The organism is Bacillus sp. JJ864 (assembly GCF_036963045.1).
In the GTDB taxonomy this organism is placed as follows: domain Bacteria; phylum Bacillota; class Bacilli; order Bacillales; family Bacillaceae_G; genus Bacillus_A; species Bacillus_A pseudomycoides_C.
The window spans coordinates 1-56,716 of record NZ_JBALLY010000071.1 but is presented as its reverse complement, the minus strand read 5'-3'; the positions used below and the strand labels follow the sequence as shown (position 1 = coordinate 56,716).

General features: G+C 39.2%; 71 protein-coding genes and 2 other annotated features (1 of these 73 cut by a window edge). Of the genes, 1 reads left to right on the top strand and 70 read right to left on the bottom strand.

The annotated features are described in order from the left end of the window. Positions 1 to 237, bottom strand: the 5' portion of a protein-coding gene (locus tag V7024_RS12320) for a KinB-signaling pathway activation protein (RefSeq protein ID WP_335520219.1). Its footprint begins 366 nt before the window's first position; 237 of the gene's 603 nt are visible here — the first part of the coding sequence; its start codon is at positions 235 to 237; its stop codon lies off the left edge, out of view. Positions 238 to 372: 135 nt separating this feature from the next. Here V7024_RS12320 and gerD point away from each other — a divergent pair, with 135 nt between their 5' ends. Next, positions 373 to 981, top strand: coding sequence for a spore germination lipoprotein GerD (gene gerD / locus V7024_RS12315; protein WP_020063205.1), 609 nt, complete (start codon positions 373 to 375; stop codon positions 979 to 981). A 15-nt stretch (positions 982 to 996) separates the two neighbouring features. Here the strand turns inward: gerD and V7024_RS12310 are convergent, their stop codons facing one another. The 69 genes from V7024_RS12310 to V7024_RS11970 all read right to left on the bottom strand — a co-directional run bounded on the left by V7024_RS12310 (position 997) and on the right by V7024_RS11970 (position 56,477). Further along, complete coding sequence (locus tag V7024_RS12310) at positions 997 to 2,058, bottom strand: Mrp/NBP35 family ATP-binding protein (RefSeq protein WP_335520214.1); 1,062 nt, start codon at positions 2,056 to 2,058, stop codon at positions 997 to 999. A 134-nt stretch (positions 2,059 to 2,192) separates the two neighbouring features. Beyond that, positions 2,193 to 2,906, bottom strand: a complete 714-nt coding sequence (cwlD, locus tag V7024_RS12305; protein ID WP_335520212.1) for an N-acetylmuramoyl-L-alanine amidase CwlD — start codon at positions 2,904 to 2,906, stop codon at positions 2,193 to 2,195. 66 nt (positions 2,907 to 2,972) lie between these two features. After that, positions 2,973 to 3,401, bottom strand: a complete 429-nt coding sequence (locus tag V7024_RS12300; RefSeq protein ID WP_335520210.1) for a DUF2521 family protein — start codon at positions 3,399 to 3,401, stop codon at positions 2,973 to 2,975. 164 nt (positions 3,402 to 3,565) lie between these two features. Next, on the bottom strand, positions 3,566 to 3,958 hold the full coding sequence (rpsI, locus tag V7024_RS12295; RefSeq protein WP_020063209.1) for a 30S ribosomal protein S9: 393 nt from the start codon (positions 3,956 to 3,958) through the stop codon (positions 3,566 to 3,568). 21 nt (positions 3,959 to 3,979) lie between these two features. Continuing rightward, a complete protein-coding gene (rplM, locus tag V7024_RS12290; RefSeq protein ID WP_335520207.1) occupies positions 3,980 to 4,417 on the bottom strand; it encodes a 50S ribosomal protein L13 in 438 nt (145 codons plus the stop codon). A 155-nt stretch (positions 4,418 to 4,572) separates the two neighbouring features. Continuing rightward, the gene (gene truA, locus V7024_RS12285; RefSeq protein WP_335520204.1) at positions 4,573 to 5,316 is read right to left on the bottom strand and encodes a tRNA pseudouridine(38-40) synthase TruA; all 744 of its coding nucleotides are present in this window, start codon (positions 5,314 to 5,316) and stop codon (positions 4,573 to 4,575) included. Between the two features lie 14 nt (positions 5,317 to 5,330). Next, positions 5,331 to 6,125: an energy-coupling factor transporter transmembrane component T family protein gene (locus tag V7024_RS12280; RefSeq protein WP_335520201.1), complete on the bottom strand. Its 795-nt coding sequence runs from the start codon at positions 6,123 to 6,125 to the stop codon at positions 5,331 to 5,333. Next, positions 6,113 to 6,994: an energy-coupling factor ABC transporter ATP-binding protein gene (locus V7024_RS12275; protein ID WP_335520198.1), complete on the bottom strand. Its 882-nt coding sequence runs from the start codon at positions 6,992 to 6,994 to the stop codon at positions 6,113 to 6,115. Before V7024_RS12275 ends, V7024_RS12280 begins: the two co-directional genes overlap by 13 nt. Beyond that, entirely contained in the window at positions 6,970 to 7,812 is an 843-nt protein-coding gene (locus V7024_RS12270; RefSeq protein WP_335520194.1) for an energy-coupling factor ABC transporter ATP-binding protein, read from the bottom strand. The genes V7024_RS12275 and V7024_RS12270 overlap by 25 nt, the downstream gene beginning before the upstream one ends. Positions 7,813 to 8,044: 232 nt before the next feature. Next, entirely contained in the window at positions 8,045 to 8,407 is a 363-nt protein-coding gene (rplQ, locus tag V7024_RS12265) for a 50S ribosomal protein L17 (protein WP_098917220.1), read from the bottom strand. A gap of 35 nt (positions 8,408 to 8,442) precedes the next feature. Beyond that, complete coding sequence (locus V7024_RS12260; protein WP_000569645.1) at positions 8,443 to 9,387, bottom strand: DNA-directed RNA polymerase subunit alpha; 945 nt, start codon at positions 9,385 to 9,387, stop codon at positions 8,443 to 8,445. Positions 9,388 to 9,567: 180 nt separating this feature from the next. Then, a complete protein-coding gene (gene rpsK / locus V7024_RS12255) occupies positions 9,568 to 9,957 on the bottom strand; it encodes a 30S ribosomal protein S11 (protein WP_003194384.1) in 390 nt (129 codons plus the stop codon). 24 nt (positions 9,958 to 9,981) lie between these two features. Beyond that, positions 9,982 to 10,347, bottom strand: a complete 366-nt coding sequence (gene rpsM, locus V7024_RS12250) for a 30S ribosomal protein S13 (RefSeq protein WP_090918549.1) — start codon at positions 10,345 to 10,347, stop codon at positions 9,982 to 9,984. A 21-nt stretch (positions 10,348 to 10,368) separates the two neighbouring features. After that, the gene (rpmJ, locus tag V7024_RS12245) at positions 10,369 to 10,482 is read right to left on the bottom strand and encodes a 50S ribosomal protein L36 (RefSeq protein WP_000868344.1); all 114 of its coding nucleotides are present in this window, start codon (positions 10,480 to 10,482) and stop codon (positions 10,369 to 10,371) included. A gap of 35 nt (positions 10,483 to 10,517) precedes the next feature. Further along, a complete protein-coding gene (gene infA, locus V7024_RS12240) occupies positions 10,518 to 10,736 on the bottom strand; it encodes a translation initiation factor IF-1 (RefSeq protein WP_020062312.1) in 219 nt (72 codons plus the stop codon). A gap of 67 nt (positions 10,737 to 10,803) precedes the next feature. Then, the gene (map, locus tag V7024_RS12235) at positions 10,804 to 11,550 is read right to left on the bottom strand and encodes a type I methionyl aminopeptidase (protein WP_242224054.1); all 747 of its coding nucleotides are present in this window, start codon (positions 11,548 to 11,550) and stop codon (positions 10,804 to 10,806) included. Then, positions 11,550 to 12,200 carry an adenylate kinase gene (locus V7024_RS12230; protein ID WP_335520183.1) on the bottom strand — a complete coding sequence of 217 codons (651 nt, stop codon included), beginning with the start codon at positions 12,198 to 12,200 and terminating at the stop codon, positions 11,550 to 11,552. The genes map and V7024_RS12230 overlap by 1 nt, the downstream gene beginning before the upstream one ends. Positions 12,201 to 12,253: 53 nt before the next feature. Next, complete coding sequence (secY, locus tag V7024_RS12225) at positions 12,254 to 13,552, bottom strand: preprotein translocase subunit SecY (protein ID WP_335520180.1); 1,299 nt, start codon at positions 13,550 to 13,552, stop codon at positions 12,254 to 12,256. Continuing rightward, positions 13,552 to 13,992 (bottom strand): 50S ribosomal protein L15, encoded by a 441-nt coding sequence (gene rplO / locus V7024_RS12220; RefSeq protein ID WP_020062308.1) that lies wholly within the window; start codon positions 13,990 to 13,992, stop codon positions 13,552 to 13,554. The genes secY and rplO overlap by 1 nt, the downstream gene beginning before the upstream one ends. 33 nt (positions 13,993 to 14,025) lie before the next feature. Further along, complete coding sequence (gene rpmD, locus V7024_RS12215) at positions 14,026 to 14,208, bottom strand: 50S ribosomal protein L30 (protein WP_020062307.1); 183 nt, start codon at positions 14,206 to 14,208, stop codon at positions 14,026 to 14,028. Between the two features lie 17 nt (positions 14,209 to 14,225). Further along, on the bottom strand, positions 14,226 to 14,726 hold the full coding sequence (gene rpsE / locus V7024_RS12210; protein ID WP_020062306.1) for a 30S ribosomal protein S5: 501 nt from the start codon (positions 14,724 to 14,726) through the stop codon (positions 14,226 to 14,228). Positions 14,727 to 14,747: 21 nt separating this feature from the next. Further along, on the bottom strand, positions 14,748 to 15,110 hold the full coding sequence (gene rplR / locus V7024_RS12205) for a 50S ribosomal protein L18 (RefSeq protein ID WP_335520175.1): 363 nt from the start codon (positions 15,108 to 15,110) through the stop codon (positions 14,748 to 14,750). A gap of 31 nt (positions 15,111 to 15,141) precedes the next feature. Then, a complete protein-coding gene (gene rplF, locus V7024_RS12200; protein WP_335520172.1) occupies positions 15,142 to 15,681 on the bottom strand; it encodes a 50S ribosomal protein L6 in 540 nt (179 codons plus the stop codon). Between the two features lie 31 nt (positions 15,682 to 15,712). Then, the gene (gene rpsH, locus V7024_RS12195) at positions 15,713 to 16,111 is read right to left on the bottom strand and encodes a 30S ribosomal protein S8 (protein WP_020062303.1); all 399 of its coding nucleotides are present in this window, start codon (positions 16,109 to 16,111) and stop codon (positions 15,713 to 15,715) included. 30 nt (positions 16,112 to 16,141) lie between these two features. After that, complete coding sequence (gene rpsN, locus V7024_RS12190) at positions 16,142 to 16,327, bottom strand: 30S ribosomal protein S14 (protein ID WP_020062302.1); 186 nt, start codon at positions 16,325 to 16,327, stop codon at positions 16,142 to 16,144. 33 nt (positions 16,328 to 16,360) lie between these two features. Further along, positions 16,361 to 16,900, bottom strand: a complete 540-nt coding sequence (rplE, locus tag V7024_RS12185) for a 50S ribosomal protein L5 (protein ID WP_098917215.1) — start codon at positions 16,898 to 16,900, stop codon at positions 16,361 to 16,363. A 26-nt stretch (positions 16,901 to 16,926) separates the two neighbouring features. Beyond that, positions 16,927 to 17,238 carry a 50S ribosomal protein L24 gene (gene rplX / locus V7024_RS12180; protein ID WP_098917214.1) on the bottom strand — a complete coding sequence of 104 codons (312 nt, stop codon included), beginning with the start codon at positions 17,236 to 17,238 and terminating at the stop codon, positions 16,927 to 16,929. Positions 17,239 to 17,276: 38 nt separating this feature from the next. Then, complete coding sequence (rplN, locus tag V7024_RS12175; protein WP_306201001.1) at positions 17,277 to 17,645, bottom strand: 50S ribosomal protein L14; 369 nt, start codon at positions 17,643 to 17,645, stop codon at positions 17,277 to 17,279. Between the two features lie 43 nt (positions 17,646 to 17,688). After that, positions 17,689 to 17,952, bottom strand: coding sequence for a 30S ribosomal protein S17 (gene rpsQ, locus V7024_RS12170; protein ID WP_090918564.1), 264 nt, complete (start codon positions 17,950 to 17,952; stop codon positions 17,689 to 17,691). 20 nt (positions 17,953 to 17,972) lie between these two features. Then, a complete protein-coding gene (gene rpmC / locus V7024_RS12165) occupies positions 17,973 to 18,173 on the bottom strand; it encodes a 50S ribosomal protein L29 (RefSeq protein WP_000855718.1) in 201 nt (66 codons plus the stop codon). Beyond that, positions 18,163 to 18,597 carry a 50S ribosomal protein L16 gene (gene rplP / locus V7024_RS12160; protein ID WP_020062298.1) on the bottom strand — a complete coding sequence of 145 codons (435 nt, stop codon included), beginning with the start codon at positions 18,595 to 18,597 and terminating at the stop codon, positions 18,163 to 18,165. The genes rpmC and rplP overlap by 11 nt, the downstream gene beginning before the upstream one ends. A 1-nt stretch (position 18,598) precedes the next feature. Further along, positions 18,599 to 19,258 carry a 30S ribosomal protein S3 gene (gene rpsC, locus V7024_RS12155; RefSeq protein WP_020062297.1) on the bottom strand — a complete coding sequence of 220 codons (660 nt, stop codon included), beginning with the start codon at positions 19,256 to 19,258 and terminating at the stop codon, positions 18,599 to 18,601. Positions 19,259 to 19,261: 3 nt separating this feature from the next. After that, positions 19,262 to 19,603, bottom strand: coding sequence for a 50S ribosomal protein L22 (rplV, locus tag V7024_RS12150; RefSeq protein ID WP_098917212.1), 342 nt, complete (start codon positions 19,601 to 19,603; stop codon positions 19,262 to 19,264). Positions 19,604 to 19,620: 17 nt separating this feature from the next. After that, complete coding sequence (gene rpsS, locus V7024_RS12145; protein ID WP_251229323.1) at positions 19,621 to 19,899, bottom strand: 30S ribosomal protein S19; 279 nt, start codon at positions 19,897 to 19,899, stop codon at positions 19,621 to 19,623. 60 nt (positions 19,900 to 19,959) lie between these two features. Continuing rightward, positions 19,960 to 20,790 (bottom strand): 50S ribosomal protein L2, encoded by an 831-nt coding sequence (rplB, locus tag V7024_RS12140; protein ID WP_098917211.1) that lies wholly within the window; start codon positions 20,788 to 20,790, stop codon positions 19,960 to 19,962. 28 nt (positions 20,791 to 20,818) lie between these two features. Then, positions 20,819 to 21,109: a 50S ribosomal protein L23 gene (rplW, locus tag V7024_RS12135; RefSeq protein WP_020062294.1), complete on the bottom strand. Its 291-nt coding sequence runs from the start codon at positions 21,107 to 21,109 to the stop codon at positions 20,819 to 20,821. Beyond that, positions 21,109 to 21,732, bottom strand: a complete 624-nt coding sequence (gene rplD, locus V7024_RS12130; protein WP_020062293.1) for a 50S ribosomal protein L4 — start codon at positions 21,730 to 21,732, stop codon at positions 21,109 to 21,111. Before rplD ends, rplW begins: the two co-directional genes overlap by 1 nt. Positions 21,733 to 21,758: 26 nt before the next feature. Beyond that, complete coding sequence (gene rplC, locus V7024_RS12125; protein ID WP_335520151.1) at positions 21,759 to 22,391, bottom strand: 50S ribosomal protein L3; 633 nt, start codon at positions 22,389 to 22,391, stop codon at positions 21,759 to 21,761. A gap of 33 nt (positions 22,392 to 22,424) precedes the next feature. Then, on the bottom strand, positions 22,425 to 22,733 hold the full coding sequence (gene rpsJ / locus V7024_RS12120) for a 30S ribosomal protein S10 (RefSeq protein WP_001040596.1): 309 nt from the start codon (positions 22,731 to 22,733) through the stop codon (positions 22,425 to 22,427). A 487-nt stretch (positions 22,734 to 23,220) separates the two neighbouring features. Next, complete coding sequence (tuf, locus tag V7024_RS12115) at positions 23,221 to 24,408, bottom strand: elongation factor Tu (RefSeq protein WP_335520149.1); 1,188 nt, start codon at positions 24,406 to 24,408, stop codon at positions 23,221 to 23,223. A gap of 118 nt (positions 24,409 to 24,526) precedes the next feature. Next, on the bottom strand, positions 24,527 to 26,605 hold the full coding sequence (gene fusA / locus V7024_RS12110; RefSeq protein WP_335520146.1) for an elongation factor G: 2,079 nt from the start codon (positions 26,603 to 26,605) through the stop codon (positions 24,527 to 24,529). 208 nt (positions 26,606 to 26,813) lie between these two features. Next, positions 26,814 to 27,284, bottom strand: a complete 471-nt coding sequence (gene rpsG, locus V7024_RS12105; RefSeq protein ID WP_020062289.1) for a 30S ribosomal protein S7 — start codon at positions 27,282 to 27,284, stop codon at positions 26,814 to 26,816. Positions 27,285 to 27,313: 29 nt separating this feature from the next. Next, on the bottom strand, positions 27,314 to 27,736 hold the full coding sequence (gene rpsL, locus V7024_RS12100; RefSeq protein WP_020062288.1) for a 30S ribosomal protein S12: 423 nt from the start codon (positions 27,734 to 27,736) through the stop codon (positions 27,314 to 27,316). Positions 27,737 to 28,089: 353 nt separating this feature from the next. Further along, positions 28,090 to 31,701 carry a DNA-directed RNA polymerase subunit beta' gene (rpoC, locus tag V7024_RS12095; RefSeq protein WP_335520141.1) on the bottom strand — a complete coding sequence of 1,204 codons (3,612 nt, stop codon included), beginning with the start codon at positions 31,699 to 31,701 and terminating at the stop codon, positions 28,090 to 28,092. A gap of 37 nt (positions 31,702 to 31,738) precedes the next feature. Further along, complete coding sequence (gene rpoB / locus V7024_RS12090) at positions 31,739 to 35,266, bottom strand: DNA-directed RNA polymerase subunit beta (protein ID WP_335520137.1); 3,528 nt, start codon at positions 35,264 to 35,266, stop codon at positions 31,739 to 31,741. A 289-nt stretch (positions 35,267 to 35,555) separates the two neighbouring features. Next, positions 35,556 to 36,155: a class I SAM-dependent methyltransferase gene (locus V7024_RS12085; RefSeq protein ID WP_335520134.1), complete on the bottom strand. Its 600-nt coding sequence runs from the start codon at positions 36,153 to 36,155 to the stop codon at positions 35,556 to 35,558. 75 nt (positions 36,156 to 36,230) lie between these two features. After that, on the bottom strand, positions 36,231 to 36,593 hold the full coding sequence (rplL, locus tag V7024_RS12080) for a 50S ribosomal protein L7/L12 (protein WP_335520131.1): 363 nt from the start codon (positions 36,591 to 36,593) through the stop codon (positions 36,231 to 36,233). 69 nt (positions 36,594 to 36,662) lie between these two features. Then, positions 36,663 to 37,163 carry a 50S ribosomal protein L10 gene (gene rplJ, locus V7024_RS12075; RefSeq protein WP_335520129.1) on the bottom strand — a complete coding sequence of 167 codons (501 nt, stop codon included), beginning with the start codon at positions 37,161 to 37,163 and terminating at the stop codon, positions 36,663 to 36,665. A 40-nt stretch (positions 37,164 to 37,203) separates the two neighbouring features. Further along, positions 37,204 to 37,345 (bottom strand) — a sequence feature (ribosomal protein L10 leader region). A gap of 49 nt (positions 37,346 to 37,394) precedes the next feature. Next, positions 37,395 to 38,087, bottom strand: coding sequence for a 50S ribosomal protein L1 (gene rplA, locus V7024_RS12070; protein ID WP_335520126.1), 693 nt, complete (start codon positions 38,085 to 38,087; stop codon positions 37,395 to 37,397). Positions 38,088 to 38,269: 182 nt separating this feature from the next. Then, on the bottom strand, positions 38,270 to 38,695 hold the full coding sequence (gene rplK, locus V7024_RS12065) for a 50S ribosomal protein L11 (protein ID WP_001085872.1): 426 nt from the start codon (positions 38,693 to 38,695) through the stop codon (positions 38,270 to 38,272). Between the two features lie 172 nt (positions 38,696 to 38,867). Next, entirely contained in the window at positions 38,868 to 39,401 is a 534-nt protein-coding gene (gene nusG / locus V7024_RS12060) for a transcription termination/antitermination protein NusG (protein ID WP_335520123.1), read from the bottom strand. Positions 39,402 to 39,526: 125 nt separating this feature from the next. After that, positions 39,527 to 39,706, bottom strand: coding sequence for a preprotein translocase subunit SecE (gene secE, locus V7024_RS12055; protein WP_098917201.1), 180 nt, complete (start codon positions 39,704 to 39,706; stop codon positions 39,527 to 39,529). Positions 39,707 to 39,738: 32 nt separating this feature from the next. Continuing rightward, positions 39,739 to 39,885, bottom strand: a complete 147-nt coding sequence (rpmG, locus tag V7024_RS12050; protein WP_081625682.1) for a 50S ribosomal protein L33 — start codon at positions 39,883 to 39,885, stop codon at positions 39,739 to 39,741. 302 nt (positions 39,886 to 40,187) lie between these two features. Next, entirely contained in the window at positions 40,188 to 40,868 is a 681-nt protein-coding gene (locus V7024_RS12045; protein WP_335520117.1) for an RNA polymerase factor sigma-70, read from the bottom strand. Between the two features lie 67 nt (positions 40,869 to 40,935). Next, positions 40,936 to 41,448 carry an NYN domain-containing protein gene (locus V7024_RS12040; protein ID WP_335520114.1) on the bottom strand — a complete coding sequence of 171 codons (513 nt, stop codon included), beginning with the start codon at positions 41,446 to 41,448 and terminating at the stop codon, positions 40,936 to 40,938. A gap of 2 nt (positions 41,449 to 41,450) precedes the next feature. Next, positions 41,451 to 42,194 carry a 23S rRNA (guanosine(2251)-2'-O)-methyltransferase RlmB gene (gene rlmB, locus V7024_RS12035; protein WP_098917198.1) on the bottom strand — a complete coding sequence of 248 codons (744 nt, stop codon included), beginning with the start codon at positions 42,192 to 42,194 and terminating at the stop codon, positions 41,451 to 41,453. A 2-nt stretch (positions 42,195 to 42,196) separates the two neighbouring features. Further along, the gene (locus tag V7024_RS12030) at positions 42,197 to 42,598 is read right to left on the bottom strand and encodes a Mini-ribonuclease 3 (RefSeq protein ID WP_335520111.1); all 402 of its coding nucleotides are present in this window, start codon (positions 42,596 to 42,598) and stop codon (positions 42,197 to 42,199) included. Between the two features lie 2 nt (positions 42,599 to 42,600). Then, positions 42,601 to 43,998 (bottom strand): cysteine--tRNA ligase, encoded by a 1,398-nt coding sequence (gene cysS, locus V7024_RS12025; protein ID WP_098917196.1) that lies wholly within the window; start codon positions 43,996 to 43,998, stop codon positions 42,601 to 42,603. Further along, positions 43,979 to 44,644 carry a serine O-acetyltransferase gene (gene cysE / locus V7024_RS12020; RefSeq protein WP_335520107.1) on the bottom strand — a complete coding sequence of 222 codons (666 nt, stop codon included), beginning with the start codon at positions 44,642 to 44,644 and terminating at the stop codon, positions 43,979 to 43,981. The genes cysS and cysE overlap by 20 nt, the downstream gene beginning before the upstream one ends. Positions 44,645 to 44,720: 76 nt before the next feature. Beyond that, positions 44,721 to 44,954 (bottom strand) — a binding site (T-box leader). A gap of 48 nt (positions 44,955 to 45,002) precedes the next feature. Continuing rightward, positions 45,003 to 46,460, bottom strand: coding sequence for a glutamate--tRNA ligase (gltX, locus tag V7024_RS12015; RefSeq protein ID WP_335520104.1), 1,458 nt, complete (start codon positions 46,458 to 46,460; stop codon positions 45,003 to 45,005). Between the two features lie 89 nt (positions 46,461 to 46,549). Beyond that, positions 46,550 to 47,026: a 2-C-methyl-D-erythritol 2,4-cyclodiphosphate synthase gene (gene ispF / locus V7024_RS12010; RefSeq protein WP_335520101.1), complete on the bottom strand. Its 477-nt coding sequence runs from the start codon at positions 47,024 to 47,026 to the stop codon at positions 46,550 to 46,552. Positions 47,027 to 47,334: 308 nt separating this feature from the next. Then, positions 47,335 to 48,018, bottom strand: coding sequence for a 2-C-methyl-D-erythritol 4-phosphate cytidylyltransferase (ispD, locus tag V7024_RS12005; protein WP_335520098.1), 684 nt, complete (start codon positions 48,016 to 48,018; stop codon positions 47,335 to 47,337). 16 nt (positions 48,019 to 48,034) lie between these two features. Continuing rightward, positions 48,035 to 49,135 carry a PIN/TRAM domain-containing protein gene (locus V7024_RS12000; protein ID WP_335520095.1) on the bottom strand — a complete coding sequence of 367 codons (1,101 nt, stop codon included), beginning with the start codon at positions 49,133 to 49,135 and terminating at the stop codon, positions 48,035 to 48,037. A 160-nt stretch (positions 49,136 to 49,295) separates the two neighbouring features. Beyond that, a complete protein-coding gene (disA, locus tag V7024_RS11995) occupies positions 49,296 to 50,369 on the bottom strand; it encodes a DNA integrity scanning diadenylate cyclase DisA (protein ID WP_098917191.1) in 1,074 nt (357 codons plus the stop codon). Between the two features lie 3 nt (positions 50,370 to 50,372). After that, positions 50,373 to 51,749, bottom strand: coding sequence for a DNA repair protein RadA (gene radA / locus V7024_RS11990; RefSeq protein WP_335520088.1), 1,377 nt, complete (start codon positions 51,747 to 51,749; stop codon positions 50,373 to 50,375). Positions 51,750 to 51,843: 94 nt separating this feature from the next. Next, complete coding sequence (gene clpC, locus V7024_RS11985; protein ID WP_335520085.1) at positions 51,844 to 54,279, bottom strand: ATP-dependent protease ATP-binding subunit ClpC; 2,436 nt, start codon at positions 54,277 to 54,279, stop codon at positions 51,844 to 51,846. 13 nt (positions 54,280 to 54,292) lie between these two features. Then, positions 54,293 to 55,366: a protein arginine kinase gene (locus V7024_RS11980; RefSeq protein WP_335520081.1), complete on the bottom strand. Its 1,074-nt coding sequence runs from the start codon at positions 55,364 to 55,366 to the stop codon at positions 54,293 to 54,295. A gap of 4 nt (positions 55,367 to 55,370) precedes the next feature. Then, the gene (locus V7024_RS11975; RefSeq protein ID WP_335520077.1) at positions 55,371 to 55,919 is read right to left on the bottom strand and encodes a UvrB/UvrC motif-containing protein; all 549 of its coding nucleotides are present in this window, start codon (positions 55,917 to 55,919) and stop codon (positions 55,371 to 55,373) included. A gap of 96 nt (positions 55,920 to 56,015) precedes the next feature. Then, positions 56,016 to 56,477: a CtsR family transcriptional regulator gene (locus tag V7024_RS11970; protein WP_020062263.1), complete on the bottom strand. Its 462-nt coding sequence runs from the start codon at positions 56,475 to 56,477 to the stop codon at positions 56,016 to 56,018. Between the last annotated feature and the right edge of the window lie 239 nt (positions 56,478 to 56,716).

Below are 56,716 nucleotides of genomic sequence, written 5' to 3'. Positions count from 1 at the left end.
CCCCAGTCCAAATCGGTGAATTGTTAAATATGCAAAGAACCCCATCTGACTGATTACGCTAAAAATAAAACCGACTCCAAGTAACCAAAAAGAAACCATGAAGATTTCCTTTCCGTCGAAATTTCGAAAAAATTCATTGTACTTGTCCCACTCTAAAATAAAACCGATAAAGATTGTACTGCTTCCCCCAAGAAATAAAGTCGTCATAAAGAGTCGTACCCAATTTCGGCTATTCACAGACATATCCCCCATTATATATATTTCTAATTAAATTGTAACAATGTCAATTTTAAAAAGCTAGCCATCAATATGTATAAATTCTTCTAAGAGATTTATATTAAAAAGAGAAACACGTGAAAGGAGCCCCGGCTGATGAAACGGATTCTACTCATTTCGGTCTCTTTCATCCTTTTTATCGGAATCGTTGCATGCGCACAGGAAAAAGAAGCGAAATCCCAATTAGATTATGATCAAACGAAAAAAATGATTATTGATATTTTAAAAACGGATCAAGGGAAAAAAGCGATCCAAGATGTACTAACCGATGAAAAAATGAAACAAGCTCTTATTTTAGACGAATCTGTAGTAAAAAAAACGATTGAAGATACTATGATATCAGAGAAAGGACAGCAATTTTGGGAAAAAGTATTTAAAGACCCTGAGTTTGCCACTAAATTTGCAAAAAGCATCGAGAAAGAACAAACAAATTTAATGAAAACCTTATTAAAAGACCCTGATTATCAAGCTGGTGTTATAGAAATCATGAAAAATCCAGAAGTCGGAAAAATCATGATGCAAACAATGAAAAGCAAAGAGTACCGTCAATATTTACAGCAAGTCTTAACTGAAACTGCCGAAAGCCCATTATTTCAAGCGAAAATGATCGACATTATTAGTAAAGGCGTTGAAAAGGCGCAAAAAAGTGGTGGTGAACAGAAAAAAGAAGGCGGATCAGAAGAAGGCAAGAAAGAACAAAAATAACCCTCGTACTGAGGGTTATTTTTGTTCAATTGCCGCTCTCTCAATTACTTGCTGAGCAATTTGTTTATAGATTACTCCAATTATATGTTCTTCACCGTATACAGATGGAGCAAATTCTTCTGTATTCCAATCTGGTTGCTGAAGCGGAATTTGACCAAGTACTGCTGTCTGCAGTTCTGTTGCTAATTTTTCTCCTCCGCCTTTTCCGAATACATATTCTTTTTCGCCAGTTACTTTACTTTCGAAATAAGACATATTTTCTACAACACCAATAATCTCATGCTCTGTACGAAGTGCCATTGCACCAGCTCTAGCTGCTACAAAAGCTGCTGTTGGATGCGGTGTTGTTACAATAATTTCTTTACATGACGGAAGCATTGAATGTACATCTAATGCTACGTCACCTGTACCTGGAGGTAAGTCTAACACTAAATAATCCAAGTCACCCCACTCTACTTCTGTGAAGAAATGATTTAACATTTTGCCAAGCATAGGACCTCTCCAAATAACAGGCGCGTTATCTTCTACGAAAAATCCCATAGAAATAACTTTCACACCAAAACGCTCTACCGGAATGATTTGATCACCGCGTACAATAGGACGTTTTTCAATCCCCATCATATCCGGTACACTAAATCCGTATATATCAGCATCAACAATCCCAACCTTTTTCCCTAAACGGGCAAGAGAAATCGCTAAGTTTACAGAAACCGTTGATTTTCCAACACCGCCTTTTCCACTCGCTACTGCTAAGAAAGTTGTTTTAGAATGTGGTGATAATAAAGATTCACTCTGCTCTTCTTGCGGAGAAAATTGTAATCGTTCCTCTTCAGTAAATTCTGCAAAGCGTAAACCTACTGTCGCTGCTCCCAGTTCTTTCACCAATTTTACAATCGTTCCTTGCAGCTGCATTTGCTCCGCTGTTCCTGTTCTCACAATTGCAACTTTAATGCTAACATGTTCTTTTTCCGGCTTTACTGTAACTTCTTTAATAGCATTTGTTTCTTTTAATGTTTTATTTAGAAACGGATCTACAATCCCTTCAAGTGCTCCCATTACTTGTTCTTTCGTTACCATAATCTGTCCCGCCCCCTGGATAAAATTAAGTTCTTACGAGCATGTAATTACTGTTAAAACAAAATAAATGCATTTTCATTGTAAGTATAGCATATTTTCGGAAAACTCCGTTACAAAGAAGAACCCTCCTTAATTTAATCAGGAGGGTTTCCTTTTTCAGTAAAATATCGCAAGACCCCGCGATATATAGCAGCAGCAACTTTTTGCTGATATTTCTCTGAGTTCAATAAATATCTTTCATTTACATTTGATAAAAATCCAGCTTCAACTAATGCACCTGGTGTTTTCGCATGCTTCAATAAATAAACACGCGAAATTGTTTTCGCTGAACGGTTCGTATTCTCAAGACTTGTTCGTAATTCAGCTTGAATAAATTTCGCCGCTCGTTCGTTTTCTACTAAAGAACGATAATAAAATGTTTGTGCTCCTTTTGAGCTACTACTTGGGAGGGCATTCAAGTGCACACTAACAAAAAAATCAACATCGGGCTTATTAATAATCTCTACGCGTTTTTTTAAATCCTCTGCTTTACGGCGACTATATCCCTTCGTACTTTTATCAGCCAAATCATAATCTCCATTGCGCGTTAAAATAACAAGTGCTCCTTGTTCCTGCAAATAGTCTCGTACCTTTTTGGTAATTTCCAGTGTAATATCTTTTTCAACAATGTCACCCCCGCCAACCGCACCTCCATCCGGGCCACCATGACCAGCATCTAATACAATAATTTTTCCAGACAAAGGCAAGTTCCATGCTCTCCATGATTTTGTAATTTGAAATTCCTGCTTTACTAAAAAAAAGAGTACCACCGCTGCTAACATAAAAGAAATAATCCGAATTTTTTTCATACCTTCCCCCCTTCAGCTAGTCCCTCTACTTACTTATATGGGACAAGAGGAAAGTTTATGATTTTCTTAATGCAGCTTCATGCGATATCTTTTCTCACCCTTCTCATATCCTTGTTTCCACCAAGCGCTAATAAAGTACTGGCACGATTGATATAGCTGCTCATCTTCATTTTCTTCCAAAGTACGCAAAGGCACACTTGTCAAAAAATGAAACAGCGTTTCTGTTAATTGAATTTCTTCATGAGATGATCTGTTCTTTACATCTAAAAGCGATTCTCCATAATACCCAAACTTACTATACCTAGCTCCTAATAAATAAGACTCAATGCCCAATTCTATACAATAATCTTCATAATGACGATGAAATGTATCCATACAAAAGCAATTACGAATATTTTCTCTAAGTGTTTGTAATGATAATTCACGCAATATTTTACGTTCATACTTCAGTTGCTTTTCTCTTTGTTTTTCTTTCAGACTCACAATAACATTCATAGTACTTAAAACCTCCCTATGTACGTATTAGTCTAAACTTCTCAGTAGGAAGCATACACAAGAAGGTAGCACTAAAATATTCCAAAGAAGGAGATGCTAACAAAAACTATTGAAGAACATAAAAAAACCCCAGCCAAAAGGCTGAGGTTTGAAGTTCGCAAAAATTAACGTTTTGAGAACTGAGGTGCACGACGAGCACCTTTAAGACCGTATTTTTTACGCTCTTTCATACGTGCGTCACGAGTTAATAGACCTGCACGTTTTAATGTTAAACGGTATTCTGGATCTGCTTTTAATAAAGCGCGAGAAATACCGTGACGGATAGCACCAGCTTGACCAGTGTATCCACCGCCATGTACGTTTACAAGTACATCGTAGTTACCTAAAGTTTCTGTTGCAACTAGAGGTTGTTTCACTACTTCACGTAATGCAGCAAATGGGATATAGTTTTCAAAATCACGACCGTTAATGATAACGCGTCCTTCGCCTGGAACTAGGCGTACGCGTGCTACTGAACTCTTACGACGTCCAGTACCATTGTATTGTACCTGTGCCAAAGTAAGCCCTCCTTTAATTAATTATCCGCGAAGTTCGTAAACTTCTGGTTTTTGTGCTTGATGTGGATGCTCAGATCCAGCATACACATTTAATTTTTTAGACATTTGACGTCCTAAACGTCCTTTTGGAAGCATGCCTTTAATAGCAAGCTCTAACATTTGTACAGGGTAGTTTGTACGCATTTCTAGAGCTGTTCTTTGTTTAAGTCCACCTGGGTGGTTAGTGTGACGGTAGTAAATTTTATCGTTCAATTTATTACCTGTTAAGTGAATTTTCTCAGCGTTAATAATAATTACATGATCACCCGTGTCAACGTGTGGTGTAAATGTTGGTTTGTTTTTACCACGTAAAATGGATGCTATTTCACTAGAAAGGCGACCTAAAGTTTGACCTTCAGCGTCAACCACATACCATTTACGCTCAACTTCGTTAGCTTTTGCCATAAAAGTCGTACGCATTTGTTTCCCTCCTACTCGTTATCTTTTCCATAGAAAAAATCTATTGTTTATCTTAAACACGATTTCCTTCCGGGGCTAATCGTGGTTTTAGAAACAATACCATATGTTATGATATCCTTTTGAGTTTCTAATGTCAAGCAAATGTTACACCAGGATTAGTTGTTATAGTTTACCTCCCATAAATAAAGGCCTTGCCCCGGTACCATCTTTCCAGCAAAGCGGCGGTCTTGTTTTTTTAAAATGTCTGAAATGCTTTCAGGAGCAATTTTTCCTTGACCGACGCTAAGCAGCGTACCGACAATAATTCGAACCATGTTATATAAAAAACCATTTCCAACAAAGCGAAAGACTAATTCATCACCTTGTTCTATTAAATCTATTTCATAAATTGTTCGCACTTTATCTTTTTTATCAGTTTTTGCCGAACAAAATGAAGTAAAATCATGTGTTCCAATAAAATAAGGAATTGCTTTTCGGATAGATTCTACTTCTAATGGATATGGATACTGATATACGTAATTTCTACGGAATACATCAGCTTTTTTAGATAATAATACACGGTAGCGATATTCTTTTTTTACGACGCCGTACCTTGCGTGAAAATCTAATGTTTTTTGCTCAGCCTGCTGCACAGCAATATCATCTGGCAGCATTGTATTCAAAGCCGCCATCCATTGCTCTCCTGTTAATGATAGCGGCGTATCAAAATGAATCACCTGACCTTTGGCATGAACGTTGGAATCTGTTCTTCCTGATGCTTGTACACGAACAGCTTCCCCTTTATGCACTTTTTGCAAGGCTTGCTCTATTTCTTGTTGAACAGTACGTTGATTCGGTTGAATTTGATATCCACAAAAGTTAACTCCATCATACGAAACTGTGCATTTTATTCTTTCCATACTCATACTCTCCATTACGATCGAACTAAAATTAAAATACACGCTAAAGCAAATAGGCTTAAGAGCGTCAATGTATCAATCCATTTCCATTCTAACTGCCGGAATTTTGTACGGTATCCGTTACTTTGATAACCTCGTGCTTCCATCGCAATTGCTAAGTCTTCTGCACGTTTAAACGCACTAATAAATAGTGGTACAAGTAACGAGATAATCGCTTTCAGCCTGTCTTTCATTGGACCACCTGCAAAGTCTATACCTCGAGAAGCTTGTGCTTTCATAATTTTACTTGTTTCATCCATCAAAGTTGGAATAAAGCGCAAGGAAATAGACATCATAAGTGCGATTTCGTGAACAGGAACTTTTATGCGTTTTAATGGATGCAACAGCGTCTCCAAGCCATCTGTAATTTCAATTGGGGTTGTCGTTAATGTTAGTAGGGTCGTCATTAAAATAATGACAAAAAACCGAATAGAAATATACATCCCCTGCTGGAGCCCTTTCTCATATATAGAAAACCAGCCAAATTGAACGAGTACAGCACCTTCTTTTGTTGTAAAAATGTGCAGAAAGAACGTGAATAAAAAAATCCATAAAATAGGCTTTAACCCAGAAAGAATATAACGAATCGGCACTTTTGCAAAAAACAAAGCAATGAGTGCATACAAAAATAGCAGGCCGTATGAAATTGCATTATTTGCTAAAAATACAATAAATACATATAAAAAGACCATTAACAGTTTTGTGCGAGGATCCAGTCTGTGAATAGCAGATTCTCCCGGAATATATCTCCCAATAATTAGCTGCTGCATGATGAATCCCCACCTTTTCTAAACAGTTGTATGACTTCATCTGCTAAATCTTCTAAAGACAAGGTGGCTTTCGGTATAGAGATTCCTAATTTCTCTTCAATTTCTCGCTTATACTTTAGCGACATCGGAAGAGATACACCAATTTGTTCAAGCTCATCTGCATGCGTAAAGACTTCCTCTGATGTTCCTTGCAAAAAGACCGTTCCTTTATGCATCACAACCATGTTGTCTGCATATTTTGCAGCATCCTCCATATTATGTGTCACAAGAATCACCGTAAGATTTTTTTGCTTGTGAAGATGATAGAACATCTCCATAAGCTCATTTTGGCCCTTAGGATCAAGTCCTGCTGTTGGTTCATCTAATACTAATACTTCAGGCTCCATCGCGAGTACACCCGCTATAGCAACGCGTCTCATTTGTCCACCACTTAACTCAAACGGAGATCGTTCTAATAGCTCCTCTGATAGCCCAACTAACCGAATGGCATCTTTTGCCTTTTGTTTCGCCGCTTCTTCAGATACACCAAAATTTAAAGGCCCAAAGCAAATATCTTTTTCTACAGTTTCTTCAAATAACTGATGTTCTGGAAATTGAAAAACAACTCCTACTTTTTTTCGAAGAGGTTTTAATTTTTTTGCTTTCTTTTGAGATGAAATGCTATATTCCCCAATTTGAACAGCACCACTCGTTGGTTGCAATAAGCCATTTAAATGTTGAATCATCGTTGACTTACCCGACCCTGTATGACCGATAATGGCATAATAGCCACCACTAGGAAGCGAAATATCTATATCGTAAAGGGCTCGTTTTTCAAATGGGGTTTTATATTGATAACGATGCTCTACTTTTTGGAATGTAATCTCCAAAGTTCGCTCACCAAACTTTCCATTGTAAGATGCATTGATTGTAAAGGAATTTGATTGCTTTTCAATAATTCTGCCATTTTCACTGAAAATGGTACGTCTAAACCGATTTCTTGCAGCATTTTCGATGATTGAAAAATGTGTTCAGGTGTTCCCTCTTCTAGTAATTCTCCGCGATTTAAAATAATAATACGATCAGACTGCGCTGCTTCTTCTAAGTCGTGAGTAATCGAAAGAACTGTAATTCCCTTCGTGCGAACAAGGTCCCTTACCGTTTCTACCACTTCTTTACGGCCTTGGGGATCAAGCATAGATGTTGCCTCATCTAATACTAAAATAGACGGCTGGAGTGCTAGTACGCCGGCAATTGCAACGCGCTGCTTTTGTCCACCCGATAAATAGTGAGGTTCTTCATCTTGAAACTCTTCCATTCGTACGAGCTCCAAAGCGTGTTTCATACGTTCTACCATTAGTTCCCTGGGCATTCCGGCATTCTCAAGCCCAAAGACAACATCATCCTGTACAGTTGTTCCGACAAATTGATTATCCGGGTTTTGAAAAACCATTCCAATCTGTTTTCGAATATCCCATACAGTTTCTTCTGACAAAACAAGTGTTCCATTTACAGTAATTGTTCCTGCTGATGGTAAAAACAAACCATTTAATAATTTTGCAAGCGTTGATTTCCCTGACCCATTTTGCCCAATAATAGATACCCATTCTCCTTCATATAAAGAGAATGAAACGTCACGCAGGGCGTAAGAAGCAGCTTGAGGATATTGAAATGATATGTTCTCAGCACGAAGCTTCTCTTTTTTCACTTGTGGACACCCTCTTCCATTATTCAGCCAAATAAAGTGAAACTTCCATCCATGGGAGACGAAAAGCTCACCAACCTTGCGCATGCCAGCAGTTATCTCTCACTCCTCTCTGAATCTTGAAATGGGAGTCTTACCGCCCGCAAATAGCAAGATAAATATTTTCTTCTATACTTAAAAAAAAAGGGCCATGACCAGTTACTTAAAAAGTACTGTCCTGCCCTTTTGCTTGTCATTATACTAACTCGATAATTACCATTGGTGCAGCGTCACCGCGACGTGGACCAATTTTTGCAATACGAGTGTATCCGCCTTGACGCTCAGCATAGCGTGGAGCTACATCAGCGAATAATTTTTGTAATGCATCTTGACCAGTCTCAGCATTAGCAACTTCATTACGAATGTAAGCAGCTGCTTGACGACGAGCATGAAGATCTCCGCGTTTACCTAAAGTGATCATTTTTTCCACTACAGAACGAAGTTCTTTTGCACGAGTTTCTGTCGTTTGAATGCGCTCGTTGATAATTAAATCAGTAGTTAAGTCACGTAACATAGCTTTACGTTGCGCGCTTGTACGGCCTAATTTTCTGTATGCCATTCGTAGTTCCCTCCTTCGTTGATGAATTTAAATCCTCAGTCGTCTTTACGTAAGCCTAAACCTAATTCTTCTAGCTTATGCTTAACTTCTTCTAAAGATTTACGTCCTAAGTTACGAACTTTCATCATATCTTCTTCAGTTTTATTCGCAAGCTCTTGTACAGTGTTAATACCTGCACGTTTTAGGCAATTATAAGAACGAACAGAAAGATCAAGTTCTTCAATTGTCATTTCTAGAACTTTTTCTTTTTGATCTTCTTCCTTTTCGACCATAATCTCAGCATTTTGTGCTTCGTCAGTTAAACCAACAAAGATGTTTAAATGCTCTGTTAAGATTTTGGCACCTAAAGAGATAGCTTCTTTTGGCCCGATGCTTCCATCCGTCCATACATCAAGCGTAAGCTTATCATAATTTGCCACTTGTCCAACACGTGTCTTTTCCACTTGGTAAGTCACACGTGATACTGGAGTATAAATAGAATCAATAGGAATTACACCTATTGGTTGATCTTCGCTCTTATTTGCATCAGCCGGCGTATACCCACGGCCACGCTTTGCAGTTAAACGCACGCGGAAATGCGCATCCTTTGCTAACGTTGCAATGTATAAATCTGGATTTAAGATTTCAACATCACTATCGTGAGTAATATCAGCAGCTGTGACAATACCTTCGCCCTGTACATCGATTTCGAGTGTCTTCTCTTCTTCAGAGTAGATTTTGAGAGCTAACTTTTTCAAGTTTAAGATGATCGTTGTAACATCTTCTACTACGCCCTCAACTGTCGAAAATTCGTGTAATACGCCATCGATTTGAATGGCAGTAACAGCGGCACCAGGGAGTGAGGATAAAAGGATACGACGTAAGGAGTTACCCAAAGTAGTACCATATCCACGCTCAAGCGGTTCAATAACGAATTTACCATACTTAGCATCTTCGTTAAGCTCAACCGTTTCGATTTTCGGTTTTTCAATTTCAATCATTAACTAAACCCTCCTTCAAAACGTCGAAACCCCGGTTAAACAAAGGAAAAACCTTTGTTTAACCGAAAGTCCCCCTTAGGCAGTTCCCGATTGTGCACAACAAGCGATGTTTCTGTACGAAATTTCTCGATAATGCATCATATCCATTATAGACAAAAGGGAAAATTCTATACAGAAAAATTAAACACGACGACGTTTTGGCGGACGACATCCATTATGAGGAACTGGAGTAACATCTCTGATTGCTGTTACTTCTAGGCCTGCAGCTTGAAGAGCACGAATTGCAGCTTCACGACCAGCACCAGGACCTTTTACAGTAACCTCTAAAGTTTTTAAACCGTGCTCCATTGCAACTTTAGCAGCAGTTTCAGCAGCCATTTGCGCAGCGAATGGAGTAGATTTACGAGATCCACGGAAACCAAGTGCACCAGCACTAGACCAAGAAAGTGCGTTACCGTGAGTATCTGTAAGTGTTACGATTGTGTTGTTGAAAGTAGAACGAATATGAGCTATACCAGCTTCAATATTCTTTTTCACACGTTTTTTACGAGTGTTTGTTTTACGTGCCATTGTTAGTTCAACCTCCTTTACTTATTATTTCTTTTTATTTGCTACTGTACGACGTGGACCTTTACGTGTACGAGCATTGTTTTTAGAGTTTTGACCACGAACTGGTAAACCACGACGGTGACGAAGACCACGGTAAGAACCGATCTCCATTAGACGTTTAATGTTAAGAGAAACTTCACGACGAAGGTCTCCTTCAACTTTGATACGATCGACGATATCACGGATACGTCCTAATTCGTCTTCTGTTAAATCGCGAACTCGTGTTTCTGAAGAAACACCAGCTTCAGCAAGAATTTTTTCAGCAGTTGTGCGACCAATGCCGAATACGTAAGTTAAAGAAATAACAACGCGTTTGTCACGAGGAATATCTACACCTGCGATACGTGCCATTCCGAATGCACCTCCTTCTGATTAACCTTGTTTTTGTTTATGTTTAGGGTTTTCACAAATAACCATTACTTTTCCACGTCTACGAATAACTTTGCATTTTTCGCAGATCGGCTTAACTGACGGTCTTACTTTCATGTCTCGAACCTCCTTAAAGATTACGGAGTGCTATATTATTTAAAGCGGTACGTGATACGACCACGATTTAAATCGTACGGAGATAATTCTACCGTAACTTTATCTCCTGGTAAAATACGAATGAAGTTCATACGGATTTTACCAGAAACGTGAGCCAATACAACATGCCCATTCTCTAATTCTACTTTGAACATAGCATTTGGCAACGTTTCAATAACGGTACCTTCGACTTCAATTACATCATCTTTAGCCATTCAATGTTCTCCCTTCTTCAAATCAGTAACATTCTACACTGTTCTGAAATTCCGGAGAGCCAGCTACCTATAAAGTGGTAAGGATTTCGTATCCTGCTTCTGTAAGAGCAATCGTGTGCTCAAAATGTGCACACCATTTACCATCTACCGTTACCACTGTCCAGTCATCAGATAGTGTTTTTACATATCGTCTTCCTTGGTTCACCATCGGCTCAACACAAATGACCATTCCCGGTTTTAATCTAGGCCCTTGATTTGGTGGACCATAGTGCGGGATTTGTGGGTCTTCATGTAAGTCTTGCCCGATTCCGTGACCGACATACTCCCTAACGATCGAGAATCCACTATCTTCAACATACGTTTGAATCGCATGTGAAATATTAGATAATCGCTCGCCCGGTTTTGCGTGTTCTAGACCAAGATACAACGATTTTTCTGTGACATCAAGTAGCTTTTGAACAGATTCAGAAATGTTTCCTACTGGATAGGTCCATGCAGAATCTCCATGGTATCCATTGTATTTCGCACCAATATCGATACTAATAATATCGCCTTCTTGGAGCTTGCGCTTTCCTGGAATCCCGTGTACAAGCTCTTCGTTTACCGAAGCACAAATGCTTCCCGGAAATCCGTTGTATCCTTTAAAAGATGGCACAGCACCATATTTTAGAATCGTTTTTTCCGCTATTTGATCGAGCTCTTTCGTTGTAATTCCTGGGGCAATATGCTTTTTTAACTCTTGATGAGTTAAAGCAACAATCTTGCCAGCTTCTCGCATAATCTCAATTTCGCGAGGAGTTTTGCAAATAATCATTACGCTAAGCCTCCGATGAGAAGATCGATATTAGCAAATACTTTATCGATATCTTGCTCACCATTAATGCTTTTTAAGTAACCAAGCTCTTCGTAGAAATCAAGCAACGGCTTTGTTTGCTTAATATTCACTTCTAAACGATTTGCTACAGTTTCTTCGTTGTCATCAGAACGCTGATATAACTCGCCACCACATTTATCGCACACGCCCTCTTTTGCTGGCGGATTGAATTCTAAGTGGTAAGTCGCACCGCACTCTTTACAAATGCGACGACCTGTTAAACGTTTTAGCAGTAATCCTGAATCCACATTAATGTTTAAAACATAATTAATCTTTTTGCCAAGATCTTTCATGATTTCTTCAAGAGCTGAAGCTTGTGCAACTGTTCGTGGAAAACCATCTAATAAGAAGCCTTTTACACAGTCTTCTTGACTCAAACGCTCACGCACGATTCCGATTGTAACTTCATCTGGTACAAGTGCTCCTTTATCAATAAAGGACTTAGCTTGTAAACCAAGTTCAGTTTCATCTTTCATAGCAGCACGAAACATGTCTCCTGTAGAAATGTGAGGGATGTTATACTTGGCAACAATCTTTTCGGCTTGTGTACCTTTACCGGCACCTGGAAGCCCCATTAAAATTAAGTTCATCTGTATTCCCCCTCATGAATGAGCATATAGGGAAGATGAATCTTCCCGCTTACTCACTGTTTGATAAACCCTTTGTAATGGCGTTTTACTAATTGACTTTCGAGTTGCTTCATTGTTTCTAAAGCAACACCGACAACAATTAGTAAACTTGTTCCACCTATCTGTGCAGATTGTGGCAAGTTTGCAATTTGAATAAATAAAACAGGCAAGATTGCAATCGCTGCTAAGAAAATTGCACCTACAAAGGTCAAACGATACAAGATCTTTGTTAGATACTGTTCTGTACTCTTACCCGGACGAATACCAGGAACATATCCACCTTGTTTATTTAAGTTGTCAGCCATCTGTTCAGGATTTACTTGAACAAATGCATAGAAATATGCAAAGGCAACAATTAGTGCAACATATACGATCATACCCACTGGGTGAGAATAGTTAAAGTTTTTAATAATCCACTGCGATATTTCATGTTTCGGGAAAAACTGTGCAATAGTCGGAGGCGTAATCAAGAATGAAACAGCAAAAATTACTGGAATAACACCAGCACTATTTACCTTAAGTGGTAAATGAGTGTTTTGTGCTCCAGTATAACCACCGTTTCCAGTTACGCGCTTCGCATATTGAATCGGGATTTTTCTAACAGCTTGTTGAATGTAAATAACACCAACAATAACTGCTAACACAGCTAACAAAATTAAACCAACTTTTACGATACGGATGAACAATTGATCTCCGGCATCTTGGAACTGCTGTGCATACACTTGATTTATAGTATTTGGGATCGCTGCGGTAATACCTGCAAAGATGATGATAGAAATACCATTTCCTACTCCCTTTGCTGTAATTAACTCACCTAACCACATTAAAAATGCAGTTCCGGCAGTTAGTACCGTTGCAATATATAAATAAGTTGACCAGCTAGGATCCAAAATTAATTGTCCACCTGCCATACCGTTAAAACCAATTGACATACCGATTGCTTGAATAAAAGCAAGAACAATTGTAAAGTAGCGGGTAAACTGAGCTAGTTTACGACGACCCATTTCACCTTGTTTTGACCACTCCGTAAATTTAGGAACAACATCCATCTGCAATAATTGCACGATGATGGATGCTGTAATGTACGGCATGATTCCCATCGCAAAGATGGAAAAGTTTTTTAAGGCTCCGCCGCCAAATGTATTCAGAATGCCCAATACATTCAACTGGTCTTGCGCTCTCAGTACATCTGCATTTGTATGAGGCACTGGGATGAACGTGCCAATTCGAAACACGATTAACATCGCTAAAGTGAATAATATTTTATTTCTTATCTCAGCAACGCGCATAAAGTTGGAGATTGTGCGAAACATTAGATCACCTCAACTGTTCCGCCAGCTGCTTCGATAGCTTCTTTTGCACTTGAAGAGAACTTGTGAGCTTTAACAGTAAGCTTTTTCTCTACAGCGCCGTTTGCAAGAATTTTAACACCGTCGTTTAATTTGCTGATAACGCCAGTCTCAAGCAATAATTCAGGTGTTACTTCTGTACCGTCTTCGAAACGATTTAACGTTGTTAAGTTAACGATAGCAAACTCTTTACGGTTGATGTTCGTGAAGCCGCGTTTTGGTAAACGACGGAATAATGGAGTTTGACCGCCTTCAAAACCAAGACGAACACCGCCACCAGAACGTGCGTTTTGTCCTTTGTGACCTTTTCCAGCAGTTTTACCGTTACCAGAACCGATACCACGACCTACACGATTACGAACTTTACGAGAACCTTCCGCAGGTTGTAATTCATGAAGTTTCATTCCCAGGCACCTCCTTATATTGATGAGTTATCATTAAGCTTCTTTTACAGTTACAAGGTGAGAAACTTTGTTGATCATACCGCGAATAGCAGGAGTTTCTTCCTTAACTACAGTTGAATTCAACTTTTTAAGACCTAAAGCTTCTACAGTCGCACGTTGATCTTGCGGACGACCAATTACACTACGAGTGAGGGTAATTTCTAACTTTTTCGCCATTATATTTTCCCTCCTTCTTAACCTAGTAGCTCTTCTACAGATTTACCGCGTAATTTTGCTACATCTTCAGCACGCTTAAGATCTTTTAATCCGTTCACAGTAGCACGGATCATGTTAATTGGTGTGTTAGTACCAAGAGATTTAGAAAGAATATCTTGTACACCAGCTAATTCAAGAACCGCACGAACTGGACCACCAGCGATAACTCCAGTACCTTCTGCAGCAGGCTTTAAGAATACTTCACCTGCTCCAAAGTTACCGATAATTTCGTGTGGAATAGTTGTACCAACTAATGGTACTTCGATTAAGTTTTTCTTAGCATCTTCGATAGCCTTGCGGATTGCATCTGGTACCTCTTGCGCTTTACCAGTACCGAATCCAACATGACCGTTTTTATCACCAACTACAACCAGTGCAGCGAAGCGGAAACGACGACCACCCTTAACAACTTTCGCAACACGGTTTATCGTAACTACACGTTCTTCAAGTTCAAATTTACTTGGGTCAATGCGACGCATCTATTTTCCCTCCTTTGACCATTAAAATTGTAAGCCAGCCTCACGAGCAGCTTCAGCTAAAGCTTTAACACGACCATGGTATAAGTAACCGCCGCGATCAAATACTACTTCTTTAACACCTTTCTCTACAGCACGTTTAGCAACTAGTTCGCCAACTTTAGAAGCAGCTTCAGTGTTGCTAGTACCGTTAAGAGTAAGTTCTTTATCAAGAGTAGACGCACTTACTAATGTTACACCATTTACATCATCAATTACTTGAGCGTAAATGTGTTGGTTAGAACGGAACACATTTAAACGTGGACGTTCAGCTGTACCAGTAAGCTTTGCACGTACACGTGCATGTCTTTTCTTACGAACCGCATTTTTATCAGGTTTAGTGATCATTCTTGTCACTCCTTTCTTTCACCTAACGGGTTTACTTAGCAGTTTTACCTTCTTTACGACGTACAACTTCGCCTTCGTAACGAATACCTTTGCCTTTATATGGCTCTGGAGCACGTACAGCGCGAACGTTAGCAGCGAATTCGCCAACACGTTGCTTGTCGATACCTTTGATTACGATCTTTGTAGGAGCAGGAACTTCAACTTCAAGACCAGCTTCTGGAGTCATCTCAACTGGGTGAGAGTAACCTACGTTTAATACAAGTTTGTTACCTTGTTTTTGTGCACGGTAACCAACACCGATTAATTCAAGTCCGCGAGCGAAACCTTCTGTTACACCCTCAACCATGTTTCCAAGAAGAGCACGAGTTGTTCCGTGTAATGCACGGTGTTCCTTCTGTTCAGAAGGACGCTCTACTGTTAAAATATTTTCTTCAATCTTGATAGACATATCAGCATTGAAAGTACGAGTTAATTCACCTTTAGGGCCTTTTACAGTTACGGTATTATCTTCTGCTACTGTAACTGTAACACCTGCAGGGATTTCAAGAATCTTTTTACCAATACGAGACATGCGGTCACACCTCCGTTCGTTTAAATATTAATTACCAAACGTATGCTACTACTTCTCCACCAGTTTGTAACTGACGAGCGTCTTTGTCCGTCATTACTCCCTTAGATGTAGAAACAAGTGCAATACCTAATCCGTTAAGTACACGTGGTACTTCATCAGCTTTTGCATAAACGCGTAAGCCAGGCTTACTGATACGCTTTAATCCAGTGATTACACGCTCATTGTTTACACCGTATTTTAGGAAAATACGAAGGATACCTTGTTTGTTATCCTCGATGTATTCCACATCACGAATGAAACCTTCACGTTTTAAGATTTCAGCGATTTCTTTTTTGATTTTAGAAGCAGGAACTTCTAATTTCTCATGACGTACCATGTTCGCATTACGGATGCGAGTAAGCATATCTGCAATTGGATCTGTCATCACCATGTGTTTTTACCTCCTTCCCATTTGTGGGTATTACCAACTAGCTTTTTTAACGCCAGGAATTTGTCCTTTATATGCAAGTTCACGGAAACAAATACGGCAAAGTTTAAATTTGCGGTATACAGAATGCGGACGACCGCAGCGCTCGCAACGTGTATAATCTTGCACTTTAAACTTAGGAGTACGCTTTTGTTTCGCAATCATAGATTTTTTAGCCACGTTTTCGCCTCCTCTACTTAGCGTTGGCTTCCATTATTTTTGGAATGGCATACCGAATTGTGTTAAAAGTTCACGAGCTTCTTCATCAGTTTTCGCTGTAGTAACGATTACGATGTCCATACCACGAACTTTGCTTACTTTATCATAATCAATCTCAGGGAAAATTAATTGCTCTTTAACACCTAATGTGTAGTTACCACGACCATCGAAAGATTTCTTAGAAACACCACGGAAATCACGTACACGTGGTAAAGAAACTGATACTAATTTGTCGAAGAACTCATACATTTGCTCGCCGCGTAAAGTAACCTTTGCACCGATAGGCATACCCTCACGAAGACGGAATCCTGCGATAGATTTTTTAGCGCGAGTTACAACAGGTTTTTGACCTGCGATTTGTGTTAACTCTTCTACAGCACTGTCTAATGCTTTAGAGTTGGATACCGCGTCACCAACACCAGTGTTGATTACGATCTTTTCGATCTTCGGTACTTCCATTACAGATTTATAGTTAAACTTGCTCACAAGAGCAGGAGTAATTTCTTTTTGGAATTTCTCTTTAAGGCGATTCAATGAAGGGACCTCCTTTCATATAGAACTTATTTATCTAACAATTCACCAGATTTTTTTGCAACACGAATTTTTTTACCATCTTCCACTTTGTAGCCTACGCGAGTAGGTACACCTGTTTTAGGATCTAATGGCATAACATTAGATACGTGGATAGCGGCTTCTTTCGTGATAATTCCACCTTGTGGATTTAATTGAGATGGCTTAGAGTGCTTCTTAACGATGTTAACACCCTCAACGATAACACGGTTTTCTTTTGGGAAAGCTGCAAGGATAACACCTTGTTTTCCTTTGTCTTTACCACTGATTACCTGTACTTTATCACCTTTTTTTACATGCATCTTACTTCTGCACCTCCTTAGCAAGGCAATACCTTAAATTATAGAACTTCTGGAGCTAAAGAAACGATCTTCATGAAGTTGTTATCACGTAATTCACGAGCTACTGGTCCGAAGATACGAGTACCACGTGGGCTCTTATCGTCTTTAATGATAACCGCTGCGTTTTCATCAAAACGAATGTAAGAACCGTCTGGACGACGAGCACCGCTCTTCGTACGTACTACTACTGCTTTAACAACGTCACCTTTTTTAACAACGCCACCTGGTGTTGCTTGTTTTACCGTAGCAACAATAATATCACCGATGTTTGCGTATTTACGACCAGAGCCGCCTAATACTTTAATTGTTAAAAGTTCACGTGCGCCAGAGTTGTCAGCTACTCTCAAACGAGATTCTTGTTGGATCATGTTATGAAACCTCCCTTCGGACTTAAAATTCCGATTCGTCTATTTAGATAATAACCGCTTCTTCAACGATTTCAACTAAACGGAAACGCTTAGTAGCAGAAAGCGGGCGAGTTTCCATGATTTTTACGATATCGCCAACTTTTGCTTGGTTTTGCTCATCATGCGTTTTGTATTTCTTAGAATACTTAACGCGCTTTCCGTACAAGGAATGAGTTTTGTAAGTTTCAACTAAAACTGTAATCGTTTTGTCCATTTTGTCAGAAACAACACGACCAGTGTAAACTTTGCGTTGGTTACGTTCGCTCACTTTGCAAACCTCCCCTCAATTTATCGATTAATTCCGATCTCTCTTTCACGAACTACAGTTTTCATACGAGCAATCGCTTTACGCACTTCACGGATGCGTGTTGGATTCTCTAATTGTCCTGTAGCAAGCTGGAAGCGAAGATTAAACAACTCTTCCTTTAAAGCTTTAACTTTTGTTTCGATTTCGGCAGTGGTTAATTCACGAATATCATTAGTTTTCATTAGATTCACCACCATTTTCTTCACGTTTTACGAATTTACATTTCACTGGTAATTTGTGAGCTGCAAGACGTAATGCTTCGCGTGCTACCTCTTCAGATACACCCGCAATTTCAAACATAACCTTTCCAGGTTTTACTACTGCTACCCAGCCTTCTGGAGCCCCTTTACCGGAACCCATACGTACTTCTAGAGGTTTAGCAGTGTAAGGTTTAGAAGGGAAAATTTTAATCCAAACTTTACCGCCACGTTTCATATAACGAGTCATTGCACGACGAGCTGCTTCGATTTGACGGTTTGTAATCCAAGATGCTTCTTGAGATTGTAAACCAAACTCACCAAAATGTACTTCAGCGCCACCTTTTGCACGACCACGCATTTTACCACGATGCTCTCTACGATATTTTACGCGTTTAGGCATTAACATATTATTTTCCTCCTTCCTCAGAAGCTTTCTTTTTTGTAGGAAGGACTTCTCCACGGTAGATCCATACTTTTACGCCTAATTTACCGTATGTTGTATCAGCTTCAGCTGTTGCATAGTCAATATCAGCGCGAAGTGTATGAAGTGGAACAGTTCCTTCACTGTAAGATTCTGCACGAGCGATATCAGCCCCGCCAAGACGACCAGAAACCTGTGTTTTAATACCTTTAGCTCCTGCACGCATAGCACGTTGAATTGCTTGCTTTTGTGCACGACGGAAAGATACACGGTTTTCTAATTGACGAGCGATATTTTCGCCTACTAATTTAGCGTCAAGATCAGCTCTCTTAACCTCTAAAATGTTGATGTGTACACGTTTGCCTGTTAATTGGTTAAGAGCTTTACGAAGTGCTTCAACTTCTGTACCACCTTTACCAATTACCATACCAGGTTTTGCCGTGTGAATTGTAACATTTACACGATTTGCCGCACGCTCGATTTCTACTTTAGAAACAGCAGAATCTTTTAAGCGAACGTTGATGTATTCACGAATTTTGATGTCTTCATGTAAGAATGTAGCGTAATCTTTTTCAGCGTACCAACGAGATTCCCAATCACGAATGATACCGACGCGAAGACCAACTGGACTAACCTTTTGACCCATCGATTATCCCTCCTTCTTTTCTGATACCACAATTGTAATGTGGCTTGTGCGTTTGTTAATTTGGCTTGCACGACCCATTGCACGTGGACGGAAACGTTTTAACGTTGGACCTTCGTCAACGAAAACTTTCTCAACAACTAAGTTGTTTACATCCATTTCATAGTTATGTTCTGCATTTGCAATTGCAGATTTCAAAACTTTTTCTACAACTGGAGAAGCAGTTTTTGGTGTGTGGTTAAGGATAGCAATCGCTTCACCCACTTGCTTACCTCGGATTAAGTCTACTACTAAACGAACTTTACGAGGAGCAATACGAACTGTTCTCGCTACTGCTTTAGCTTGCATTGAAGTGCCTCCTCTCATTATCTTCTAGTTTTCTTATCGTCAGCATCATGACCTTTGTACGTACGAGTTGGTGCGAACTCACCTAACTTGTGGCCAACCATATCTTCAGTTACGTATACAGGAACGTGTTTACGACCATCATATACAGCGATTGTATGACCAATAAACTGTGGGAAGATCGTTGAACGACGAGACCAAGTTTTTACAACTTGCTTTTGCTCAGTTTCATTTAACTTTTCCATTTTGTTCATTAAATGATCATCAACAAATGGTCCTTTTTTCAAGCTACGAGCCATTTTGGTGCCTCCCTTCGTGATTGCCGTACGGTTCTAGAAATGAACCGTACTACAACCCCATTATTTTTTACGACGACGAACGATGAATTTGTCAGACGCTTTATTTTTCTTACGAGTCTTGAATCCAAGAGTTGGTTTACCCCATGGAGACATTGGAGACTTACGTCCGATTGGCGAGCGACCTTCACCACCACCGTGTGGGTGATCAACTGGGTTCATTACAGAACCACGAACAGTTGGGCGTTTACCTAACCAGCGAGAGCGACCTGCTTTACCAATTTTAATAAGTTCATGGTGCTCGTTACCTACTTGACCTACTGTAGCGCGGCAAGTTGATAGGATTAAGCGTACTTCACCAGAAGTTAAACGTACAAGTACGTATTTACCTTCTTTACCAAGTACTTGAGCAGATGTACCAGCAGAACGAACTAATTGTCCGCCGCGACCTGGTTTAAGTTCGATGTTATGAACAACTGTACCTACTGGGATGTTGATTAATGGTAATGCGTTACCGATTTTAATGTCCGCTTCTGGGCCAGACATGATTTCCATACCTACTTCTAAGTTTTTAGGAGCAAGGATGTAACGTTTTTCACCGTCAACGTAGTTAATTAATGCGATATTCGCAGAGCGGTTTGGATCGTATTCGATCGTAGCAACGCGTCCTGGAATTCCATCTTTGTTACGTTTGAAGTCGATGATACGGTATTGACGCTTATGTCCGCCACCTTGGTGACGTACAGTGATTTTACCTTGGTTGTTACGTCCAGCCTTTTTGCTTAAAGGCGCAAGTAATGATTTTTCCGGTCTATCAGTCGTGATTTCAGCGAAATCATTCGTAGTCATGTTACGACGACCGTTAGTAGTTGGATTATACTTTTTGATTGCCATCTGATTTTCCCTCCTTCTTTAGTAAGAATTAAACTCCTTGGAAGATCTCGATTTCTTTGCTGTCAGCAGTAAGTTTAACGATTGCTTTACGACGACGGTTAGTAAAACCAGCGTGACGACCAACACGTTTTGCTTTTGGTTTGTAGTTCATGATATTTACTTTATCAACTTCAACACCAAAGATTGCTTCTACAGCATCTTTAACTTCCGTTTTATTAGCTTTAACGTCCACATCGAACGTGTATTTTTTTTCAGCCATCATTTCCATAGAACGTTCAGTGATAACTGGGCGCTTAATGATATCACGAGGATCTTTCATTATGCAAGCACCTCCTCTACTTTTTCCACTGCCGCTTTTGTCATGATTAGCTTATCATGATGAAGCACGTCTAAAACGTTCACGCCATCAGCAGTGATTACTGTTACTCCAGGAATATTGCGAGCAGATAACTCAACTGCTTCGTTTACATCAGCAGTTACAATAAGAGCTTTCTTCTCAACAGTTAATCCTTTAAGAACAGCTACCATGTCTTTTGTTTTTGGTGCATTTAATACTAAATCCTCAAGAACTACGATGTTGTTCTCAACTACTTTAGTAGCTAATGCAGATTTAATAGCTAAGCGACGAACTTTTTTAGGTAGTTTGTAAGCATAGCTTCTTGGTGTAGGTCCGAATACCGTACCACCACCACGCCATTGAGGAGAACGGATAGAGCCTTGACGGGCACGTCCAGTTCCTTTTTGACGCCATGGTTTACGACCTCCACCGCGCACTTCAGAGCGAGTTTTTACTTTGTGTGTACCTTGACGTAAAGACGCACGTTGCATCAATACTGCTTCGAAAAGTACAGCTTGGTTTGGTTCGATACCGAAAATAGTTTCAGCTAATTGGATTTCACCAACTTCAGAACCAGTTTGATTATATAACTTTACTTTTGGCATTGGGGTTCCTCCTTTCTTACAGAAAATTATTTGCTAGCCTTAACAGCACTACGAACAACTACAAGAGATTTCTTAGCGCCAGGAACGTTGCCTTTTACTAATAGTAAATTACGTTCAACATCAACTTGAACGATTTCTAAGTTTTGAATAGTAACTTGGTCTCCACCCATACGTCCAGCAAGTTTTTTGCCTTTGAATACACGGTTCGGAGCAACAGGCCCCATTGAACCAGGACGACGGTGGTAACGAGAACCATGAGACATAGGTCCGCGAGATTGTCCGTGGCGTTTAATAACACCTTGGAAACCTTTACCTTTAGAAATACCTGTTACGTCTACAGCTTCACCTGCAGCGAAAACTTCTACTTTTACCTCTTGACCAACTTCTTGTCCTTCAACGTCTGCATCGCGAAGTTCGCGAATGAAGCGCTTAGGAGCAGTAGTTGCTTTAGCAACGTGACCTTGTTCAGGTTTGTTAGCTAATTTTTCACGTTTGTCAGCAAAACCTAACTGAATTGCGTTGTAGCCATCAGTTTCAACCGTTTTCTTTTGAAGAATAACGTTTGGAGTCGCTTCGATAACAGTTACAGGGATTAGCTCGCCATTTTCAGCAAATACTTGAGTCATACCGATCTTTTTTCCTAAGATTCCTTTGGTCATGAGTTACACCTCCTACATTTTAACTTATATAAATTATAGTTTGATTTCGATATCTACACCAGATGGTAAGTCTAAACGCATTAAAGAGTCTACTGTTTGTGGAGTAGGGCTCACGATGTCGATTAGACGTTTGTGCGTGCGCATTTCGAATTGCTCACGAGAATCTTTGTATTTATGAACCGCACGAAGAATCGTGTAAACAGTTTTTTCAGTTGGTAATGGGATTGGACCAGAAACTGTCGCCCCAGAACGCTTAGCTGTTTCTACAATTTTCTCAGCTGACTGATCAAGAATACGGTGATCGTAAGCTTTTAAACGAATACGAATTTTTTCTTTTGCCATTATTTTCCCTCCTTCGTTCGCCTATTTTTAAAATAGACATTCTCCATGGAAATTTCCACACACTCGCCATGGCAAAGCGGCCGGGTGTGTCAGCAACCTTCCACTTCATCGCAGTCAAAGACCAACATTGTTTATTATACAATGTTTTTAGCCTAGATGCAACACTTTATTTGTGCACATCATCATTTACTGTACTTTTGCTATTATACATGGCTCTTTAAAGAATTTCAAGTTTTCATCTGTTGTAATTCTTTTTACAGTTTTTGGTTGCAGGGTTTTGCAATTTATATATTATTATAGAAGAAACTCGTCAAAACTTTATAATAGATTTTTATCTATTATAAAGTGAAACTTCCATCAGTAGTGAGGTTTGTCATCCCCCACCTATCTCCTTCAATCTTAAGTTGGGGGCTTACTGCCCACCAATAGCAGGAAAAATAAAAAACCCAAGGGGAAATCCCTTGGGTTTCATATATATCAGTTGATATTACTCAACGATTGTAGCAACTACGCCATAACCTACAGTACGTCCACCTTCACGAATAGAGAACTTAGTTCCCTCTTCGATTGCGATTGGAGCAATAAGTTCGATAGTCATTTCGATGTTGTCGCCAGGCATTACCATTTCAGTACCTTCTGGTAATTGGATGATTCCAGTTACGTCAGTTGTACGGAAGTAGAATTGCGGACGGTAGTTAGCGAAGAATGGAGTGTGACGTCCACCTTCTTCTTTAGATAAAACGAAAACTTCAGCTTTGAATTTAGCGTGAGCTTTTACAGAGCCAGTTTTAGCAAGAACTTGTCCACGTTGGATTTCTTCACGAGCAACACCACGAAGTAGTGCACCGATGTTGTCTCCAGCTTGAGCTTGGTCAAGAAGCTTACGGAACATTTCTACACCAGTTACAGTTGTAGATTTGTTTTCTTCAGTAAAACCGATGATTTCTACTACGTCACCAACTTTAACAATACCGCGCTCTACGCGACCTGTAGCAACTGTACCACGACCTGTGATAGAGAATACGTCCTCAATAGGCATTAAGAACGCTTTTTCAGTGTCACGTTCTGGAGTTGGGATGTAAGCATCAACTTCGTTCATTAATTCAATGATTTTTGCTTCCCACTCAGCATCTCCTTGAAGAGCTTTAAGAGCAGAACCTTTAACTACAGGGATATCATCGCCTGGGAAGTCGTATTCAGATAATAGATCGCGAACTTCCATTTCTACTAATTCTAATAACTCTTCGTCATCAACCATGTCGCATTTGTTTAAGAATACAACGATGTAAGGAACACCTACTTGACGAGAAAGAAGGATGTGCTCACGAGTTTGAGGCATTGGGCCATCTGCAGCAGATACTACTAAGATACCGCCGTCCATTTGAGCAGCACCAGTGATCATGTTTTTAACATAGTCAGCGTGACCTGGGCAGTCAACGTGTGCATAGTGACGAGTTTCAGTTTCGTACTCAACGTGTGCAGTTGAGATTGTGATACCGCGCTCTCTTTCTTCTGGAGCAGCATCGATTTGGTCGTAACCTTTCGCTTCAGCACCACCAGCTTTTGCAAGAACTGTAGTGATAGCAGCAGTTAATGTAGTTTTACCATGGTCAACGTGGCCGATTGTACCAATGTTAACATGTGGTTTAGAACGTTCGAATTTAGCTTTTCCCATTCTAAATTCCTCCTTAGTTATATAGATTATTTTATATTTAGACTAGAAAGTAAGGGGCCTAAGCCCCGCTTTCTAAGCTTACATAAGTAGTTATACTTGAACAATCGATAAAAATCAATTATTCGCCTTTATTTTTTTTCACAATTTCTTCTGAGATTGAACGAGGAACCTCTTCATAATGGTCAAATACCATTGAGAATGTTCCACGGCCCTGCGTGTTAGAACGTAGAGACGTTGCATAACCGAACATCTCAGAAAGTGGTACCATTGCACGAACAACTTGTGCGTTACCACGAGCTTCCATACCCTCTACGCGTCCACGGCGAGAAGTTACGTCACCCATGATATCTCCCATGTACTCTTCTGGGATTACAACTTCAACTTTCATCATTGGCTCAAGGATTACTGGGTTACACTTAGAGACAGCAGCTTTAAGTGCCATAGATGCAGCAATTTTGAACGCCATTTCAGAAGAGTCAACGTCATGGTAAGATCCGTCAACTAATGCAGCTTTGATGTCAACTAGTGGATAACCAGCTAGTACACCGTTTTTAAGTGCATCTTCAAGACCTGCTCCAACAGCTGGGATGTATTCACGTGGAACTACACCACCGACGACCTTGTTTTGGAATTCGAATCCTTTACCTTCTTCATTAGGTTCAAACTCAATCCAAACGTGACCGAATTGTCCACGACCACCAGATTGACGAGCGAACTTACCTTCAACTTTCGCAGCAGCGCGGAAAGTCTCACGGTATGCTACCTGAGGAGCACCAACGTTTGCTTCAACTTTGAATTCACGGCGCATACGGTCAACGATGATATCAAGGTGAAGTTCACCCATACCAGCGATGATTGTTTGGCCAGTTTCTTGGTCAGTGTGAGCACGGAATGTTGGATCTTCTTCAGAAAGCTTAGATAATGCTGTACCCATTTTATCTTGGTCAGCTTTAGATTTAGGCTCGATAGCTACAGAGATAACTGGTTCTGGGAATTCCATAGACTCAAGGATAACAAGGTTCTTCTCGTCACAAAGAGTGTCACCAGTTGTAGTATCTTTTAAACCTACAGCAGCAGCGATGTCACCAGCATAAACTGTTGAAATCTCTTCACGGCTGTTTGCGTGCATTTGTAGGATACGACCTACACGCTCACGCTTACCTTTAGTTGAGTTTTTCACGTAAGATCCAGAGTTTAATGTACCAGAGTACACACGGAAGAACGTTAATTTACCAACATAAGGGTCAGTCATGATTTTGAATGCTAGAGCTGAGAATGGTTCTTCATCGCTAGATGTACGTTCTATTTCTTCATCTGAATCTGGAATAATACCTTTAATAGCAGGTACATCAAGAGGAGATGGTAGGTAGTCGATAACTGCATCTAACAGAATTTGAACACCTTTATTTTTGAATGCTGAACCACAGATTACTGGGAAGAATTCAACAGAAGTTGTAGCCTTACGGATACCAGCTTTAAGCTCTTCTACAGTGATTTCTTCACCTTCTAGGTATTTCATCATCATTTCTTCATCAAGCTCTGCTACCGCTTCAATAAGTTTTCCACGGTACTCATCAGCTAATTCTTTATGTTCTGCAGGAATTTCGATACGTTGAATATCTGTTCCTAAGTCGTTTGTATACATGTATGCACACTCTTCTACTAGGTCAATAATTCCCGTAAACTCATCTTCAGCACCAATCGGTAACTGAATTGGATGTGCGTTTGCTTGTAAACGGTCATGAATTGTTCCTACAGAGTATAAGAAGTCTGCACCGATCTTGTCCATTTTGTTAACGAACACGATACGAGGTACGCCGTAAGTAGTAGCCTGACGCCAAACAGTTTCTGTTTGTGGTTCTACACCAGATTGCGCGTCAAGTACCGCTACAGCACCATCAAGTACGCGTAAAGAACGTTCTACTTCTACAGTGAAGTCTACGTGTCCTGGAGTGTCAATGATATTTACACGATGACCTTTCCATTGAGCTGTAGTTGCTGCAGAAGTAATTGTGATACCACGCTCTTGTTCTTGCTCCATCCAGTCCATCTGAGATGCACCTTCGTGAGTTTCACCGATTTTGTGAATGCGGCCTGTGTAGTACAGGATGCGCTCAGTTGCTGTTGTTTTACCAGCATCGATGTGAGCCATGATACCAATATTACGAGTGTTTTCTAAGGAGAACTCTCTAGTCATTTGGTGTCTTTCTCCTTCCTGATATGGATTGGATTTTTTTATTTTAAGTAGCAAAAAAGCCACTTTATTTAGTTACATATGTCAGTATGTCCAGTACCCTCATTATGTAAAACGAGCGCCCATTGAAAGGGAGAGGCATTCTCCCTCTCCACACTTCCATAAGCGACAAATAAAGCGGTCTATGCTTGCAATTATTTTACGTTGAATCCTACCAACGGTAATGAGCAAATGCTTTGTTAGCTTCTGCCATTTTATGAGTGTCTTCACGTTTCTTAACAGATGCACCAGCGTTGTTAGCTGCATCTAAGATTTCGTAAGCTAAACGCTCTTCCATAGTTTTTTCACCACGAAGACGAGCGTAGTTTACTAACCAGCGAAGACCTAAAGTTGTACGGCGTTCTGGACGAACCTCAACTGGAACTTGGTAGTTAGCACCACCAACACGACGAGCGCGTACTTCAAGAACAGGCATAATGTTCTTAAGAGCTTGCTCGAATACTTCCATTGGTTCGTTACCAGTACGTTCACGAACGATATCGAACGCATTATAAAGAATTGTTTGAGATTTACCTTTTTTACCGTCAACCATCATTTTGTTGATTAGGCGTGTTACAAGTTTAGAATTGTACATTGGATCTGGTAACACGTCACGTTTCGCAACAGGTCCTTTACGAGGCATATTGAATTCCTCCTTTCAGTTCAGTTTTATTATTTCTTAGCAGGTTTTGGTCTCTTAGTACCATATTTAGAACGGCCTTGCATACGCTTATCAACACCAGCTGTGTCAAGCGCACCACGAACGATGTGGTAACGTACCCCTGGTAAGTCTTTTACACGACCACCGCGAATTAATACTACGCTGTGCTCTTGTAAGTTATGACCGATACCTGGGATGTATGCTGTTACCTCGATACCATTTGTTAAACGTACACGAGCGTATTTACGTAACGCTGAGTTCGGTTTCTTTGGAGTCATTGTACCAACACGAGTACATACACCACGTTTTTGAGGTGCAGAGATATCAGTTGATTTTTTCTTTAAAGAGTTGAAACCTTTGTTTAACGCAGGTGATTTAGATTTCCATACTTTATCAGTACGACCTTTTCTCACTAATTGGTTAATAGTAGGCATTAATTTATCCTCCCTTCGCACGTTTGTATGACCACATATCCAGGTGGTTCATTATTAGTTGAAAACAAAGTTTTTGCAAGGGAGAGCAAATGCTCTCTCCTCACAAAAACAGTTTTAACTTGTTATTTCTATCACTGAAGCTCCTAATTGCATCTCACTCATTTTCATGTTGAGATCCAGTTTTGAAAAAGTATGTTATGTTGCATTGCTAAAAGCTACGACAACGTTCTAACTATACCGTGTTGAATGACATTCAACGTTTATTAAGGAGCAACCTTGCTTATATTAACATTTTGCATCGCATAATGTCAACTAGGATTATCTTTTTTATGCAAAATTTACGACGGAAAATTTTAGTTTTCTACGTAAACCTCGTCATTTTCTACATTTATTTCTTCTTGTGCTGTTTTCACAAGATCGACTTTACGGTAATGATTCATACCTGTACCAGCCGGAACAAGTTTACCGATAATAACATTTTCTTTCAGACCAAGAAGTTCGTCACGCTTACCTTTAATTGCTGCATCAGTTAACACACGAGTTGTTTCCTGGAATGATGCTGCAGATAAGAACGAATCTGTTTCAAGTGAAGCCTTCGTAATACCAAGAAGGATTGGACGCGCTGTTGCTGGTTGTTTGCCTTTAAGCAACACTTTCGCATTTGCATCTGTAAATTGATGGATATCAAGTAACGTTCCTGGTAATACGTCTGTTTCACCAGCATCGATTACACGAACTTTACGAAGCATTTGGCGAACCATTACTTCAACGTGCTTATCACCAATTTCTACCCCTTGCATACGGTATACTTTTTGAACTTCACGAAGCAAGTATTCTTGAACTGCTGTAATATCTGTTACTTTCAGTAATTCTTTCGGATCGATAGAACCTTCAGTAAGTTCTTTACCATGTTCGATGCGGTGTCCTGGAGCTACTTTTAGACGAGCACCATAAGGAATTGCATACGTACGTGCTTCTACATCGCCTTGTACAACAACTTCTTGGCGATCTTTCACATCGTTAATCGCTGCAACGACACCGTCGATTTCACTGATAACCGCTTGACCTTTCGGATTACGCGCTTCGAAAATCTCTTGAATACGCGGTAAACCTTGTGTGATATCGTCTCCAGCAACCCCACCTGTATGGAATGTACGCATCGTTAACTGTGTACCTGGCTCACCGATAGATTGAGCTGCGATAATACCAACCGCTTCGCCTACCTCTACATCTGTACCAGTAGCTAAGTTACGACCATAACACTTCTTACATACACCGTGGCGTGTGTTACATGTAAACGCAGAGCGGATGTACAATTGTTCAACGCCTGATTTTTCAATGATATGAGCAATATCTTCTGTAATTAATTCATTTTCACGAACTAACACTTCGCCTGTTTCTGGATGTTTCAGAGTTTTTCTTGCGAAACGTCCTACAAGACGATCGTATAAGGATTCGATAATTTCGTTTCCTTCTTTAATTGCGCCAATTAATAAACCGCGATCTGTTCCACAGTCATCTTCACGAACGATAACATCTTGTGCAACGTCAACAAGACGACGTGTTAAGTAACCAGAATCGGCAGTCTTAAGTGCTGTATCGGCAAGACCTTTACGCGCACCATGTGTAGAGATGAAGTACTCAAGTACCGTTAAACCTTCACGGAAACTTGATTTGATTGGAAGTTCGATGATACGTCCAGATGGGTTAGCCATCAAACCACGCATACCAGCAAGCTGAGTAAAGTTCGATGCGTTACCACGGGCACCAGAATCACTCATCATGAAGATCGGGTTGCGTTTATCTAGCGTTTTCATCAGTTTTCCTTGGATAACATCCTTCGCATTACTCCAAATAGAGATAACACGATCGTAACGTTCTTCTTCCGTGATTAAACCGCGACGGAATTGTTTAATTACTGTATCTACTTTTGCTTGTGCTTCGTGTAGAATTTCTTCTTTTTCACCTAATACAAGGATATCTGCTACCCCAACTGTAATACCAGCTTTTGTAGAGTATTTAAATCCTAAGTTTTTCATACGGTCAAGCATGCGAGACGTTTCTGTAATTTTGAAACGTTTAAATACTTCCGCAATAATATTACCAAGGATTTTCTTGCTAAATGGTGCCACTTCTTCGCGACTAGCAATAATTTCTTTTACGTTAGAACCTTTTTCAACAAAATATTCCACTGGAGTTTCTTTCTCCAAGTTTGTTTTTGTTGGTTCGTTAATGTAAGGGAAAGATTTCGGTAAGATTTCATTGAATATTAACTTACCAACTGTTGTTAATAACAGTTTGCTGTTTTGCTCTTCTGTAAACGTTTCGTTGTTTACAGAGCTTGCTGCAACAGCAACACGAGTATGCAAATGTACATATCCGTTTTGGTATGCAAGTATTGCTTCGTTTGTATCTTTGAAAATCATACCTTCACCAATCGCACCTTCGCGCTCTAGTGTTAAGTAGTAGTTACCTAATACCATATCCTGAGACGGTGTAACAACTGGTTTTCCATCTTTCGGGTTTAAGATGTTTTGTGCAGCTAACATAAGAAGACGAGCTTCTGCTTGTGCTTCTGATGAAAGCGGAACGTGAACCGCCATTTGGTCACCATCAAAGTCCGCGTTGTATGCAGTACATACAAGTGGATGCAGACGGATTGCGCGTCCTTCTACTAATGTAGGTTCAAACGCCTGAATACCAAGACGGTGAAGCGTTGGAGCACGGTTTAGAAGTACAGGGTGTTCTTTAATCACAGATTCTAAAACGTCCCAAACTTCAGGTTGTACTCGTTCAATTTTACGTTTCGCACTCTTAATGTTGTGTGCTAAACCTTTTCCTACTAACTCTTTCATAACGAAAGGTTTGAACAGTTCAAGCGCCATTTCTTTTGGCAGACCGCATTGGTACATTTTTAAGTTCGGTCCTACAACGATAACGGAACGACCAGAGTAGTCAACACGTTTACCTAATAAGTTTTGACGGAAGCGTCCTTGCTTACCTTTTAACATATGTGAAAGAGATTTTAATGGACGGTTACCAGGTCCAGTAACCGGACGGCCACGACGACCATTATCGATTAAAGCATCAACCGCTTCTTGTAACATACGTTTTTCGTTTTGAACAATGATGCTTGGTGCACCTAAGTCTAATAAACGTTTTAAACGATTGTTACGGTTAATTACACGACGGTATAAGTCATTTAAGTCAGAAGTTGCAAAACGTCCACCATCTAGCTGTACCATTGGGCGAAGCTCTGGTGGGATAACTGGAAGAACATCTAGAATCATCCAAGATGGTTCATTTCCAGAGTTACGGAATGCTTCTAATACTTCTAGACGTTTAATAGCACGAGTACGGCGTTGTCCTTGTGCTGTTTTTAACTCTTCTTTTAAGAAGTCTACTTCTTTATCTAGATCGATATCTTGTAATAACTTCTTAATCGCCTCTGCGCCCATAGAAGCTTGGAAAGAGTTTCCGTATCTGTCACGATACGCACGGTATTCTTTCTCCGAAAGAAGTTGCTTCTTATCAAGCGGCGTATCCCCGCTTTCTGTTACTACATAAGAAGCGAAATAAATTACTTCTTCAAGCGCGCGAGGGGACATGTCTAAGACAAGTCCCATGCGGCTTGGGATACCTTTGAAATACCAAATATGAGATACAGGAGCAGCTAATTCAATATGACCCATACGTTCACGGCGAACTTTCGCACGCGTTACTTCAACGCCGCATCGATCACAAACTACACCTTTATAGCGGACACGTTTATATTTACCACAATGACATTCCCAGTCTTTTGTGGGACCGAAAATACGCTCACAGAACAAACCGTCTTTCTCTGGTTTCAATGTACGATAGTTAATCGTTTCGGGTTTTTTTACTTCCCCATATGACCAAGAACGAATTTTGTCTGGTGATGCAAGTCCGATCTTCATATATTCAAAGTTGTTTACATCTATCAAGGGGCCTACCTCCCTTTTAGTCTACAGGTTATCCCAATTATTCCTTCGTTGTCTCAACTTCGACATTTAATTTATCTGCAGATTGATCATCATCATCAGTATCACGCATTTCAATTTCAGTATCGTCGCTAGACATCATCTTAACATCCATACCTAAACTTTGTAATTCCTTAATCAATACTTTGAATGATTCAGGAACACCTGGTTCTGGAACGTTTTCGCCTTTTACAATCGATTCGTACGTTTTCACACGACCAATAACATCATCCGACTTAACTGTTAAGATTTCTTGAAGAGTATAAGCAGCACCGTAAGCTTCAAGTGCCCAAACCTCCATCTCACCAAAACGTTGTCCACCGAACTGCGCTTTACCTCCAAGAGGTTGCTGCGTTACAAGTGAGTATGGTCCAGTAGAACGAGCATGAAGTTTATCGTCAACCATATGTGCAAGTTTAATCATATACATGACACCAACAGATACGCGGTTGTCGAATGGTTCACCAGTACGTCCATCGTATAGAATCGTCTTCGCATCACGCGCCATACCAGCTTCTTCGATTGTTCCCCATACATCTTCCTCACGAGCACCATCAAATACTGGTGTTGCAACGTGAATACCAAGATATCTTGCTGCCATACCAAGATGAAGCTCTAGCACCTGACCGATATTCATACGAGATGGTACCCCTAATGGGTTTAACATGATATCGATTGGTGTGCCATCTGGTAAGTAAGGCATATCTTCTTCCGGTAAAATACGGGAGATAACACCTTTGTTACCATGACGACCGGCCATCTTGTCACCTTCAGAAATTTTACGTTTTTGAACGATATATGCACGTACAAGTTGATTCACACCTGGTGGCAATTCATCGCCATCTTCACGGTTAAATACTTTTACGTCTAAGATAATACCGCCACCACCGTGTGGTACACGTAATGATGTATCACGTACTTCACGAGCCTTCTCACCAAAGATTGCGTGTAATAGACGTTCTTCTGCTGTTAACTCTGTTACACCTTTTGGTGTTACTTTACCAACAAGTAGATCTCCATCTTTTACTTCCGCACCAATGCGAATAATACCACGCTCATCCAGATTACGAAGCGCATCTTCCCCTACGTTTGGAATGTCGCGTGTAATTTCTTCTGGTCCTAGCTTTGTATCACGAGCTTCAGATTCATATTCTTCAATATGAATAGAAGTGTACACATCATCTTTTACAAGGCGCTCACTCATAATGATCGCATCCTCGTAGTTATAACCATCCCATGTCATAAAGCCAACAAGCACGTTACGACCCAGTGCAAGTTCACCTTTTTCCATAGAAGGACCGTCTGCAAGAATCTCTCCTTTTACAACTTCATCGCCAACACTTACGATTGGACGTTGGTTGTAACAAGTTCCTTGGTTAGAACGGATGAATTTCAACATTTTGTAGCGATCTAAGTCACCTTTTACTTTTTGACCGTCTACTTCAATATAACGACGTACCCAAACTTCGCGAGCTTCTACACGTTCAACGATACCAGGATGTTTACAAATTACTGCAGCACCTGAATCTTTCGCCGATACATACTCCATACCAGTACCTACAATTGGAGATTCTGGGTTCAAAAGCGGAACCGCTTGACGTTGCATGTTCGCACCCATTAGTGCACGGTTTGAATCATCGTTTTCTAAGAACGGTATACAAGCTGTCGCAGCAGACACAACCTGTTTTGGAGAGATATCCATGTAGTCGATACGTTCACGTTTTACTACAACGTTCTCATCGCGGAAACGTGCTACAACGTCTTCATCAAGGAAATCCCCATCTTCAGATAAACGTGCGTTTGCTTGGGCAACAACATAGTTATCTTGTTCATCAGCTGTTAAGTAATCTACACGTGTTGTTACACGTCCAGTTTCTGGATCAACACGACGATATGGTGTTTCAATGAAACCAAATTCATTTACTTTCGCAAACGAAGATAGAGAGTTGATCAAACCGATGTTTGGTCCCTCCGGTGTTTCAATTGGACACATACGACCATAGTGAGAGTAGTGAACGTCACGCACTTCAAAGCCTGCGCGCTCACGCGTTAAACCACCAGGTCCTAATGCAGATAGTCTTCGTTTATGCGTTAACTCTGCTAATGGGTTTGTTTGATCCATAAACTGAGATAACTGAGAGCTACCGAAGAACTCTTTAATAGATGCAATAACCGGACGAATGTTAATTAACGCTTGTGGTGTAATTGCATTTGTATCTTGAATTGACATTCTCTCACGAACAACACGTTCCATACGAGAAAGACCGATACGGAATTGGTTTTGTAACAATTCCCCTACAGAACGTAGGCGGCGGTTTCCTAAATGGTCAATATCGTCTGTGTCTCCTACTTTATATAGAAGATTAAAGAAATAACTAATAGATGCAATAATATCGCCTGGTGTAATATGTTTTACCTCGCGATCGATATTCGCATTACCAATAATATTGATAGAGCGCTCTCCATCTGCATCTGGAGCATAAATCTTAATAGATTGTAATTCAACATTGCCATCTACCACTCCGCCCATTGGTTTCGCTGTTTTAAAACCAATGTTCTTTTCTAAATAAGGTAAAATACGATCTAATGTACGACGATCTAAGATTGTTCCCTCTGCTACTAAAATTTCACCTGTCTCAGGATCCACTAAAGTTTCAGCTAAACGTTGGTTAAACAATCTGTTTTTAATGTGTAATTTCTTATTAATTTTGTAGCGACCTACATTTGCTAGATCATAACGTTTTGGATCAAAGAAGCGAGAAACAAGCAAGCTCTTCGCATTTTCTACTGTTGGTGGTTCACCTGGACGTAGACGCTCATAAATTTCAAGCAGCGCTTTTTCTGTGCTATCCGTGTTATCTTTTTCTAGCGTATTGCTTAAGTATTCGTTATCACCTATTAATTCGGTGATTTCTTGATCAGAGCCAAACCCTAATGCGCGTAACAAAACAGTTACAGGCAGTTTACGCGTACGATCGATACGCACATAAACAACATCCTTAGCATCTGTTTCATACTCCAACCAAGCTCCGCGGTTTGGAATTACAGTAGCAGTAAATCCGCGCTTTCCATTTTTGTCCACTTTTCCGCTGTAGTATACACTTGGTGAACGAACTAACTGAGAAACAATAACGCGTTCTGCACCGTTAATTACAAATGTTCCTGTCTCTGTCATGAGCGGGAAATCCCCCATGAACACATCTTGCTCTTTTACTTCACCAGTTTCTTTATTGATTAGACGCACTTTTACACGAAGTGGTGCTGCATACGTCACATCACGCTCTTTACATTCTTCTACAGAGTATTTAGGTTCACCTAAGCTGTAGTCGATAAATTCAAGCGATAGATTTCCCGTAAAGTCTTCAATCGGAGAAATGTCTTGGAACATTTCTCGCAAACCCTCATCAAGAAACCACTGATAAGAAGAGGTTTGAATTTCGATAAGATTCGGTAATTCTAATACCTCACTAATACGGGCATAACTTCTTCGTTGGCGGTGTCGTCCGTATTGAACTAGTTGACCTGTCAACTGCTTCACCCCTCAAATCAAGAGTATTATAAACGCACAAAAATGTGCAAAATCACAACTAAATACGACTAACACAAATTGCGTAGCCTTTTTTCTCTAAAAAGATAGATACGTTGAGTGTTTCTAACTGCTCAAAAAAGAAAAATGGCTTCTATAAGAAAACCATCATTCTGTTTCATAATCTGCTGATTTTACTATCTTTTCCAAGAGAAGCAAAAATATACATTGTTCTCAACGCAGAAAATTATATATTGGCATTTTATAATGTTAACACAACCAAAAATAACCGTCAACGTTTTTTTGATTTTATGATATAATAGCCTTTTTTCTTTTCTACGACTTCCACAACATCGAACACTTCTTCTAATTTTTTTATCGCTGATGGTGCACCTTGCTTTTTCTGGATTACAATCCAAAGCTCTCCGCCCGGCACAAGATGATCCACTGCTTTTTCTAGAATCTCATGCACCACGTGCTTCCCAGCTCGGATTGGAGGATTAGATAGAATAGCAGCGTATTCCTCGCTCACATTTTCATATACACTACTTTGATAAATTTGGACATTTCCAATTCGGTTATTAGCAGCGTTTTCTTTCGCAAGCCCGAGCGCCCTTTCATTTACATCCACCATATGAACTACGCGCTCTTGAAACTCTTTCGCTAAAGATAAACCTATCGGACCATATCCACATCCAACATCTAATACATCACCTTGGGCATCCGGCATCTGAAAGGCTTCAACTAAAAGACACGAACCAAAATCCACTTCATTTTTTGAAAATACTCCGTGGTCAGATAAGAAAAGAAATTGAGATCCTCTCAACGTATATTCCCAACGTTTACGATCACTTTTACTAGAAGGATCATTAGAAAAATAATGGTCTGCCATATGGCCACCTCTTTTCTTTACAGTTAAAAAAAAAGCTCGCATGAGAGCGAGCTTTTTTAAAGCTTCAAAAGTTAATTACTTAACTTCTACAGCAGCGCCAACTTCTTCAAGTTTAGCTTTGATTTCTTCAGCTTCTTCTTTAGAAACGCCTTCTTTAACTGCTTTTGGAGTGTTGTCAACTAATTCTTTAGCTTCTTTTAAGCCAAGACCAGTGATTTCACGAACAACTTTGATAACTTTGATTTTTTGAGCGCCTGCACTAGCAAGTACTACATCAAATTCAGTTTTCTCAGCAGCAGCTTCACCAGCAGCGCCACCCATAACAGCTACAGGAGCAGCAGCAGTTACGCCGAATTCTTCCTCGATAGCTTTTACTAAGTCGTTAAGTTCTAATACAGTCATATTTTTAACTGCTTCAATGATTTGTTCTTTAGTCATTGTAAATATCCTCCTTATTAAATAAGTTCATATTGTTTGATCGATAACACGTAATTATCTTTTAAAAAATTAAGCGCCTTGCTCTTCTTTTTGATCTGCAACAGCTTTTGTAGCAAGTGCAAGATTACGAATTGGAGCTTGAAGAACGCTAAGAAGCATAGAAAGTAAGCCTTCACGTGATGGAAGAGTAGCGATAGCTTTAACCTCATCAACAGTTACAAGTTTACCTTCGATTACACCAGCTTTAATTTCTAAAGCTTCGTGATTTTTCGCGAAGTCGTTTAATACTTTCGCAGGAGCAACTACATCTTCGTTACTGAACGCGATAGCGTTTGGTCCTGTTAGGTATTCGTTTAACTCAGTTAGTTCAGCAACTTCTGCAGCACGACGAGTTAAAGAGTTTTTGTAAACTTTGAACTCAACGCCAGCTTCACGTAATGCTTTACGTAATTCTGTTACTTCAGACACTGTTAAACCACGGTAGTCAACAACGATTGTTGATTTACTTTCGCTAAGTTTACCAGCGATTTCAGTTACAACGTGTTGTTTTGCCTCGATTGCTTTAGTCATGTTATTACACCTCCTGTAGATTATATAGAAGATGTACCGAAAGTGCACTAAAAAGCCTCCGTGCCCAGTTATAGACATGGAGGCATATAGTCACAGAAAATTTCCGTTCCGTATATTTACACCTCGGTAGGATATTAAGCCAAATTGGCACCTACTGTCTACGGTACACTATTAAAATTCACAACATAGATGATTATATTAGAACTTCATCATGAAGTCAACTTCCAATTTTTACGCAATAGTAGAAACTTCAACGCGTACGCCAGGTCCCATTGTAGAAGCAACTGTTACGTTCTTCATGTAAGTACCTTTTGCAGCAGCTGGCTTAGCTTTTAGAAGAGCATCAGCAACTGTTTCTAAGTTTTCAACTAATTTCGCATCTTCGAAAGATACTTTACCGATTGGTACATGGATGTTACCAGCTTTATCAACGCGGTATTCTACTTTACCAGCTTTGATTTCGTTAACTGCTTTTGTTACATCGAAAGTAACTGTTCCAGTTTTAGGGTTTGGCATTAAACCTTTAGGTCCTAATACACGACCAAGTTTACCAACTTCACCCATCATGTCAGGAGTTGCTACTACTACGTCAAAGCCAAACCAACCTTGTTGGATTTTGTTGATGTAGTCTGTATCACCTGCGAAGTCAGCTCCAGCAGCTTCAGCTTCTTTTAGTTTTTCGCCTTTAGCGAATACTAATACACGTTGTACTTTACCAGTACCGTGTGGAAGAACAACTGCACCACGAATTTGTTGGTCAGCTTTCTTAGGGTCAACACCTAAACGGAATGCAGCTTCTACAGTTGCATCAAATTTAGCTGTGTTTGTTTTCTTTACTAATTCTACTGCCTCTGTTGCAGAGTAAGCAGCCGCACGATCAACAAGCTTTGCAGCTTCTACGTACTTTTTACCTCTTTTAGCCATTTTTATTTCCTCCTCAATGTGGTTTTAGCGGAATAACCTCCCACGTTTACGCCTTCTTTTCGATACAATCGAGGATGTGCGCCCATCCTTTTATTTAAAAACGACATTCATTTACGATAATAAAGGTTGCGAATTGGAATTCCAGACCCGCAACCTCTTTTACAAAAAAAAAACAAATCGAATTAGTCTTCGATAACAATGCCCATACTGCGTGCAGTACCTTCAACCATACGCATTGCAGCTTCTACGCTAGCAGCGTTTAAGTCAGGCATTTTAGTTTCAGCGATTTCGCGAACTTTATCACGCTTAACAGTTGCCACTTTATTACGGTTTGGTTCACCAGAACCAGACTCGATACCAGCTACTTTCTTAAGAAGAACAGCAGCAGGAGGAGTTTTAGTAATGAAAGTGAATGAACGGTCTTCAAATACTGTAATTTCAACAGGAATGATTAGACCAGCTTGATCTGCTGTACGAGCGTTGAACTCTTTACAGAAGCCCATAATGTTAACACCCGCTTGTCCTAATGCTGGACCAACTGGTGGAGCTGGGTTAGCTTTACCTGCAGGAATTTGAAGTTTTACCATTTTAATTACCTTTTTAGCCACGAGACACACCTCCTTAAGTCCGTGATGTGGTCAATGGGCAATTTAATTTTTGCCCTCCCACTTCATATTTTATCTTTAGTGATAAAATTTTTCTCAAAAAACGTCTCCGTTGCCGAAGACGTACTGACCTTAAAGATATTATCACTTTTTACAATTCATTTCAAGTTTCATTTTATAATTTTTCAATTTGGTGGAAATCTAGCTCAACTGAAGTTTCGCGACCAAACATATCAACAAGCACTGTAACCCTTTGTTTTTCTAGGTCAATTTCATTAATAGCGCCTGTATAATTCGCAAATGGACCTTCGTTCACACGTACAGTCTCATAAAGTTCAAAATCAAAGTCAACTACTTCGTTTTCCATTCCCATGTGTTTTAAGATTACAACTACTTCCTCTTCTAACAACGGAGATGGTTTTGAACCGGATCCAGAAGAACCAACAAACCCCGTTACACCCGGCGTATTACGAACAACATACCATGAATCATCTGTCATAATAATTTCTACCAATACGTAGCCAGGAAATACTTTCCTCTTCGTAATTTTTTCTTTTCCGTTTTTCATTTCTACTTCTGTTTCCTCTGGAACAATAACACGGAAAATCTTATCTTGCATACCCATCGATTCTACACGTTTCTCTAGGTTTGTTTTTACTTTATTTTCATATCCAGAATAAGTATGGACAACATACCAGTGTTTTTCCATTTTTTAGGACGACCGTCCTTCCCTCCCTGACGTACATTTTTTCGTGCAAATGAAAAAACCCGTTCACCGGGCTTTTACACAGTTCGTATAAATAACAATAACATTATATCATGTATAAGCGCTTCTTATTCAAGAATTAAACGAATTAAAGAAGAAATCCCCATATCTACCACTGCAAAGAAAACTGCACAGAAAACAACTGTGGCAATTACAGTAAGTGTCGAACGGAATAATTCATCTTTTTTCGGCCAACTTACTTTTTTCATTTCGCGCCCTACATCGCCAAAAAAGTTCGTCAAACGCATTTCCGGGACCTCCAATGCATACTTACAATTATTTATTTTGTTTCCTTATGAATCATATGCGCATTGCATGTTTTGCAAAATTTCTTTATCTCAAGACGCTCTACTGAGCTTGTATCCTTCATTGTAGAATAGTTTCGATTATTGCACTTTTCACATGCGAGTACAACTTTTTTTCTCATCTGTTACACCAGCCTCGTAACATTATTTCCTTAAAAATGTATCATACAATAAAAGACAATGTCAATGACACTTCCCATCTACTCTAAAAAGAAAAGGGGAGGAAAAAACCTCTCTTTTATATTAATCTATTATTTTAATATACCTTTAAAAAACATCTATATAAACCCATTTTTTATTTCCCAACATATAAGCCGCTGCTTTATAAAATAAAAAATGACCTACTCTCGCCCTTTATTTTGATCCGTACATGTACGGCAAAAGGATCTGACCGCTTCTATGTATATGGTTTTTCAATTGGCATTTATATATTTCGCTTAATAGAGGATGCATTAACAGTTGCCGCTTCTCTCATTTCCATATATCGTTCTAGTTTTCTTTTCACTCGTTGCAGAGCATTATCAATGGATTTCACGTGACGATTCAATTGCTCTGAAATTTCTTGATACGACCTTCCATCTAAGTACAAAGACAGTACTTTTCTTTCTAAATCGCTTAATAATTCAGATATTTTCAATTCTATATCAACATACTCTTCTTGGCTAATAATCATCTCTTCAGGATCCGTCATCTTCGCCTCAGATATAACATCTAACAGAGTACGATCGGATTCTTCATCATAAATTGGTTTGTCTAAAGATACGTACGAATTTAAAGGAATATGTTTCTGTCTTGTCGCAGTTTTAATAGCAGTGATAATTTGGCGTGTAATACATAATTCCGCAAAAGCTTTAAAGGAAGATAGCTTGTCCTCTTTATAATCACGAATCGCCTTAAATAATCCAATCATACCTTCTTGAATAATATCTTCACGATCAGCACCAACTAAAAAATAAGATCTTGATTTTGCACGAACAAAGTTTTTGTACTTATGAATCAAATACTCTAGCGCATCTACACTACCTTTCCTTACTAATTCAACTATCTCTTCATCCTCTAAATCACTAAATATAACATTGTTGCCGCTTACGAAGTCTGCTTCCAATCTGATCCCTCCGACCGCTAGTTATTTAGCAATATTATACAGTAAACACAAGGAGAGCGTCAATGTTTCAACGCCCTCCTCTCCTTAATTTTTCTAATTTTTCTGCAACTTCTTCACTAAATATCGTTCGCATAGCCGGTTGTGTTTCTTTTGTTTTCTTCGTTTCATGACGTACGGTTCGTTCCATCGCCTGAACTTCTATCTCTAACTCACGCGCTGATTTACGCAGAGCACCTTGCCCAAAAATAGCCCACTGCTCTGTGTAATCAGACGTGGCAACATAAATACGCATATTAATATTACGTAGTTCAATTGCGAGCTGCTCAATTTTCTCATCGGCTGTTTGGTTCTTTCTTGTAAAAATCACGTCAACACGCGCTTGTTTCATCTTCTTTTCAATTCCATAAACAGAATATGCATCAAACACAATCATAACTTCCGTGCCTGTATACCCTTGATAATCTGCCATTTTATCAATAAGTAAATCGCGTGAAGCCTGCAAGTCTACATCCCTTAGCTTTCTCAAATCTGCCCAAGCCCCAATAATGTTGTAGCCATCAACGATTAAAAGATCATTCATTCTTACTTACCGATTGGATGACGTTTCCGATACACTTCATACATTAACAAACTAGCAGCAACCGAAGCATTTAAGGATGTAACTTTACCAGCCATCGGCAAATGGATGAGGAAGTCGCATTTCTCGCCAATAAGGCGACTCATACCTTTCCCTTCACTACCAATAACCAAGCCGATTGGCATCTTTCCATCTAAATTACGATAGTCATCTTTTCCTTTTGCATCTGTACCTGCAATCCAAAGCCCTCGCTCTTTTAATTCATCAATCGTTCTCGATAAATTTGTCACACGAGCTACCGGAACATACTCAATCGCTCCCGTCGAGGCCTTTGCAACTGCAGCTGTTAAACCAACCGCTCTGCGCTTTGGAATAATAATACCGTGCGCTCCTACCGCGTCTGCTGTACGCATAATAGAACCTAAGTTGTGTGGATCTTCTATCTCATCAAGAATTAAAAAGAAAGGATCTTCATTCCGCTTAGCTGCTAACGCAAATAAATCCTCTAAGTCAGCATATTCATATGCTGCCACTTGTGCAATTACACCTTGATGATTCCCCTCTACAAGTTGATCTAATTTTTTCTTCGGTGAATTCTGTACTAAAATTTTGTTTTCTTTCGCTAATGCAAGTACAATTTGCACTTGTCCTTTCGTAGCACCTTCTGCAATCCAAATTTTATTAATATCACGCCCTGATCTCAGCGCTTCAATTACAGGGTTACGACCAATAATATATTCACTATTCACGCTTACGCGCCTCCTTCCTTATTCCCTAATATACGAATCGCCTCAAATACAATCTCTTCTATTCGCGTTTGATGATTTAATAAATAATGATATCCAATCAAAGCTTCAAAAGCAGTACTATGTCGATACGTTTGTACATCTGTATTTTTCGGAACAGAACCTGATTTTGCATTACGCCCTCTTCTTAATACAGCTTCCTCTTCTTCATTAAGAAATGATGTCTCTAATAGATGATACACCACTTTTGCTTGCGCTTTTGCAGAAACAAAGCTTGTCCCCAAACGATGTAGTTGATTTGGACGAACTGTCCCTTTCTGAAGTAAGTGATAGCGGATATATTGTTCATATACCGCATCACCCATATACGCTAACGCTAAGCTATTTAATTGCTTTGCATCAATCATGTTTAGCCTCTTTTCCATCTCGTACCTTGTGGTGTATCTTCCAAAATAATGTTACGCTCTTTTAACTCATCGCGAATTTGATCAGATAGTGCAAAATCACGATTTTTACGAGCCTCAATACGTTTTTGGATTAATGCTTCAATTTCCTCGTCAAGCAATTCTTCTTTCGTTAATTCTAATCCTAAAATTCCAAATAGCGTTTCAAATTGCTTCACATACGCTTCAATTACCGCTTTTGATGTATGTTGTTCTAATAAATATTGATTTGCATGATTCGCTAAGTTGTATAACTCTGTTACGGCGTTTGCTGTATTAAAGTCATCATCCATTGCCTCTTCAAATGCAGCCTGGAATTTCTCCATCTCAGCTAACCACTTCTCATTGTGATCCGTTAAATCTGTACTACTTTCCATGCGATGCTTTAAGTTACCATAAGCCGTTTTAATACGATCTAATCCGTTACTTGTATGCTGCAATAATTCCTCACTAAAATTAATTGGGTGACGATAATGCACAGATAACATAAAGAAACGAATTAATTGCGGATCGTACTGCTTAATAATGTCGTGAACAAGAACAAAATTACCTAACGATTTAGACATCTTTTCATTATCAATATTAATATATCCATTGTGCATCCAGTAACGTGCAAATGTTTTTCCAGTCAATGCTTCTGATTGAGCAATTTCATTTTCATGATGCGGAAATGTTAAATCCTGACCACCAGCATGAATATCGATTGTATCACCTAAATACTTACGTGCCATTGCTGAGCATTCAATATGCCAACCTGGACGACCTTTCCCCCAAGGGCTATCCCAGAAGATTTCTCCTTCTTTCGCTGCTTTCCATAATGCAAAGTCAAGTGGATCTTGTTTCTTTTCTCCAACTTCAATGCGCGCACCATGACGCAGGTCTGCAATTGGTTGATGTGATAATTTACCGTATCCTTCAAATTCTTTCGTTCTGTAGTACACATCACCTTCAGATTCATATGCATAACCTTTATTCACAAGTTCCTGAATAAACTCAATAATGATATCCATATTTTCTGTTACACGAGGATGAACCGTCGCATGTTTGCAACCTAGTGCCGTTACATCTTCAAAGTATGCTTCAACAAAACGATCTGCAATTGTCGGAACATCTTCTCCTAGCTCATTCGCCGCTTTAATTAATTTATCATCTACATCAGTAAAGTTAGAAACATATTGTACATCGTACCCTTTATGTTCTAAATAACGACGTACTGTGTCGAATACCATAGGCGGTCTCGCATTCCCGATATGAATGTAATTGTATACAGTTGGTCCGCATACATACATTTTCACTTTATTTTCTTCTAAAGGAATAAACGCTTCTTTCTGACGCGTTAATGTATTATAAATGTGAATAGTCATTTTTATCCGTCCTTTCTGTTTTCAATACTAGTTGTTTTTTCAATTGTTCAAGCTCTTCTTCCATCGCTTTCAACTTATCAAAAATCGGATCCGGAAGATCACAATGATTTAATTCTTGCCCTATTTTTACGCCATTTTGAATTACAACACGACCAGGAATGCCTACAACTGTAGAATGCGCAGGCACTTCTTTCAGCACAACTGAACCAGCACCAACTTTAGAATTTTCTCCAACTGTAATCGACCCAAGTACTTTCGCACCTGTTGCAATTAACACGTTATCTTTAATCGTTGGATGACGTTTCCCTTTTTCTTTTCCTGTTCCACCTAACGTAACGCCTTGATAAATTGTCACATTATCTCCAATTTCACACGTTTCTCCAATTACAACCCCCATACCATGATCGATAAAAAATTTACGACCAATCGTTGCTCCTGGGTGAATTTCAATACCTGTAAAAAAACGACTCATTTGCGAGATAGCACGTGCAAAAAAGAAAAAGTTCCGTTTATAAAAGGCGTGTGCAATACGATGTGCCCAAATTGCGTGCAATCCAGAGTAAGTTAAAATCACTTCGATATAACTTCTCGCTGCTGGATCCTGTTCAAAGACGACTTCAATATCCTCCAGAAGCCTCTTAAACATCGTTGTTCCCCCTTTTTGTTTAAAGTGAAACTTCCCCCATACCTTTAATGTATAGAAAAAGGCGTCTCTGTCTATAGACAGAGACGCCTTACTAGCGCGGTTCCACTCTGTTTAGGCCTAAAAAGACCTCAAACTCAAACATGATAACGGTTTATACCGCTTCTGCTTACTTTATCTCGAAGTACATTCGTTGTTCAGCAGAAGACTCAAAGGGGCACTTCAAAAATCCGCTTTTAAACCACTTCCAGCCAAATGGTGGTTTTCTCTGTGAAAAGCATGATTTTCTACTTCTCCTTCTCGTCGCTTTTGTTTATTTCATTTTGGAGTATTTTTATTATATTTCTAAATTCGTAAAATGTTAACCAATTACTTTACGAACACGATTTAAAACTTTTTCTTTTCCAAGAAGCGCAATTGCATTTGGAAGCTCTGGTCCGTGTGTTTGGCCAGTCGTTGCAACACGAATTGGCATGAACAAGCCTTTTCCTTTTTGACCAGTTTGCTTTTGAACAGCTTTAATTGCCGCTTTAACTGTTGCAGGTTCTACTTCTTCTAACGCTTCTAACTCTGCTGCAAATACGCGAAGAACTTCTGGTACTTGTTCGCCTTTCAGTACCTCTTGTCCTTCTTCTTCGTAATCTACATGATCTTTAAAGAACATATCGGATAGCTCAACAATCTCAGCACCGAAACTCATTTGATCATGATATAGAGCAATCACATCACGAATCCAAGCTAATTCTTGTTCACTTGGATTTTCACTTACACGGCCAGCTTTCACTAAATGTGGTAAGCTTAATTCGACAACGCGATCTAAGTCTTGCTTTTTCATATATTGGTTGTTCATCCATTTTAATTTTTGCGAATCGAATACTGCTGGTGATTTCGATAAACGAGCTGCATCGAACATTTCAATAAACTCATCTTTAGAGAAGACTTCCTCTTCCCCTACTGGTGACCAACCTAATAATGCGATAAAGTTAAAAATTGCTTCTGGAAGATATCCTAGCGCTTCATATTGTTCAATAAATTGAATAATTGATTCGTCGCGTTTACTTAATTTTTTACGGCTTTCATTTACGATTAACGTCATATGACCAAATTGCGGTACATCCCAACCAAATGCTTCATAAATCATCATTTGTTTTGGTGTATTCGAAATATGGTCATCACCACGAAGAACGTGCGAGATTTCCATAAAATGATCGTCTGCCGCTACCGCAAAGTTATAAGTTGGAATACCATCTTTCTTCACGATAACAAAGTCACCGAAGTCATTTGAGTTAAAGGATACTTCACCTTTTACAATATCATTAAAAACATATTCACGGTTTTCAGGTACACGGAAACGAATACTCGGAATGCGTCCTTCTTCCTCGAATTGTTTTACTTGTTCTTCTGTTAGTTCACGGTGATTACCTGCATAACGAGGTGTTTCACCACGAGCGATTTGCCCTTCACGTTCTGCTTCTAATTCTTCTTCTGTCATATAGCATTTATAAGCTAAACCACGCTCAAGTAAATCTTCATATAAATTTTTATAAATATCTAAACGCTCCATTTGACGGTACGGACCGTATTCACCACCAACATCGACGCTTTCATCCCAGTCCATGCCAAGCCATTTTAAGTACGTTAATTGGCTTTCTTCGCCGCCAGCAATATTACGCTTTATGTCTGTATCTTCAATACGGATAATAAATTTTCCGTTTTGACTACGAGCGAATAAATAGTTAAATAATGCCGTACGTGCATTTCCGATATGTAAGTGTCCTGTTGGACTTGGCGCATAGCGCACTCTCACTTGCTTTTCCATAATTGGTACACCTTCCATTCTTAATGTCAACAGATTCCTTAATTGTACACCAAAAAATTATGATTATCCATCTTACGAATTAAAAACAACTATTTTTTCTGCAAAAATACAATAGCCTGTGAAGCTATTCCTTCTTCTCGTCCTGTAAAACCTAATTTTTCTGTCGTCGTCGCTTTTACATTCACATTCTTGATGTCTGTTTGCAGCAGCTCACTAATTCTCACACGCATACTTTCAATGTGTGGTGCCATTTTTGGCTTTTGAGCAATAATTGTACAATCTAGATTTCCAAGTACATATCCTTGCTCTGTAACAAACTCCCATACCTTTTGCAAAAGCACAGCTGAATCCGCATCCTTAAATGCAGGATCTGTATCTGGAAAGTGCTTGCCGATATCTCCCGCAGCAATTGCTCCTAAACAAGCATCTGCAATTGTATGTAAAAGAACATCAGCATCAGAGTGTCCAAGTAACCCTTTCTCATATGGAATTGTAATCCCGCCAATAATTAATGGTCTTCCTTCTGCAAATGCATGCACATCAAAACCTTGTCCAATTCGAAACATTTCCAATTCCTCCTCAAACTACGCTAATAAATTTTATCCCGCTCTAACGGGCAGTAAGACCCCCACCTCAAGATTCTGAAAAAACAAAGAAGATAGGTGGGAGATAACTGCCCGTAAGAGCCCGATTGGTTCAACTAACCATCAGTGGGGATAACCCCTCCACTGATGGAATTTTCACTTTATCCCGCTATTTATGAACAGCTTCACATTATATTACTCGCACGGACATATAAAGGTCCGCGCGCCAATTTTTCCACTCTATACAAAGAAAAGCTCGGTAGCTACCGAGCTTTTCCATTATAACATCGTTACTGTATTTGCAAAACTCGCAAGAAGCTTTCAGCAATCACTAAATCTTCAGGTGTTGTCACCTTAATATTGTAATAGCTGCCTTCTACAACTCCTACCTCTTTAGAAAGACGCTCTACCAAGCTGGCATCGTCAGTCCCAAGAAAACCCGCCTGTTTTGCACCCTCATGCGCCCCCAACAAAATAGGAACATGAAACCCTTGCGGTGTTTGAACCGCTCGCAATTGGGAACGTTCTACTGTTTCAACAACAGCATCATGCATCACTTTTTTAATTGTATCTTTCACAGGTACAGCACAAATAGAAGCACCTTTTTCTTTCGCCATTTGCAATACATCTTCAATCATCTTTTTCGTTACAAACGGACGCGCCCCGTCGTGGACAAGTACATACTCTCCTTCTCTTACATACATAAGAGCATTATATACACTATCCTGGCGCTCATTCCCACCTTGAACAAATTGGATATCTTTTTGAATATGATAAGTTTGAAAAAGTTCTTCGAAATAAGAACGCTCTCTCTCATTAATCGCTAAAATAATCTGTCTACATTGTTCATCTTTTTCAAAAGCCCGTAATGTATGAATAATAATAGGAGCATCATTAAGCTGCAAAAACAACTTATTTTTCCCCGCGCCCATACGCTTACCTTGTCCTGCTGCTGGAATAATTAATGTATACATCGCCTTAGCCCTCTACTTATAACGCTTTCTCTAACAATTTACGCTTTGCAAAGATCATACGGCCTGCAGATGTTTGCAATACACTTGTAACAAGTACATCAAGTTGAGAACCAACATGCTCTCTACCATCTTCGACAACGATCATTGTACCATCATCTAAATAAGCAACACCTTGATTTTGCTCTTTCCCATCTTTCACGACATATACCCTTAACTCTTCACCTGGAAGTACAACTGGCTTAATGGCATTTGCTAAATCATTAATGTTTAAAACCGTCACACCTTGCAATTCAGAAACTTTATTTAAGTTAAAATCATTTGTAACAACAGTTCCGCCAGTCAATTTTGCTAGTTTCACAAGCTTACTATCGACTTCCTGAATGTCTTCGAAATCACCTTCATAAATTTCTACTGGGATAGGTAACTCTTTTTGAATACGATTTAAAATATCCAAACCTCTTCGTCCGCGATTACGCTTTAATGCATCCGAAGAATCAGCGATATGTTGTAATTCTTCTAACACAAATTGCGGAATGACAATTGTTCCTTCCAAAAATTTTGTTTGGCAAATGTCCGCAATACGACCATCAATAATAACACTTGTATCTAGTATTTTCCAATCAGAAGTTGACTTTTCTACTTCCTCATTTTCATTGCTCGTATTTTTTTTCTTTCCTCCGCGTTGCGGTAATGTAAATAATCCTAACAATTCATTTCTCTTTTTAAACCCTACTTGGAATCCTAAGTAACCAAGTAATATTGTGAAAAAGATTTGCAATACTGTACTAATGACTTGAATGGTAATTTCGCGAATCGGAATCAAGATCAAATACGCAACAATTAGCCCTGAAATTAATCCTAATGTTCCAAATAAAACATCTGTAACAGGTGCTTTTACAAGCGCTTCCTCAATATGTTTAATAAGCTGAACAATATAATCTACAAGCCAAAATGTTGTTAAAAATAAAATGATTGCACCAATAATTGCACGAATATAAGAACCTTCAAGCCAAGGTACTGCACCTATACCCAACATATCAATCACTTTTGGAATAAGAAAAATCCCTAACGCTCCTCCAATAACTAAAAAGAAAAGCTGTACGATTCGTTTTAACATTCAACCACCTCCTACTCATTATTAACCATTACTTCGCCACTCAAAACGTCGAGTGCAAAAGTGGACGTGTTTTTTCATGATTCGTTTTATTTACCAATATATCATATCATATATAAAAAATCTTTGAGTGTCGTTATATTATGAAATCAATGTAATATTCTTAATTGTGTCTGCTCATATACAAGTGTTCTTGAATTCGTTTTAAACCCTCTCGTATCTTTTTCGCCCGCACTTCTCCAATTCCTTCCACATCATCCAAATCTGCAATTGTTGCACGGCAAATTCCTTGTAAATTCTTAAAACGATTAATTAGGTTTTCGATAATAAGAGGTGGAACTCTAGAAATTTTACTTGCAATTCGATACCCTCGCGGTGTAATGCTTTCTTCTAGTTTCGTTTGTCCAGAATATCCAAGTAGTTTTACTAAATCGCTGTCTTCTAGAAGTTGGGCATTTGCAAGCTCTTGTAATTTTTTTAAAATTTGATAATGATCCTGTGTTTTTTCATGATAATAGTCTTTAATTAATAGTGCAGCTTCTGCTTCTACGTCAGCAATCAATTCTGTTAACTGCAAACGAATAAGTCTTCCTTCTGTTCCTAACTCATGAATGTAACTAAAGATTTCATTTTTAATACGCAGCATCATTTCAACGCTATGCAATACATGTACAACTTCAGACATCGTAACGACTTCTTCAAATTCCAAAATACCAAGGTTTGTTATTCCTTCATTCCATACAGCCTTATACTTTTCTAATGTTTGAATTGCTTGATTTGCTTTTGTTAAAATAACCCCAATATCTTTTAATGTGTAACGTAAATTCCCTTGGTATAAAGTAATTACGTTTCGTCTTTGTGAAATAGCAACAACAAGACTATTTGTTTGCTTCGCCACTCGCTCTGCTGTTCGGTGGCGCATACCTGTTTCAATAGAGTCAATAGTTGGATCTGGAACTAACTGTCCATTCGCAATTAAGATTTTACTCCCCGTTTCATTTAAAATCAGAGCTCCATCCATTTTTGCTAGTTCGTATAGACTAGCAGGAGAAAAGGCACAATTAATATGAAATCCTCCATCAACAATACTTTTAATTTGTTCGTTGTATCCGAGTACAATAAGCCCACCCGTTTGTGCGCGAAGCACATTATCAATTCCTTCTCTTAGCGGTGTCCCCGGTGCAACAAGCTGCAAAATATTAATAATACTTTTAGAACGTTGCTTGTGTTCTTCCATATCTTATCCTCCTAGTGCAAATCGAAGAGCCTCTCCTATATTTGATACGCCAACTACTTCAATCCCTTCCGGAATCGTCCATCCACCTAAATTTTTCCTCGGGATAATTACACGTTGAAACCCTAATTTTGCCGCTTCTTGTACACGCTGTTCAATACGAGAGACACGGCGAACTTCTCCAGTTAAGCCAACTTCACCAATAACAGCGTCGCCTGGGGAAGTCGTTTTATCACGAAAACTTGATGCAATGCTTATCGCAACTGCCAAATCCACTGCAGGTTCATCCAACTTGATTCCTCCAGCAACTTTTAAATAAGCATCTTGGTTTTGGAGCAATAACCCTGCTCTTTTTTCTAGCACTGCCATAATAAGAGAGACACGATTATGATCAACTCCCGTTGCCATTCTTCTTGGATTCCCGAAACTTGTAGGAGAAATTAATGCTTGTATTTCTACTAAAACAGGTCTTGTCCCTTCCATAGAGGCAACAACCGTTGAACCCGCAACACCCACAGGTCTTTCTTCTAGAAAGATTTCAGAAGGATTTAACACTTCCGAAAGACCAAGCTCCTTCATTTCAAAAATCCCCATCTCATTGGTTGAACCGAAACGATTTTTTACTGCTCGTAAAATTCGATATGTATGATGACGATCCCCTTCAAAATAAAGAACAGCATCCACCATATGTTCTAACATACGAGGACCGGCAATTGCTCCTTCTTTGGTTACATGCCCTACAATAAAAATAGGAATTCCTTTTGTTTTCGCAAGCTTCATCAATTCCGCTGTACATTCGCGTACTTGTGCGACACTTCCCGGTGCTGAAGTTACTTCCGGTAAATGAATCGTTTGAATAGAATCAATTACAACAAATGACGGATTCATTTCATCTATATATACTGCGATTCGTTGTAAATCTGTTTCTGACACAACAAATAAATTATCTCCATTTACATGAAGGCGATCTGCCCGAAGTTTAATTTGTTTTGCAGATTCTTCACCCGATATATATAAGACATCATAGGCAAGATCTGCTAGTTGTGATGATATTTGCAACAGCAATGTAGATTTCCCAATACCAGGATCCCCCCCTATAAGTACGAGAGAACCATCTACAATTCCTCCTCCAAGAACCCGGTTAAATTCTTGAAATTTCGTTTCAATACGCGCTTCTGTTTTCGTTTCCACTTCTTTCAAACGACGAGGCTTCGTTACTTCAGTTTGAATTGCATTTGCATAATTAATTCGACGTGATGATACAACTGGTTCCATCTCCTCGACTAGGGTATTCCACTGTCCACATCCTGGACACCTTCCCATGTACTTCGGCGACTGATAACCACATTCTTGACATATAAATTTTGTTTTCTTTTTAGCCATCGTTTTTTACACTTCACTTTCATGTGTAACAAAAGTATTTCTTTCTTGTACAAGAAAGAGGGCTATTGTTTAGCCCCCTTTTGTTTGTCTATGCTTATTTTACCTTTTCTGCACTGCGAATGACAAATGTTTCCCCTTCTGTATCAAAAACAACTTTTTGACCTTTCTCAACAACTCCTTTAAGAAGTTCTTCCGATAATCGATCTTCAACATGTTTTTGAATCGCACGACGTAGTGGACGTGCACCATACTCCGGATCAAATCCTTTATCAGCAATCGCTTCAATCGCAGCATCTGTTAACTCTAAATCAATCTCTTGTTCTTTTAAACGTTTAACTAACTGTTCTACCATAAGAGTAACAATTTCTTTAATATGTTTCTTCTCTAATGTATGGAACACAATAATTTCATCAATACGGTTTAAGAACTCAGGGCGGAATGCTTTTTTCAACTCTTCCATTACTTTACCCTTCATATCTGCATAATCACGACTTTCATCTTGTACATTAAATCCAAGATGTTTATTTCGTTTTAATGCATCTGCACCGACGTTGGAAGTCATAATCACAATTGTATTACGGAAATCGACTGTACGGCCTTTTGAATCAGTTAAACGACCATCTTCTAGTACTTGCAGTAAAATATTGAATACATCTGGATGTGCTTTTTCTACCTCGTCAAGTAAAACAACAGAGTATGGTTTTCTACGAACCTTTTCTGTTAGCTGGCCACCTTCTTCATATCCAACATATCCTGGAGGGGAACCCACTAAACGAGAAGTAGAGTGTTTCTCCATGTACTCCGACATGTCAATACGAATCATTGCATCCTCATCACCAAACATAGATTCCGCTAATGCACGTGCAAGTTCTGTTTTACCAACACCAGTTGGTCCTAAGAAAATAAAAGAACCGATTGGACGTTTTGGATCTTTTAAACCTGCTCTTGCACGGCGTACTGCTTTTGCAACTGCAACTACAGCTTCATCCTGTCCGATTAAACGATCATGTAAAATATTTTCTAAGTTCAATAATTTGTCTGTTTCTGTTTGAGCTAGCTTTGAAACCGGAATTCGCGTCCATGTTGAAACAACATTTGCAATATCTTCTACTGTTACTTCTGAGTTCTCTTTACCTTGCTGCTCTTTCCATTGACGCTTCGTATCCTCTAATTTCTCACGTAGACGTTGTTCCATATCACGTAAAGAAGCTGCTTTTTCAAATTCCTGACTTTGCACTGCTGCATCTTTTTCTTTTCTTACCTCTTCTAGTTTCAATTCAAGCTCTTTTAAGTTTGGTGGTGTTGTATAAGAACGTAAACGAACCTTTGAAGCTGCCTCATCAATTAGATCAATTGCTTTATCAGGTAGGAAACGATCTGTAATGTATCGATCAGATAATTTTACAGCGGCATTAATCGCATCATCTGAGATAGAAACGCGATGATGCGCTTCATAACGGTCACGTAATCCTTTTAAAATTTGGATTGATTCTTCTAGACTTGGTTCATCCACCTGGATTGGTTGAAAACGTCGCTCTAATGCCGCATCTTTTTCAATATATTTACGATACTCATCTAGCGTTGTTGCTCCAATACATTGCAGTTCCCCGCGTGCTAATGATGGTTTTAAAATATTGGATGCATCAATTGCTCCTTCTGCACCACCCGCACCTATTAATGTATGAAGCTCATCTATGAATAAAATAATATTACCCGCTTGACGAATTTCATCCATGACTTTCTTTAAGCGGTCTTCAAACTCACCGCGATATTTCGTACCGGCAACTACAGTCCCCATATCTAATGTCATAACACGCTTATCACGTAAAGTTTCTGGAACTTCATTGTTTATAATTTGTTGTGCTAATCCTTCAGCAATCGCAGTTTTACCAACACCAGGTTCTCCGATTAATACAGGATTATTTTTTGTTCTTCTACTTAACACTTCAATTACACGTTGAATCTCTTTGCTGCGGCCAATCACTGGATCTAAACGCCCTTCACGAGCTACAGCTGTTAAATCGCGAGCTAAACTATCAAGTGTCGGTGTACTTGCATTAGCAGAACCACCACCTTGATGGCCCGACGCTGTCTCATTACTACCAAGAAGCTGCAGTACTTGTTGACGTGCTTTATTTAAACTTACACCTAAATTGTTTAAAACACGGGCTGCAACCCCTTCTCCTTCACGAATAAGACCAAGTAAAATATGCTCCGTTCCCACGTAAGAATGACCTAGTTTACGAGCTTCATCCATGGACAACTCTATCACTTTTTTTGCACGTGGCGTATAGTGAACTGTTTGAGACATCTCCGTACCACGCCCAATTAGCGCCTCTACTTCTTTTTGAACTTTCTCCGGGCTTAATCCAAGTGCAACCAATGCTTTCGCAGCAATTCCTTCTCCTTCTCGTACAAGACCGAGTAAAATATGCTCTGTACCAATATTATTATGACCAATGCGAATTGCTTCTTCTTGGGATAATGCTAATACTTTTTGTGCTCGCTCTGTGAATCTTCCAAACATCATATAAATCACACTCCTACTTCGCTCGATTTTGTTCAATTTGTAATCTTTCACGAATAAGTGCTGCTCTGCGGTAATCTCTTTCATCAGGCTGCAGTGGACCACCAGCATATTGCTGCAAAATTCCCGGCTGTGTAAGTACCATTAATTCTGTTAAAATATTTCTGGATATACTTTCGATATATCCAAGATCAATGCCAAGTCGCACATCCGATAAACATGTTGCAGCCTCAGCAGATTCAATTAAACGGCTATTTGCCAATACACCATAAGAACGATATACCTTATCCTCAAGCTCTACGTTTGAGTTTTTCATGATAGATTCCCTCGCTGTTCGCTCTTGTTGAATAAGTTGCTGAACAACACTTTTTAAATCTTCTACAATATCTTCTTCAGATTTTCCTAATGTCATTTGATTCGAAAGTTGAAATATATTTCCTAACGCTTCACTACCTTCACCATATATCCCTCTTACCACTAAACCAAGTTGATTAATTGCTTGAACAATACGATTCATTTGTCCTGTTAAAACGAGAGCAGGCAAATGTATCATCACTGAAGCTCGTAAACCCGTTCCTATATTTGTAGGACAACTCGTTAAATAACCAACTTGTTCATCAAATGCGTATTCAACCTGACTTTCTATCCAATCATCAATTCGATTTGCACTATGCAGCGCTTCGGATAACTGTAATCCTGGAAATAAACATTGAATTCGAATATGATCTTCTTCATTAAGCATAATGCTTACTTGTTCATTCTCAGATAATAAACAAGCACCATATTCTGTTCCCACTAAATCTGGACTTACAAGGTGCTTTTCTACTAATACTCTGCGCTGCAACGGCTGAATGCTATTCATTTGTAAAAGTTCAAATATCCCAAAAGGTTCGACCGTTTGATTAGCAAACCTTTCTTGAAATACCTTAATCATTTGCTCCGCTTCTTCATTTGTTAACATAGTCGGGAACTTGTAATCTCGTAAATTCCGAGCCAATCGAATACGACTGCTTAAAACAATATCGGAATCAGGACCATCTTCCCTCATCCACGGGCTAATTGCTTCGTTCATAATACGATCGAGTGACATAGAACTATTCCCCCTCTCTATGCTCACGAAGCTGATTTTCTAAGCTGCGAATTTTATCACGTAATTCTGCAGCCTGTTCAAACTCTTCTTGTTGTATGCATTCCTGCAATTTTTGTTTTAACTCATCTAATTCTTTTTTTAGATGAATATTTCCTCCTATACGGTTAGGAAATTTCCCATTGTGACTCGTATGCCCGCCATGAAGCCGCTTTAGCATCGGCTGTAATTGTTCTTTAAATGTTTCATAACAAGAAGAGCAACCAAATCTACCGATCTTTGCAAATTGTGAATATGCCATATTACATTTCGAACATTGCAACGGATCTGTATTCGAAAGGCCATTCGTTTCTTTCTCAAGGGTAGGTTGTTCAACATGTAGTAAACCTGCTAATAAATTATGAAATGAAAAACTAGATTTGTTTGATTGAAAGAAAGACGTATATCCATTTTCTTGTGCACACCGCTCGCAAAGATGAATCTCCGTCTTTTCTCCATTCATTACTTTTGTAAAATGTAGCGTTGCTGATCGTGAATTACAGTTTTGACAAATCAACGTATTTCCCCACCTTTACAATAGGAACGAATTATGAATTTATAACCTTATCCGTTCAACTAACCTTTAGAAGATAGATCATTCCTAAAAGAAGTTTTACTTATATTTCAGTGTTCTAAGCATCGCTCGAAGCATACGTGCTCGCAATTCATCTCGAAGTGGTAAGTCTGTTAGTAATACAGATCGATCTAACACACTAAACATGAGCTTCGCTTCCCTAGTTGTAACAATGCCTTCTTCAGCTAAACGCCTTATTATATTCTCGGCGCTTGACTGAGCAATACTATACTGAATCATTTGTAACATTTGATCAATAATGTCTATATCATCATGCAATTTGACTTTTATAATGCGAATGTAACCCCCGCCACCTCGTTTACTTTCCACTACAAATCCTCTTTCTAGCGTAAAACGAGTATTAATAACGTAGTTAATCTGAGATGGAACGCAATCAAACTTATCAGCAATTTCGCTTCTTTTAATTTCAATTGCACTATTATTACTTAAGTCAATAACTTGCTTTAGATATTGTTCAATAATATCAGATATATTTCTCATTTATCCTCCACCTTTATTGACTTTGACTATCTTTGACTTTAATTATATACGTATTAAAAAATTTTGCAACTCTTTTGCTTTCTTCTCTATCCTATCCATATTTTCTCACGTTTAATCAGCTGTTCTTTATTTTATGAATAAGGAATATAAAGTTTCCTAATTATAAAATGAAACTTCCACCAGTAAAAATTTTCAATTCAGTTTTTACAGGGTAAAAAACAAAAAAAGACGAGTCCACT

Bases quoted from the DNA above. Each gene is read 5' to 3' on its own strand.
- V7024_RS12030 (WP_335520111.1), bottom strand. From the start codon at position 42,598: ATGATTGATGCAAAGCAATTAAATAGCTTAGCGTTAGCGTATATGGGT.
- V7024_RS12230 (WP_335520183.1), bottom strand. From the start codon at position 12,200: ATGAACTTAATTTTAATGGGGCTTCCAGGTGCCGGTAAAGGTACACAA.
- V7024_RS12300 (WP_335520210.1), bottom strand. From the start codon at position 3,401: ATGAATGTTATTGTGAGTCTGAAAGAAAAACAAAGAGAAAAGCAACTG.
- cysS (WP_098917196.1), bottom strand. From the start codon at position 43,998: ATGACTATTCACATTTATAATACATTAACGCGTCAGAAAGAAGCGTTT.
- rplF (WP_335520172.1), bottom strand. From the start codon at position 15,681: ATGTCTCGTATTGGTAAAAAGATTCTTGAAATCCCTGCAGGTGTTACA.
- ispF (WP_335520101.1), bottom strand. From the start codon at position 47,026: ATGTTTCGAATTGGACAAGGTTTTGATGTGCATGCATTTGCAGAAGGA.
- V7024_RS12085 (WP_335520134.1), bottom strand. From the start codon at position 36,155: ATGGCAGACCATTATTTTTCTAATGATCCTTCTAGTAAAAGTGATCGT.
- rpsK (WP_003194384.1), bottom strand. From the start codon at position 9,957: ATGGCACGTAAAACAAACACTCGTAAAAAACGTGTGAAAAAGAATATT.
- rplB (WP_098917211.1), bottom strand. From the start codon at position 20,790: ATGGCAATCAAAAAGTATAATCCAACTACTAACGGTCGTCGTAACATG.
- rpmC (WP_000855718.1), bottom strand. From the start codon at position 18,173: ATGAAAACTAATGATATTCGTGAATTAACCACTGCCGAAATCGAAACA.
- gerD (WP_020063205.1), top strand. From the start codon at position 373: ATGAAACGGATTCTACTCATTTCGGTCTCTTTCATCCTTTTTATCGGA.
- gltX (WP_335520104.1), bottom strand. From the start codon at position 46,460: ATGGAAAAGCAAGTGAGAGTGCGCTATGCGCCAAGTCCAACAGGACAC.
- rplW (WP_020062294.1), bottom strand. From the start codon at position 21,109: ATGAAAGATCCTCGTGATATCATTAAGCGCCCAGTTATCACTGAACGT.
- rplJ (WP_335520129.1), bottom strand. From the start codon at position 37,163: ATGACTAAAGCAATCGAGGCAAAACAACACGTTGTAACTGAAATCGCT.
- cwlD (WP_335520212.1), bottom strand. From the start codon at position 2,906: ATGAAAAAAATTCGGATTATTTCTTTTATGTTAGCAGCGGTGGTACTC.
- rpsE (WP_020062306.1), bottom strand. From the start codon at position 14,726: ATGCGTCGCATTGACCCAAGTAAATTTGAACTTGAAGAACGTGTAGTT.
- radA (WP_335520088.1), bottom strand. From the start codon at position 51,749: ATGGCTAAAAAGAAAACAAAATTTATATGTCAAGAATGTGGTTATCAG.
- V7024_RS11980 (WP_335520081.1), bottom strand. From the start codon at position 55,366: ATGTCACTCGATCGTATTATGAACGAAGCAATTAGCCCGTGGATGAGG.
- rplO (WP_020062308.1), bottom strand. From the start codon at position 13,992: ATGAAACTTCATGAATTACAACCTGCGGAAGGTTCTCGTAAAGTTCGT.
- rpsM (WP_090918549.1), bottom strand. From the start codon at position 10,347: ATGGCACGTATCGCAGGTGTAGATATTCCTCGTGACAAACGCGTTGTT.
- V7024_RS12310 (WP_335520214.1), bottom strand. From the start codon at position 2,058: ATGGTAACGAAAGAACAAGTAATGGGAGCACTTGAAGGGATTGTAGAT.
- rpmD (WP_020062307.1), bottom strand. From the start codon at position 14,208: ATGGCGAAAAAGTTAGAAATTACCCTCACTCGTAGTGTAATTGGTCGT.
- rplR (WP_335520175.1), bottom strand. From the start codon at position 15,110: ATGATCACTAAACCTGATAAAAATGCGGTTCGTAAGAAAAGACATGCA.
- nusG (WP_335520123.1), bottom strand. From the start codon at position 39,401: ATGGAAAAACACTGGTATGTTGTCCATACTTATTCTGGATATGAAAAT.
- ispD (WP_335520098.1), bottom strand. From the start codon at position 48,018: ATGTATACATTAATTATTCCAGCAGCAGGACAAGGTAAGCGTATGGGC.
- tuf (WP_335520149.1), bottom strand. From the start codon at position 24,408: ATGGGAAAAGCTAAATTCGAACGTTCTAAACCACATGTTAACATTGGT.
- V7024_RS12260 (WP_000569645.1), bottom strand. From the start codon at position 9,387: ATGATTGAAATTGAAAAACCGAAAATCGAAACGGTTGAGCTTAACGAA.
- rplA (WP_335520126.1), bottom strand. From the start codon at position 38,087: ATGGCTAAAAGAGGTAAAAAGTACGTAGAAGCTGCAAAGCTTGTTGAT.
- rpsL (WP_020062288.1), bottom strand. From the start codon at position 27,736: ATGCCTACTATTAACCAATTAGTGAGAAAAGGTCGTACTGATAAAGTA.
- secE (WP_098917201.1), bottom strand. From the start codon at position 39,706: ATGCGTTTGACGAACTTTTTTGGCGATGTAGGGCGCGAAATGAAAAAA.
- rplD (WP_020062293.1), bottom strand. From the start codon at position 21,732: ATGCCAAAAGTAAAGTTATATAATCAAACTGGTTCTGAAGTTGGTGAA.
- rpmG (WP_081625682.1), bottom strand. From the start codon at position 39,885: ATGAGAAAAAAAGTTGTACTCGCATGTGAAAAGTGCAATAATCGAAAC.
- rpsG (WP_020062289.1), bottom strand. From the start codon at position 27,284: ATGCCTCGTAAAGGACCTGTTGCGAAACGTGACGTGTTACCAGATCCA.
- rpsH (WP_020062303.1), bottom strand. From the start codon at position 16,111: ATGGTGATGACAGATCCAATTGCAGATATGCTTACTCGCATCCGTAAT.
- disA (WP_098917191.1), bottom strand. From the start codon at position 50,369: ATGGAAGAACACAAGCAACGTTCTAAAAGTATTATTAATATTTTGCAG.
- truA (WP_335520204.1), bottom strand. From the start codon at position 5,316: ATGGAAAGAATAAAATGCACAGTTTCGTATGATGGAGTTAACTTTTGT.
- rplM (WP_335520207.1), bottom strand. From the start codon at position 4,417: ATGCGTACGACTTTTATGGCAAAAGCTAACGAAGTTGAGCGTAAATGG.
- rplL (WP_335520131.1), bottom strand. From the start codon at position 36,593: ATGACTAAAGAACAAATCATTGAAGCAGTTAAAAATATGACTGTATTA.
- fusA (WP_335520146.1), bottom strand. From the start codon at position 26,605: ATGACTAGAGAGTTCTCCTTAGAAAACACTCGTAATATTGGTATCATG.
- rpsJ (WP_001040596.1), bottom strand. From the start codon at position 22,733: ATGGCAAAAGAAAAAATTCGTATTCGTTTAAAAGCTTACGATCACCGT.
- infA (WP_020062312.1), bottom strand. From the start codon at position 10,736: ATGGCTAAAGATGATGTAATTGAAGTCGAAGGTACCGTTATTGAAACG.
- V7024_RS12000 (WP_335520095.1), bottom strand. From the start codon at position 49,135: ATGTTAAAACGAATCGTACAGCTTTTCTTTTTAGTTATTGGAGGAGCG.
- V7024_RS12280 (WP_335520201.1), bottom strand. From the start codon at position 6,125: ATGCAGCAGCTAATTATTGGGAGATATATTCCGGGAGAATCTGCTATT.
- cysE (WP_335520107.1), bottom strand. From the start codon at position 44,644: ATGTTTAAGAGGCTTCTGGAGGATATTGAAGTCGTCTTTGAACAGGAT.
- V7024_RS12040 (WP_335520114.1), bottom strand. From the start codon at position 41,448: ATGAATGATCTTTTAATCGTTGATGGCTACAACATTATTGGGGCTTGG.
- rpmJ (WP_000868344.1), bottom strand. From the start codon at position 10,482: ATGAAAGTAAGACCGTCAGTTAAGCCGATCTGCGAAAAATGCAAAGTT.
- rpsC (WP_020062297.1), bottom strand. From the start codon at position 19,258: ATGGGTCAAAAGGTTAGTCCAGTTGGTCTTCGCGTCGGTATCATTCGT.
- rplX (WP_098917214.1), bottom strand. From the start codon at position 17,238: ATGCATGTAAAAAAAGGTGATAAAGTACAGGTAATCAGTGGTAAAGAC.
- V7024_RS11970 (WP_020062263.1), bottom strand. From the start codon at position 56,477: ATGAGAAATATATCTGATATTATTGAACAATATCTAAAGCAAGTTATT.
- rplQ (WP_098917220.1), bottom strand. From the start codon at position 8,407: ATGGCATACAGAAAATTAGGCCGTACAAGCGCGCAACGTAAAGCTATG.
- clpC (WP_335520085.1), bottom strand. From the start codon at position 54,279: ATGATGTTTGGAAGATTCACAGAGCGAGCACAAAAAGTATTAGCATTA.
- rplN (WP_306201001.1), bottom strand. From the start codon at position 17,645: ATGATCCAACAAGAATCTCGTTTGAGAGTAGCTGACAACTCTGGCGCA.
- rplC (WP_335520151.1), bottom strand. From the start codon at position 22,391: ATGACCAAAGGAATCTTAGGAAAAAAGATCGGTATGACTCAAGTATTT.
- map (WP_242224054.1), bottom strand. From the start codon at position 11,550: ATGATTATTTGCAAAACTCCTCGCGAAATTGAGATTATGCGAGAAGCT.
- secY (WP_335520180.1), bottom strand. From the start codon at position 13,552: ATGTTTCGCACAATCTCCAACTTTATGCGCGTTGCTGAGATAAGAAAT.
- rplP (WP_020062298.1), bottom strand. From the start codon at position 18,597: ATGTTAATGCCTAAACGCGTAAAATATCGTAGAGAGCATCGTGGTAAA.
- rplV (WP_098917212.1), bottom strand. From the start codon at position 19,603: ATGCAAGCTAAAGCAGTAGCGAGAACAGTTCGTATTGCTCCTCGTAAA.
- rpsS (WP_251229323.1), bottom strand. From the start codon at position 19,899: ATGGCTCGTAGCTTGAAAAAAGGACCATTTGTTGATGATCATTTAATG.